The 57,671-nt window shown below is 37.1% G+C and carries 55 protein-coding genes and 2 tRNA genes (1 of these 57 running past the window's edge); 17 read left to right on the top strand and 40 right to left on the bottom strand.

What is annotated here, in order from left to right:
- Positions 1-323: the 5' portion of a TIGR04086 family membrane protein gene (locus BMY85_RS10230; RefSeq protein WP_092478179.1), read on the bottom strand. Its footprint begins 52 nt before the window's first position; the window shows 323 of its 375 coding nt (coding positions 1-323); its start codon is at positions 321-323; its stop codon lies off the left edge, out of view.
- 162 nt (positions 324-485) lie between these two features.
- Between BMY85_RS10230 and BMY85_RS10225 the strand changes: the two genes are divergently transcribed.
- Positions 486-1,337 carry a PHP domain-containing protein gene (locus BMY85_RS10225; protein ID WP_092478178.1) on the top strand — a complete coding sequence of 284 codons (852 nt, stop codon included), beginning with the start codon at positions 486-488 and terminating at the stop codon, positions 1,335-1,337.
- Between the two features lie 57 nt (positions 1,338-1,394).
- Here the strand turns inward: BMY85_RS10225 and BMY85_RS10220 are convergent, their stop codons facing one another.
- The 5 genes from BMY85_RS10220 to BMY85_RS10195 all read right to left on the bottom strand — a co-directional run bounded on the left by BMY85_RS10220 (position 1,395) and on the right by BMY85_RS10195 (position 5,057).
- Positions 1,395-1,901, bottom strand: a complete 507-nt coding sequence (locus BMY85_RS10220) for a SpoIID/LytB domain-containing protein (protein ID WP_092478177.1) — start codon at positions 1,899-1,901, stop codon at positions 1,395-1,397.
- Positions 1,852-2,367 carry a hypothetical protein gene (locus BMY85_RS10215; protein WP_143066363.1) on the bottom strand — a complete coding sequence of 172 codons (516 nt, stop codon included), beginning with the start codon at positions 2,365-2,367 and terminating at the stop codon, positions 1,852-1,854. Before BMY85_RS10215 ends, BMY85_RS10220 begins: the two co-directional genes overlap by 50 nt.
- A gap of 837 nt (positions 2,368-3,204) precedes the next feature.
- A complete protein-coding gene (gene yajC / locus BMY85_RS10205; protein WP_177180743.1) occupies positions 3,205-3,522 on the bottom strand; it encodes a preprotein translocase subunit YajC in 318 nt (105 codons plus the stop codon).
- Between the two features lie 88 nt (positions 3,523-3,610).
- Positions 3,611-4,741: a tRNA guanosine(34) transglycosylase Tgt gene (gene tgt, locus BMY85_RS10200; protein ID WP_092478174.1), complete on the bottom strand. Its 1,131-nt coding sequence runs from the start codon at positions 4,739-4,741 to the stop codon at positions 3,611-3,613.
- Between the two features lie 85 nt (positions 4,742-4,826).
- The gene (locus tag BMY85_RS10195; RefSeq protein WP_092478173.1) at positions 4,827-5,057 is read right to left on the bottom strand and encodes an HPr family phosphocarrier protein; all 231 of its coding nucleotides are present in this window, start codon (positions 5,055-5,057) and stop codon (positions 4,827-4,829) included.
- A gap of 220 nt (positions 5,058-5,277) precedes the next feature.
- Here BMY85_RS10195 and BMY85_RS10190 point away from each other — a divergent pair, with 220 nt between their 5' ends.
- The 7 genes from BMY85_RS10190 to BMY85_RS10160 all read left to right on the top strand — a co-directional run bounded on the left by BMY85_RS10190 (position 5,278) and on the right by BMY85_RS10160 (position 10,077).
- The gene (locus tag BMY85_RS10190) at positions 5,278-6,033 is read left to right on the top strand and encodes a hypothetical protein (RefSeq protein WP_092478172.1); all 756 of its coding nucleotides are present in this window, start codon (positions 5,278-5,280) and stop codon (positions 6,031-6,033) included.
- Positions 6,034-6,281: 248 nt separating this feature from the next.
- Positions 6,282-6,354: transfer RNA gene (locus BMY85_RS10185), tRNA-Trp, on the top strand.
- 165 nt (positions 6,355-6,519) lie between these two features.
- A tRNA-Trp gene (locus BMY85_RS10180) sits at positions 6,520-6,592 on the top strand.
- Between the two features lie 667 nt (positions 6,593-7,259).
- The gene (locus BMY85_RS10175; protein ID WP_092478171.1) at positions 7,260-7,592 is read left to right on the top strand and encodes a helix-turn-helix domain-containing protein; all 333 of its coding nucleotides are present in this window, start codon (positions 7,260-7,262) and stop codon (positions 7,590-7,592) included.
- A gap of 32 nt (positions 7,593-7,624) precedes the next feature.
- Positions 7,625-8,230 carry an ImmA/IrrE family metallo-endopeptidase gene (locus BMY85_RS10170; protein WP_092478170.1) on the top strand — a complete coding sequence of 202 codons (606 nt, stop codon included), beginning with the start codon at positions 7,625-7,627 and terminating at the stop codon, positions 8,228-8,230.
- Positions 8,231-8,328: 98 nt separating this feature from the next.
- Entirely contained in the window at positions 8,329-9,885 is a 1,557-nt protein-coding gene (locus BMY85_RS10165) for an ABC-F family ATP-binding cassette domain-containing protein (protein ID WP_092478169.1), read from the top strand.
- Positions 9,886-9,900: 15 nt separating this feature from the next.
- On the top strand, positions 9,901-10,077 hold the full coding sequence (locus BMY85_RS10160; protein WP_092478168.1) for a YjfB family protein: 177 nt from the start codon (positions 9,901-9,903) through the stop codon (positions 10,075-10,077).
- Between the two features lie 39 nt (positions 10,078-10,116).
- Here the strand turns inward: BMY85_RS10160 and BMY85_RS10155 are convergent, their stop codons facing one another.
- Positions 10,117-10,545, bottom strand: coding sequence for an acyl-CoA thioesterase (locus BMY85_RS10155; RefSeq protein ID WP_242939723.1), 429 nt, complete (start codon positions 10,543-10,545; stop codon positions 10,117-10,119).
- 154 nt (positions 10,546-10,699) lie between these two features.
- Here BMY85_RS10155 and BMY85_RS10150 point away from each other — a divergent pair, with 154 nt between their 5' ends.
- A complete protein-coding gene (locus BMY85_RS10150) occupies positions 10,700-11,359 on the top strand; it encodes a hypothetical protein (protein WP_092478167.1) in 660 nt (219 codons plus the stop codon).
- A 41-nt stretch (positions 11,360-11,400) separates the two neighbouring features.
- Here the strand turns inward: BMY85_RS10150 and BMY85_RS10145 are convergent, their stop codons facing one another.
- From BMY85_RS10145 to BMY85_RS10110, 7 genes are all read right to left on the bottom strand, one after another.
- Positions 11,401-12,270: a DMT family transporter gene (locus tag BMY85_RS10145; protein ID WP_092478166.1), complete on the bottom strand. Its 870-nt coding sequence runs from the start codon at positions 12,268-12,270 to the stop codon at positions 11,401-11,403.
- Between the two features lie 18 nt (positions 12,271-12,288).
- Positions 12,289-12,795: a M48 family metallopeptidase gene (locus BMY85_RS10140; RefSeq protein ID WP_092478165.1), complete on the bottom strand. Its 507-nt coding sequence runs from the start codon at positions 12,793-12,795 to the stop codon at positions 12,289-12,291.
- Positions 12,796-12,832: 37 nt separating this feature from the next.
- Positions 12,833-14,335 carry an ATP-binding protein gene (locus BMY85_RS10135; protein WP_092478164.1) on the bottom strand — a complete coding sequence of 501 codons (1,503 nt, stop codon included), beginning with the start codon at positions 14,333-14,335 and terminating at the stop codon, positions 12,833-12,835.
- On the bottom strand, positions 14,325-15,656 hold the full coding sequence (locus tag BMY85_RS10130) for a vWA domain-containing protein (RefSeq protein ID WP_092478163.1): 1,332 nt from the start codon (positions 15,654-15,656) through the stop codon (positions 14,325-14,327). The genes BMY85_RS10135 and BMY85_RS10130 overlap by 11 nt, the downstream gene beginning before the upstream one ends.
- 11 nt (positions 15,657-15,667) lie before the next feature.
- Entirely contained in the window at positions 15,668-16,543 is an 876-nt protein-coding gene (locus tag BMY85_RS10125) for a leucine-rich repeat domain-containing protein (protein ID WP_092478162.1), read from the bottom strand.
- A 188-nt stretch (positions 16,544-16,731) separates the two neighbouring features.
- Positions 16,732-17,901 (bottom strand): iron-containing alcohol dehydrogenase, encoded by a 1,170-nt coding sequence (locus BMY85_RS10115; protein WP_092478160.1) that lies wholly within the window; start codon positions 17,899-17,901, stop codon positions 16,732-16,734.
- A 258-nt stretch (positions 17,902-18,159) separates the two neighbouring features.
- The gene (locus BMY85_RS10110) at positions 18,160-20,337 is read right to left on the bottom strand and encodes an SH3 domain-containing protein (RefSeq protein ID WP_092478159.1); all 2,178 of its coding nucleotides are present in this window, start codon (positions 20,335-20,337) and stop codon (positions 18,160-18,162) included.
- A gap of 415 nt (positions 20,338-20,752) precedes the next feature.
- On the opposite strand from BMY85_RS10110, the gene BMY85_RS10105 reads away from it, so the two are divergent.
- Entirely contained in the window at positions 20,753-21,004 is a 252-nt protein-coding gene (locus tag BMY85_RS10105; protein ID WP_242939722.1) for a DUF739 family protein, read from the top strand.
- A gap of 148 nt (positions 21,005-21,152) precedes the next feature.
- Positions 21,153-21,725 (top strand): N-acetylmuramoyl-L-alanine amidase family protein, encoded by a 573-nt coding sequence (locus BMY85_RS10100; RefSeq protein ID WP_092478158.1) that lies wholly within the window; start codon positions 21,153-21,155, stop codon positions 21,723-21,725.
- 91 nt (positions 21,726-21,816) lie between these two features.
- Here BMY85_RS10100 and BMY85_RS10095 read toward each other — a convergent pair whose 3' ends face one another.
- The 9 genes from BMY85_RS10095 to BMY85_RS10055 all read right to left on the bottom strand — a co-directional run bounded on the left by BMY85_RS10095 (position 21,817) and on the right by BMY85_RS10055 (position 31,313).
- Positions 21,817-22,722 (bottom strand): cation diffusion facilitator family transporter, encoded by a 906-nt coding sequence (locus BMY85_RS10095; protein WP_092478157.1) that lies wholly within the window; start codon positions 22,720-22,722, stop codon positions 21,817-21,819.
- Between the two features lie 140 nt (positions 22,723-22,862).
- Positions 22,863-23,939, bottom strand: a complete 1,077-nt coding sequence (locus BMY85_RS10090; protein WP_092478156.1) for a PRK06851 family protein — start codon at positions 23,937-23,939, stop codon at positions 22,863-22,865.
- A 94-nt stretch (positions 23,940-24,033) separates the two neighbouring features.
- Positions 24,034-25,017, bottom strand: coding sequence for a bifunctional adenosylcobinamide kinase/adenosylcobinamide-phosphate guanylyltransferase (locus BMY85_RS10085; RefSeq protein WP_177180742.1), 984 nt, complete (start codon positions 25,015-25,017; stop codon positions 24,034-24,036).
- Between the two features lie 14 nt (positions 25,018-25,031).
- The gene (locus BMY85_RS10080) at positions 25,032-25,793 is read right to left on the bottom strand and encodes an adenosylcobinamide-GDP ribazoletransferase (RefSeq protein ID WP_092478154.1); all 762 of its coding nucleotides are present in this window, start codon (positions 25,791-25,793) and stop codon (positions 25,032-25,034) included.
- Between the two features lies 1 nt (position 25,794).
- Entirely contained in the window at positions 25,795-26,337 is a 543-nt protein-coding gene (locus tag BMY85_RS10075) for a bifunctional adenosylcobinamide kinase/adenosylcobinamide-phosphate guanylyltransferase (RefSeq protein ID WP_092478153.1), read from the bottom strand.
- A 19-nt stretch (positions 26,338-26,356) separates the two neighbouring features.
- The gene (locus BMY85_RS10070) at positions 26,357-27,286 is read right to left on the bottom strand and encodes an NYN domain-containing protein (RefSeq protein WP_242939721.1); all 930 of its coding nucleotides are present in this window, start codon (positions 27,284-27,286) and stop codon (positions 26,357-26,359) included.
- A gap of 304 nt (positions 27,287-27,590) precedes the next feature.
- Complete coding sequence (locus tag BMY85_RS10065) at positions 27,591-28,499, bottom strand: GNAT family N-acetyltransferase (protein ID WP_092478151.1); 909 nt, start codon at positions 28,497-28,499, stop codon at positions 27,591-27,593.
- A gap of 148 nt (positions 28,500-28,647) precedes the next feature.
- On the bottom strand, positions 28,648-29,415 hold the full coding sequence (gene truA / locus BMY85_RS10060) for a tRNA pseudouridine(38-40) synthase TruA (protein WP_092478150.1): 768 nt from the start codon (positions 29,413-29,415) through the stop codon (positions 28,648-28,650).
- A gap of 125 nt (positions 29,416-29,540) precedes the next feature.
- Positions 29,541-31,313 carry a Na/Pi cotransporter family protein gene (locus BMY85_RS10055; protein ID WP_092478149.1) on the bottom strand — a complete coding sequence of 591 codons (1,773 nt, stop codon included), beginning with the start codon at positions 31,311-31,313 and terminating at the stop codon, positions 29,541-29,543.
- A gap of 276 nt (positions 31,314-31,589) precedes the next feature.
- Here BMY85_RS10055 and BMY85_RS10050 point away from each other — a divergent pair, with 276 nt between their 5' ends.
- Positions 31,590-32,219 carry a flavodoxin family protein gene (locus tag BMY85_RS10050; RefSeq protein ID WP_092478148.1) on the top strand — a complete coding sequence of 210 codons (630 nt, stop codon included), beginning with the start codon at positions 31,590-31,592 and terminating at the stop codon, positions 32,217-32,219.
- A gap of 634 nt (positions 32,220-32,853) precedes the next feature.
- On the opposite strand, the gene BMY85_RS10045 is transcribed toward BMY85_RS10050, so the two are convergent.
- Together BMY85_RS10045 and BMY85_RS10040 are read right to left on the bottom strand one after the other, a co-directional pair.
- The gene (locus BMY85_RS10045) at positions 32,854-33,822 is read right to left on the bottom strand and encodes a peptidase U32 family protein (protein ID WP_242939720.1); all 969 of its coding nucleotides are present in this window, start codon (positions 33,820-33,822) and stop codon (positions 32,854-32,856) included.
- Positions 33,823-33,869: 47 nt separating this feature from the next.
- Positions 33,870-34,694 carry a hypothetical protein gene (locus BMY85_RS10040; RefSeq protein WP_092478146.1) on the bottom strand — a complete coding sequence of 275 codons (825 nt, stop codon included), beginning with the start codon at positions 34,692-34,694 and terminating at the stop codon, positions 33,870-33,872.
- A 198-nt stretch (positions 34,695-34,892) separates the two neighbouring features.
- Here BMY85_RS10040 and BMY85_RS10035 point away from each other — a divergent pair, with 198 nt between their 5' ends.
- Complete coding sequence (locus tag BMY85_RS10035) at positions 34,893-36,992, top strand: efflux RND transporter permease subunit (RefSeq protein WP_092478145.1); 2,100 nt, start codon at positions 34,893-34,895, stop codon at positions 36,990-36,992.
- A gap of 12 nt (positions 36,993-37,004) precedes the next feature.
- The gene (locus BMY85_RS10030; protein ID WP_092478144.1) at positions 37,005-39,251 is read left to right on the top strand and encodes a hypothetical protein; all 2,247 of its coding nucleotides are present in this window, start codon (positions 37,005-37,007) and stop codon (positions 39,249-39,251) included.
- 135 nt (positions 39,252-39,386) lie between these two features.
- Here BMY85_RS10030 and BMY85_RS10025 read toward each other — a convergent pair whose 3' ends face one another.
- The 7 genes from BMY85_RS10025 to papB all read right to left on the bottom strand — a co-directional run bounded on the left by BMY85_RS10025 (position 39,387) and on the right by papB (position 46,628).
- Positions 39,387-39,926, bottom strand: coding sequence for a hypothetical protein (locus tag BMY85_RS10025; RefSeq protein ID WP_143066362.1), 540 nt, complete (start codon positions 39,924-39,926; stop codon positions 39,387-39,389).
- 137 nt (positions 39,927-40,063) lie between these two features.
- Positions 40,064-40,750, bottom strand: a complete 687-nt coding sequence (locus BMY85_RS10020; RefSeq protein ID WP_092478142.1) for a class II aldolase/adducin family protein — start codon at positions 40,748-40,750, stop codon at positions 40,064-40,066.
- Positions 40,751-40,766: 16 nt separating this feature from the next.
- Positions 40,767-41,873 (bottom strand): S-methyl-5-thioribose-1-phosphate isomerase, encoded by a 1,107-nt coding sequence (mtnA, locus tag BMY85_RS10015; RefSeq protein ID WP_092478141.1) that lies wholly within the window; start codon positions 41,871-41,873, stop codon positions 40,767-40,769.
- A gap of 34 nt (positions 41,874-41,907) precedes the next feature.
- Positions 41,908-43,167, bottom strand: a complete 1,260-nt coding sequence (gene mtnK, locus BMY85_RS10010) for an S-methyl-5-thioribose kinase (protein WP_092478140.1) — start codon at positions 43,165-43,167, stop codon at positions 41,908-41,910.
- Positions 43,168-43,338: 171 nt separating this feature from the next.
- Entirely contained in the window at positions 43,339-45,009 is a 1,671-nt protein-coding gene (locus tag BMY85_RS10005; protein ID WP_092478139.1) for an ABC transporter ATP-binding protein, read from the bottom strand.
- A gap of 72 nt (positions 45,010-45,081) precedes the next feature.
- Entirely contained in the window at positions 45,082-45,237 is a 156-nt protein-coding gene (locus tag BMY85_RS15665) for a hypothetical protein (RefSeq protein WP_177180741.1), read from the bottom strand.
- A 20-nt stretch (positions 45,238-45,257) separates the two neighbouring features.
- A complete protein-coding gene (gene papB / locus BMY85_RS10000; RefSeq protein WP_092478138.1) occupies positions 45,258-46,628 on the bottom strand; it encodes a PapB family radical SAM/SPASM ranthipeptide maturase in 1,371 nt (456 codons plus the stop codon).
- Positions 46,629-46,975: 347 nt separating this feature from the next.
- Here papB and BMY85_RS09995 point away from each other — a divergent pair, with 347 nt between their 5' ends.
- A complete protein-coding gene (locus BMY85_RS09995; RefSeq protein WP_092478137.1) occupies positions 46,976-48,556 on the top strand; it encodes a cellulase family glycosylhydrolase in 1,581 nt (526 codons plus the stop codon).
- Positions 48,557-48,798: 242 nt separating this feature from the next.
- Positions 48,799-50,784: an RICIN domain-containing protein gene (locus tag BMY85_RS09990; protein WP_092478136.1), complete on the top strand. Its 1,986-nt coding sequence runs from the start codon at positions 48,799-48,801 to the stop codon at positions 50,782-50,784.
- A 92-nt stretch (positions 50,785-50,876) separates the two neighbouring features.
- On the opposite strand, the gene BMY85_RS09985 is transcribed toward BMY85_RS09990, so the two are convergent.
- The 3 genes from BMY85_RS09985 to BMY85_RS09975 form a co-directional block, all read right to left on the bottom strand.
- Positions 50,877-51,077 carry a hypothetical protein gene (locus tag BMY85_RS09985; protein ID WP_092478135.1) on the bottom strand — a complete coding sequence of 67 codons (201 nt, stop codon included), beginning with the start codon at positions 51,075-51,077 and terminating at the stop codon, positions 50,877-50,879.
- Between the two features lie 109 nt (positions 51,078-51,186).
- Positions 51,187-53,307, bottom strand: a complete 2,121-nt coding sequence (locus BMY85_RS09980; RefSeq protein ID WP_092478134.1) for a peptidase domain-containing ABC transporter — start codon at positions 53,305-53,307, stop codon at positions 51,187-51,189.
- A 53-nt stretch (positions 53,308-53,360) separates the two neighbouring features.
- Entirely contained in the window at positions 53,361-53,615 is a 255-nt protein-coding gene (locus BMY85_RS09975; protein WP_092478133.1) for a hypothetical protein, read from the bottom strand.
- A 184-nt stretch (positions 53,616-53,799) separates the two neighbouring features.
- Here BMY85_RS09975 and BMY85_RS09970 point away from each other — a divergent pair, with 184 nt between their 5' ends.
- Positions 53,800-55,278 carry a radical SAM/SPASM domain-containing protein gene (locus tag BMY85_RS09970; protein ID WP_092478132.1) on the top strand — a complete coding sequence of 493 codons (1,479 nt, stop codon included), beginning with the start codon at positions 53,800-53,802 and terminating at the stop codon, positions 55,276-55,278.
- Positions 55,279-55,409: 131 nt separating this feature from the next.
- Here the strand turns inward: BMY85_RS09970 and BMY85_RS16075 are convergent, their stop codons facing one another.
- The 5 genes from BMY85_RS16075 to BMY85_RS15655 all read right to left on the bottom strand — a co-directional run.
- Positions 55,410-55,544, bottom strand: coding sequence for a hypothetical protein (locus BMY85_RS16075; protein ID WP_278280406.1), 135 nt, complete (start codon positions 55,542-55,544; stop codon positions 55,410-55,412).
- Between the two features lie 18 nt (positions 55,545-55,562).
- A complete protein-coding gene (locus BMY85_RS15660; protein ID WP_177180740.1) occupies positions 55,563-55,733 on the bottom strand; it encodes a hypothetical protein in 171 nt (56 codons plus the stop codon).
- 77 nt (positions 55,734-55,810) lie between these two features.
- Positions 55,811-56,659, bottom strand: coding sequence for a formate/nitrite transporter family protein (locus tag BMY85_RS09965; RefSeq protein WP_092478131.1), 849 nt, complete (start codon positions 56,657-56,659; stop codon positions 55,811-55,813).
- Positions 56,660-56,770: 111 nt separating this feature from the next.
- Complete coding sequence (locus tag BMY85_RS09960; RefSeq protein ID WP_242939719.1) at positions 56,771-57,193, bottom strand: C-GCAxxG-C-C family protein; 423 nt, start codon at positions 57,191-57,193, stop codon at positions 56,771-56,773.
- Positions 57,194-57,483: 290 nt separating this feature from the next.
- Positions 57,484-57,671: hypothetical protein (locus BMY85_RS15655; protein ID WP_177180739.1), on the bottom strand; the 188-nt coding region annotated here is incomplete at its 5' end.

The raw sequence follows: 57,671 nt of genomic DNA, 5'->3' as shown, positions 1-57,671 counted from the left end.
GTAATCGTGCTTCCAATCTGGCTAAGAATATCTTTCTTCATCAAAATTGATATTGCAAAAATAATTGAAAAATACAAAACTCCTGATAGGATTCCCCACAGAAATCTCTTCTCTTGTGTTTTCTTTCCTACAATCATTCCTCCTACGAATGCTGAAAAAATATACGCAAAAACGACTCCAGCACTTACAAACATATTGGAAGGTTCCGCTTTATACATAATTAAAGCCAAACATAATAAAACCACTCCTGTTATAACATATGAGACAAACAAAGCTTTGGCTAAAACCGTTCCCTTAGACTGTTTTTGTGCAGACTGATTCATATTTCACCTCCAATACCTGTACCTTTCTATTTCCATATATATTAAATCTTATTTTGACTTAGAACCTGACAAATTCATTTTATATATCTGGCTACTTGATCTATAATAGAACCCAGATACACAATCCATACTATAAATACCATCAAGGAAAGGATGAATCAGATGATAGATTTACACGTACATTCCAATATATCTGACGGGACTTTGTCTCCTGCAAAAGTAATTGACCTTGCTGTGGATGCCAGGCTAAAAGCAATTGCTCTTACCGACCACGACACAGTTGGCGGTATTGATGAAGCCATGAAACGTGCCATACATTATAAAAACAAAGGTATTGATTTTACTTTCATTCCAGGCGTGGAATTATCCGTTGGGTATAAAAAGCGGGATATTCACATTCTAGGCCTGTATATTGATTCCGGAAACCAGAACCTGCGAAGCCTTCTTAAACAGATGGTGGATGAAAGAGAAGAACGAAATTTAAAAATGGTACAAAATTTCCAAAACGATGGCATCCAGATTACAATGGAAGAATTAAAGGAAGAATCAAAAGATGCAGTTATCACGAGAGCGCATTTCGCAAAAATTTTAGTCAGGAAACAATATGTAAAAACAGCAAAAGAAGCATTTGACAGATATTTAAATGAAGATAGCAAATACTATGTAAACCGGAAGTTCATCACACCAGAACAGGCAATCGAAGCAATTCTGGATGCTGATGGCATTCCTGTATTAGCCCATCCTATGTTGTATCATTTGCCTGAGGAAGAGCTGGATCAACTAGTAGAACGATTAGCAAAACATGGATTAAAAGGAATTGAGACTATTTATTCGACCTATTCTCCTGAGGAGGAAGAAACAGTGCGGCAGCTTGCGGACAAATATCATTTGCTTATGACTGGTGGTTCTGATTTTCATGGAGAGGTGAAACCTGATATTTCAATTGGGACTGGCAGAGGGAATCTTGTGATACCTGATGAATTATTAGATGGATTAAAACAGATTAGGGCATAATTATTAAAAAAGTCAAGAGGGACTTAGTTTTGTCGGCTCTTGACTTAATCTTTCTGGTTAGCCAAAATATTTAAGAATTCTTATATTACCGTAGGAATGAACTGAACCACCATAATAATAGTTCAGTATATCATTATATAAATAACCTTTTTTCGCTAACGCTTGCGAACCATATTGCAACAATTTACCACCACTTCGTTTACTTATTTCTCCTGATGTTCCCTGTCCATATTCTGCAAAAAATATTTTGTCCGATGAATTTACCATAATATATCTATAAGTATCATCAATTGCTCTACTTGTTGAAGTTTGTGCCGAACCTTTTATATAGCACTGCGTTCCCGATGATACATCGTATGCACCTGATGGTGAAGCAGGATTTATTGTATGATACCACCCCACCATTCGTACACAAAACGCACCTGCATTCAAGGATTGAACATGCCAACTTGGTATCCATTCGTTTGGTAAAACATCTTTACAATATGTTTCAAAGCCAACATAACCATATCCCTTAACAAATATTCTTGTTGGATAAGAGTATCTCCCATAATAGTCTAGCATCCCCCAATTCCTTGTAAGAACTTAATGCATTATTTAAAAAACGATATGTTCTAAAATTTTTATCAATAATCTCATTCTCTGCATTAACAAGTAACCCTTTCTCTGCTTTTTCAATAACATTTATAGCTGATATTTCATCTATGTAATCCTCATCCTTTGAAGAAATTGAGCCAATTATGTACTTCTGAATTAAATCATGCGATGGTCTATTAAATTGAGCAATTTTCTTCACTCCATCCTCTTCAATCAGCGCAACAAAAAAATAATTCAGCCCATTATAAAAATAATTATTTTCAACTGTCACACTACAATCTACAGAAATTATATATGTGTCTATTTCACCTGATGAACTTAAAATCGGATACTCATCAAAAAGCAAACTTGTCTGTGCATCTTCTTGAGAAACCTTATATGTATCTATCAATTTTATGGATTCAATTTGTTTAACTCCATTTTGTATTGACACATCTGCAAAATACTCAACAAAATATTTTTTTCATCATTATTTCACAATTCTGTAAAACAATTCCATCTTTTTTGGTCGATACTATTTATCAACTCTTGAATCACTTTCTCTGAATTAATACTATATGCATCAATGTAGCCTAACAAAAAAGTACAACTTGTAATACTTAAAATTGCTACAAGCAGCAAAAAACGTTTCATGACAATACAGTTCATAATCTTTTCTTTTCTTTCATAATAGATAAGTTCTAAACATCCAAAATAACAATACAACTTTTTCCTTAATGTGTCAATATATAGTTGTTTCTGATAATTTTTTAATTTCAGTAAAATTATTACACTTTATTGATTTAGAAAAATATTAGCCGTATAATATCATCATTCGACGAATAATCAAAACCTAAAAACAAGGAGAAAAAAATGAAGAAAAAAGTTATATTTCGATTTTGCATAGTTATTATTCTTTTCATAAGTGTAATAATAATCCATCTCGAAACTACACCATCCACACCAAACAAGATAAAAATTTCAGAAAACACTCCAACAATAATACCTTCCGATAACCTGACAGCACGAAAAATACAAGATTGTTTTGAAGCTCATCTCCCAGCCAAATACAACATACAATATAACAATGATTCTTTTGAAGCAGTAATTACATACAATGGAAATATTATACAGATAAAGAAAATCATATGGCTGGTGATTTGTATTTCACGCCAAATACAATTAGTGAAAAAGAAATGGACACAATCGCTAATTCTTTCATATACAAACCTTAATTCATCAAAAGACAGAAAGCTGCACCTGCTCTTGCAGTATGCAGCTTTCTGTCTTTTTATGCGTCTTTATTCGCTTTTTCAACTGCCTGAATATGTTCCCTCTTCATAGGAATACGACAGTTTTTATTATTACCAAATTCAACAATAACGATTTCAGGCATTACATCAATTACAACGCCATAAAATCCTGCACTTGTCAAAATACTATCTCCTGTTTCCACAGAATTTACTAATGCCGCATGTTCTCTTTCCTGTTTCTTCTGTGGACGGATTAGCAGAAAATAAAACAATCCAAACATTAAAACTAATGGTAAAACGGTTGTAGCCAGCATATTTGAAGTTCCGCCAGCTGCCAATACTGGTAAAAATGTCATAACGTTCCTCCTAGGTTACTTTATTAAGTGCAGTCCTTAAACTCTTGCTGAGTTTTTTCCACACTCGAATATACGCATTATAGCACACTTATTCTCCTTGTGCCATACCTTCTAACTTAGCTTTTTTATACTCTTTGAATCTGTGGTGCTCAATTGCATCACGGATTTCTTCCATCATTTTATTGTAGAAGTACAGATTATGGGTAACAAGCATTCTTAAGCCAAGCATTTCTTTTGCTTTTAACAAATGCCTAATATACGCTCTGCTGTAAGTCTGGCAGACTGGACACTGACATCCTTCTTCCATTGGCCTGTCATCTAATTCATATCTGGCATTTAACAGGTTCATCTTTCCATGGTTCGTGTAAGCATGTCCATGTCTTCCATTGCGTGATGGATATACACAGTCAAAAAAATCTACTCCACGTTCTACTGCTTCCAAAATATTTGCTGGTGTTCCTACCCCCATTAAATAAGTTGGTTTCTCTAATGGCAGATAAGGAACTGTTTTCTCAATAATGTCATACATTTCCTCATGGCTTTCACCAACAGCCAGCCCGCCAAGAGCATAACCGTCCAGATCCATTTCCGAAATACGCTTTGCATGTTCAATACGGATATCTGCAAAGGTCCCTCCCTGGTTAATGCCAAACAGCATCTGCTTTTTGTTAATTGTATCCGGCAGTTCATTCAAACGTTTCATTTCTTTTATGCAGCGCTCTAGCCATCTTGTTGTACGGTCAACTGAATTCTGCATATATTCGCGAGTCGCTGGGTGCGGTGGACACTCATCAAATGCCATCGCAATTGTAGATGCCAGATTAGACTGAATCTGCATGCTTTCCTCAGGTCCCATAAAAATACGTCTGCCATCAATATGAGATTGAAAATATACTCCTTCTTCTTTGATCTTACGAAGTCCAGCCAAAGAAAAGACTTGGAATCCGCCTGAGTCTGTTAAAATCGGCTTATCCCAAACCATAAACTTATGGAGGCCACCTAGCTGCTTCACTACTTTATCACCTGGGCGAACATGTAAATGATACGTATTGGATAACTCCACTTGTGTCCCAATCTTTTGTAAGTCCATTGTTGAAACAGCCCCCTTAATTGCAGCTGCTGTTCCAACATTCATAAAAACAGGAGTTTGAATTACACCATGTACCGTGTGAAATTCGCCTCTTTTTGCCTGCCCATCTTGAGTTATTAATCGATACATCACTTTCTCCATTCTAATTACTGCATAATATTAACTACTTGTATTATGTAGTATTTCCTCTTTTTCTGTTAAGCTTATACATGATTTATACATAAGATGCAAATTTATTCAATGTATTTTCAAAATCCCTATTATATCCTTGGCAGGAAACATTTAAAACTCTAGTCAAATCCAGGCTTGCAACGCCTAAAAAGGATTTTGCATCAATGATAACGCGGTTATAAAAAATATCCACATCAAAGTCGCACCCAGAAGCTGCATTTACAAATTCCTTAACTTCTTCCATCTGAGTCAGTCTTATTTTTCTAGTTTCCATGAATATTCACTCTTCTTTCTATCATAATACACGATATCTCGCAACATTAGTTAGTTATAACATCTTTTCATTTTTCCGTCAATAAGTTCTTGTCTTTTTCACTAAAAACTGCTGTTTCATAAAATTAGTTATATTTTATCTCTTTTTTATAGTTGGATATGACACATTTCTACTTTTTTTGAATATAGTGTACTATAAATAATTAAAGGAAGTGTTCCTTATGAAATGTAATTCAAATTGTAATTCGAACTGTTGTTGTAATCAAAACTGTGGTGGCCAGAATAGAGGCCAGAACTGTGGCGGATTCCAGCAAGGAGGAATGAATGGCTATGCTCAGAAATGTTCTGCGATGATGAATCAGTGTAATGTTTTTGCAGCATATACAACAGATCCTATTGCTGGAACAGCTGCTACTGTAGCTTTGCCTCTGACATTCTCTAATATCTTATATGATTATGGCTCTGCAATACAGGCTACAACTGGCACAAACCGAATCTTTATTACACAGCCAGGATTGTATCAGGTTTCTTACTATATTACAGCTACAGATACTGCTGGAGCAGCCACTGTCACAGCAAGTCTGATTAGAGGTACTACAACCTTTGCAACTGATGAAGATACAATAGCCGCAGCTGATGGCAGCGTTATTTTATCCAATACAGCAATTTTCTATGTAGCATGCCAGGAACTGCCTCTTGCTTTACAACTTTCGGTTACTAGTACCACAGCTACTACCTCTTACACCTTCTTCATTACAGTAAACAGAATCTGTTCCTGTAATGGTGACTATAACGCATTTAGTGGCACAACACCTAACTTAAACCCATTCTTCATTGGATGCAACTCTGAATGTTCACAGGGATTTGACGGACCTTGCCATGCAATTTCTCAAGGAAATGGCTGTAATGGTGGATTCACAGGATGCTCTAACAATGGTGGCCAGTGCGGAGGCAATAACGGATGTAACTGCTGGTAAATGATTCTTTTGAAACCTTCAAGCAAGGTAACCCTAATCAATAAACTTCTATAGTGCTTAAACTAACTGCCCCTTCCTAAATCGGAAGGGCAGTTAGATTTTTTGTCCTTTATACGTACTTTACTTATAAATGGCCAACAGGCAATTTACTAGCGATAAAGCAAATTTTTTTTCACTATTTTGTTGACAAACCCTGCTTCATGTTATATCATATAGGAGCGATATGGTTCATATGACAGCAAATCAATAGGGGTATAGTTCAGCTGGTAGAATAACGGTCTCCAAAACCGCAGGTCGTGGGTTCAAGTCCTACTGCCCCTGTTAAGGCTAAATCAATTGATTTAGCCTTTTTTTAGGGCACAGATTGGTAAAGGAAGATAATCGCTAAAAAACTGATTTCTAACAAATTTGAAAATTTTTGTTGACAAATCAGTTTTCATGTTATATCATGTAGGGGCAATGTAATTCACATGGCAGCAAATCAATAGGGGTATAGTTCAGCTGGTAGAATAACGGTCTCCAAAACCGCAGGTCGTGGGTTCAAGTCCTACTGCCCCTGTTAAGGCTAAATCAATTGATTTAGCCTTTTTTATTTGATTAAGAAAGTCCTCTGCGAGTCCTTACCCATCTGGCACAGCAAAGCCTGAGTTCCTTCGAGTACATTCCAGTCGTGAAAGTCTGAGGAACTCAGACTTTGTTCTGTCCAGTTTACAAAAATATTCTCTATTGCCAATTCCATAAATAATACTATGTTCCTGTAAATCATAATATCCCAATCTTATCTGGTTTTTCCCTCACAGCCAAAAAATATGCAAAACAGGCTAATACTCTGCCATCCCCCTTTTGTGACAGCCATATCAGCCCGTTTTGTCCCCTTCTTTTATTAAGCCCGCACACATTATCCTTCGCACAACCAAGTATCATGCGTAATTCCGCATCTGTTTAACCTTTCCATCGGGAAGAAAGCGCCTCGCAAAAGCATTCTTTACCATAATACTTTTCTCTTTTGTACATTTAGTCTGAAATTCTTTTGTACCTCTCCTGCTCTTTTGTATTGTAAGCTTACATCTGTATGTACTGTTCACGTTTTGTGAACATCTATATAATAACACTCGAACATACGTTTGTCAACTGTCTTTTGAAACTTTTTTGTTTTTTTGATTACGTTTTCGATAATTTGAATTCTCGCTGTATTTTCGGTATACTTATATCAGGGAGGAATACATATGAACGAATTTGCGATACAGTTAAAGAAGCTCCGCACTGCACAAGGATATACTCAGCAGCAGTTAGCTTCTCTTTTGCATATATCCAAAAGTGCTATTAGCATGTATGAATCTGGAGTAAGAGAGCCTGAACTTTCTGTCATTCAACAGATTGCCGACATTTTTTCAGTTGATATGGACACATTAATCGGAACACATTTAGAAGAAACTGGAACACCTGTCACTTCTCCATTTTTAAATATGAAAAAATTAATTGCACGTAACGGAAACCAGCTCACTAGTGAAGAACGAGAAAATTTAATAAAACTTCTGTCTGAACTCAATACGCAATAGCAAACAAAAATTCCTGCTAACAGGAGGTAGCCATGAATCATACCACTATAAAACAGAACATATTACAGCTTTATCAAAACTGCCACATAGCCACATTTCCAGTGTCTTGCATTTCCATACTAAATCAATATAACATCACCTGCTTTTCCTACAAAGAATTAACGGCTAAACAGCCAGCCCTGTCTGAATTATGCCAAAAATATTCTAATGACGCTTTTTCCTACGGAAACCTTGTCTGCTACAACGACACCATGCCTATAGAACGCATTCGTTTTTCTCTGATGCACGAATTAGGACATCTGTTATTACATAGCGAAAATGAAACTGACGCCAACCTATTTGCCAGCCACCTGCTTGCCCCTCGGTGCATTTTAAAAAAATCCCGTCTTACGCAGCCAAAGGACATTAGCACTTTATTTGGCATTTCCAGAGAAGCGGCTGTTTATGCCCTCAAAGACCTAAGCAAAATGGACTGTTCCAATACTATTGACGAACAGCTCCTCGAACACTTTTACAGCCCTAAACTAGGAATTTATGTGTATCACATCTCAGAATGTCCTGTGTGTGGCAGCACCATTTACAATTCCATTCACAACACCTGTCTTCAGTGTAAAAAGCTTTCTATAAAATCCAGATAAAACTATTGTCACACGGTGTCTTTTCTTATACAATAAAATAACTGTTATTTTTGTTTCGGAACTTACCGATACATTACTAGAAAGGCTTGGTATTAACAATGAGTATTTTAAACGTAGAACATCTTAGCCATGGATTTGGCGACCGCGCAATTTTTCAAGACGTTTCATTCCGCCTGTTAAAAGGAGAGCATATTGGCCTTTTCGGTGCTAACGGAGAAGGAAAATCAACTTTTATGAACATCATTACGGGTTCCCTGCAGCCAGACGAAGGGAAAATAGAGTGGTCAAAAAATGTGCGTGTCGGTTATCTGGACCAGCATACTGTTCTGGAAAAAGGCATGACAATCCGCGACGTTTTAAAATCTGCATTCGCTTTCTTATTTGAAATGGAACAGCAGATGAATGAAATCTGTGACAGAATGGGGGATGCTTCTGACGAAGAATTAAGTAACATGATGGAAGAACTTGGAGTTATCCAGGATCTTCTAATGGCTCATGATTTTTATATTATTGATTCTAAAATTGATGAAATCGGCCGTGCCTTAGGCTTAAACGGTATCGGTCTGGACAAAGACGTAACGGACCTGAGCGGCGGGCAAAGAACCAAAGTACTGTTAGGAAAGCTTCTGTTAGAAAAGCCAGATATCCTTCTGTTAGACGAGCCTACAAACTACTTGGACGCAGAGCACATTGAATGGCTGAAACGGTATTTGCAGGAATACGAAAATGCTTTTATACTAATTTCTCACGACATTCCATTTTTAAATAGTGTGATTAACCTGATTTATCATATGGAAAACCAGAAATTAGACCGCTATGTTGGAAATTACGATAAATTCCAGGAAGTCTATGCAATGAAGCGTGCCCAGCTTGAGGCAGCATATCGCCGCCAGCAGCAGGAAATCGAAGAACTTGAGGACTTTGTAGCCAGAAACAAGGCTCGTGTATCTACACGTAACATGGCTATGTCCAGACAGAAAAAACTAGATAAAATGAAAGTCATTGAACTTGCTAAGGATAAACCAAAACCAGAATTCAGCTTCCAGAATGCCAGAACTTCCGGAAAAATTTTATTTGAAACCAGAGATTTAGTAATTGGTTATAGCGAACCTTTATCCAAACCACTTAACCTTTCTATGGAACGTGGCCAGAAAGTGGTGCTAACTGGTGCGAATGGTATTGGCAAAACAACCTTGTTAAAAAGTATTTTAGGAATCAGCAAACCTCTTGAAGGCTCTGTTACCCTAGGAGATTATCTGGAAATCGGATATTTTGAACAGGAAATGGCACCTGGAAATACTACTACTTGTATTGAAGAAATCTGGAAAGAGTTTCCTTCTTATACACAATATCAGGTTCGTTCTGCTTTGGCAAAATGCGGTCTTACTACCAAGCATATCGAAAGCCAGATAAGAGTGCTAAGCGGTGGTGAGCAGGCCAAAGTCCGTCTGTGCAAACTGATTAACAGAGAAACAAATATATTATTGCTAGACGAGCCTACAAACCATTTAGATAAAGACGCAAAAGAGGAATTAAAACATGCATTAAAAGAATACAAAGGAAGTATCCTTCTCATCTGTCATGAACCTGATTTTTATGATGGCCTAGCAACAGATGTGTGGGACTGTTCACAATGGAGCCTGAAAATAATATAAAAAGGAGGTCTCATTATGGATATCACTGCAATAGCCGCAGCAATTCCTTACATGAATCTTGGAAACCAGATTGCTGCCAGTGTTATGAAAATGTCCTTAAACCAGCTAGAAACAGCCGGCGACGGGATAAAAAAGATGATGGAAATGTCTGTAACACCTAATCTTGGCGGCAACATCGACATCAGCCTTTAAAAGAAACAGGATGTGGTCCACAGACCACATCCTGTTTCTTTACTCCTGCCCATTCACAAACTGACATATCTTCTCGTATACCTCTTTATGCGTTTTCTTTAAAGCCATAACTTTATAATTCTTATCAATGAAACAATGAGAGGATGTACCAGTAACTTTTAGTTCTCCTGATTCTTTCCCAAATACTTCGTAAGAAAGGTTTATAACAATTCCATTGAATTTTGTGACAGCTGGAACTACAATCACTTCTTCTCCAAAATGAGTCATGGCAATATATTTACAGCTTACATCTACAACAGGTATGATAATGCCTTTCTCCTCAAGTATTTCACAAGGCATGCCCATCTCTTTCATCCATGCAATCCTGGCTTCTTCAAACCACCGGATATAGTTAGAATGATGTACAATTTTCATTTGATCCGTTTCATAATACTGAACAATATGTTCATACTGAATTTTCTTACTCACTCAAATTACCTCCAATAAACAATTATAACTATTATGGCACTTTATATAGCAAAATGCAAATAAACTGGTACTATTTTCACAGATAACTTGTAGTTGTTTTACAAAATTATTCATGTTAAAATAGTTGTGGCATTAATCAAAAGGGAGTGATACTATGGCAAGTTATGTACAATTTTTAAACGTCGGATTTGGTATTATCAACAACACAAAAGAAGTCGAAACATGGAATATCAAAGAAATGATGGAAGAGGCCCTATTAATGGACAATCCTGACTTAGATGTTCGTATCATCGGCTTCCGTTTTTACGACTTGGATACAGCTACCAACCATGTCTTAAAAAGAAGCGGAATTTACTACCTAGATGGTGAAATCATAGATTCTCCATCCAAAGATCCTGCTGTTGCTTCTTTCTTAGCTGCTGCTAATAAAGAATATCCAAAAGGACAAAGATTAATCAAGATCCAAAAGCCTTACACACTAGTTTACGCACTTGAAAACGAAGACACTATTGTAGATGTAAAACCTTTCTTAGCAAAGATTCGTGCAAAGAAGGCAGAAGAACAATTAGAACGCATGAAGAAAGATATCGAAAATTACAAGAACAATCTGGTTGAAGCTCTTCGTAGAATTGAAGAAGCCATTGAAACCAATGCTTTTAACACCATACCACTTGTAGACTCTACATATTCCGAGGCAACTAAAACTTTAAACATCTTGAATGACGGTGGTAATTTCAATAAGCACATTGAATATTTAAGAACGAAACGAGTAGAAATCATGAATCTTGAAAACAAGATGAAAGAAACTATGTAAGAACGTTTCAGCCAAAACAATATATAGAACTCCTCATAAGGCTAAATCTTATGAGGAGTTTTTCTGTTGTTATGCCAGAACATTAAAACCGCCATGGAACAGATCATTACATACCCAAGAAAACTATATCTGTCTGGAACCTGACCAAATAAAAAGTATCCGAATATTGCTGCAAAAATCACCTGAGAATAATCATATATACTGATTTCTTTAGCTGGAGCATAAATATATGCAAAAGTAATCCCAAACTGCCCTCCTGCCGCCGAAAGACCTGCCAGCAAAAGAAACACCAGCTGTTTTCCACTCATCGGTACATAATGATATATCATAAACGGAACCGATGCCAAACAGGAAAATGTCGAAAAGAAAAAGACAATAAAGGGTCCCTTTACTCCACGGTTTCCTAAAACACGCACCATAGTATAAGCAATTCCCGCAAACAAGCCTCCACACAGGCCTATTACAGCAGGAACAATATCCACAAACACAAATGTTGGCTTAATAATAAAAAGACAACCTGTAAATGCAGTTAGAACACTTATTAACTGAATCATGCTGATTCTTTCTTTCAAAATAAAGTAAGAAAATACAATGGCAAAGAACGGAGACATCTTATTAAGCATCGATGCATCAGACAGCACCAGATGGTCTACCGCATAAAAATTACAAAACACCCCAATCGTTCCAAAAAACGCACGGAAAAACAGGCACCAGCCTGCTCCTTTCTTCCATTCCATCTTGATATGTTCTTTCTTCATAATGCCATAAGCAAAGAACAGTGCCACAAGATTACGAAAGAACGCTTTCTGTATAGACGGAATATCTCCCGCTAAACGTACAAATGTATTCATCAGTGCAAAGCAGAATGCCGCACATAAAATATAAATGATTCCTTTATATTTTGCTTTCATCGTTTCCTCCCATCCAAATCACACCTCCAGAGAATGTCCATTTTCCCGAAGCCACTCTTTCTTTTCTTTCCAGTCAGGCATATACGTCTCTACAAGTGACCAGAACTCCTTAGAATGATTCATCTGCAATATATGGCAAAGTTCATGGCATACAACATAATCCAGTACGCTCTCTGGTGCCATAATAAGCTTCCAGTTAATCATGACATGTCTTTCACTGCTGCAGCTTCCCCACCTTGTTTTTGTATTTCTAAGACTTATTTTTTTGCAATTAACACCTATCTTCTTCTCAAAATAGGTAATTCTTTTCGGAATATAGACCGAAGCCTTCTCCTGATACCATTTTTCTAACACCATCCGTATCTTTTCATCCGTTTTGTAATTTCCATAAATCAATATTTCTTTGCCTACTGCTGCTACATAACCTTTTCTCGCCGACAAAGAAGGCTTGCGGACAATTTTATATGGTTCTCCTAGATAATAAAGCACAGCTTTTGTTTCATAACTTTTTTCTTTCATGTCCATAATAATATTTCCATTCTCTCCCTGTATTTATGCTTCACTAGAAAAATGTTTTCGCTTCTTCTATTTCCCGCAGCAGTTCCTGTTCCTTCTCTCGAAACAGCAGGCTTTTATTGTATTGATAATATTCGTCAGATCCATTTTCACTTATGAACTGCATACTGTAAAAGCCACTTGTCAATTCCGTAAGAAAAATTACCAGCTCTTGCCCTTCTCCAAATGCACTTAAAATAAATCCAAATGCATTCTTTAATTGTTTCCCAGAATTTTCCACGCATTTCTCTCTTCTTTGAACATGCTGTGCAAAACCTTTTTTTACTGCCTCAAAAGAATCTTCTGTCTCCAAAAGGAATTTTTGGATTCCTTCTAGCGCCTTTATGACCTTATTCTGTATCAGCAGCCCATCCTTATCAAGCTGTTTTCCTTCCTTCTGCTTTAATAAAACAAGTGTCTGGTCTTCCGCCATTTTGCCTAATTCCACACTCATGGAAACTGTTTCACAGTCACTTTTTATTTTCAGCTTTTTCATGTATTCATAAAGCCTGGTCACATAGCTGTCCTGAATATAAACTTCATAAAACCCTTCACGGAGCTTTGCAAGCAGAAGTCCAAGGACACTTAGCCGTTCATCGAATTTTCCTTCCTTGGCCAATGTTATAACATCTTCTGTAAACTGTCCATTTAGAATTTCTTCTACCTGATATTCTTTCTGATACTTATGGAACAGCATTACATAATTGGAAAAATCCTTTGCAATAGCTGGATGCTGCAAATATTGAACCACAATGGATTCTTCTATTGGAATTCCCATAGATTCATACTCATACATAATGGCGGACAAGTCCTCCCAGCCTCTCGCTGTTACAAACTGTTTGCCGTCAACAGTCGTTTCGATTACGTAAAAATATTCTTTCTTTATATCCAGATAAGATAAAATCGCAGGATGGAGATTTTTACTTGCTGCATATTCTCTCCACACTTCATAGTTTTGTTCTACCTCAATTTTTTTCACACGATCAAGTGTAGCAATATCAAAATCCCTGACAGATTTATTATATTCTGGTGGATTTCCTGCAGTTACTATCACCCAGCCTTCCGGAAGTTTCTGATTGCCAAATGTCTTACACTGAAGAAACTGTAACATCATGGGAGCAAGAGTCTCTGACACACAGTTCATTTCATCTAAAAACAAAATTCCTTCCTTTTGGCCATATTCTTCAATTCTTTCATAAACAGCCGCTAAAATCTCACTCATGGTATATGCCGTCACGGAAAACTCCTGTCCTCCAAACCATTTTTTTTCAATTATAGGAAGCCCCATGGCACTTTGCCTTGTATGATGGGTAATGGTATAAGAAACTAATCCAATGGACATTTCTCTTGCTATCTGTTCCATAATAGCTGTTTTTCCAATCCCTGGCGGGCCTATTAAAAAAACCGGCCTCTGCCTGACAGCTGGTATTTTATAATCTCCAAATTCATCTTTTGCAAGGTAGGCCATAAGCGAATGCTTAAGTTCTTCTTTTACTCGTTTAATATCCATGATATCCTCCATCTATTACAAGCTTCATAGCCCAAGGCGGCACAAGCTTCTCTGTATAATCCGTATCTGCAAAGACAAAGGCTACATCGTAGTGTGGCCTTTTCTTAGGAAACACTCCAACACCATCTGTAAAATACAGCATTCCCTTTAAATTCGTCAGTTTCTGTTCCTGTATCAGTTTATCCACATGTGCAAATACCGGCCGAAAGTCTGTCCCTCCAAATCCTTTTACGGTAAAGCTTTCCTGATACTGCTCAAGCTCATCCAGAGATGTAATAAGAATATCCTCCTGTATCTGGTTATCACATTGCAGGATATGGACATGAATCCGCTTCTGAAAACACTGCTTCTCCAGAAGAACAGAAACCGTTTCCTCTAGAAACCGTTTTATTAATCCACCTGAACAGGATCCCGAAGTGTCCAGTGCAATTACGAATTCTTCTATCTGCTTTACCTCTTTGTATTCTAAAGATTCTATTAAAGGCAGATTTCCATATACCGAAAGACCATATGTGTAATACCCATAATCAAAGGCATCCTCATCCACTTCTAAAACTTCCCTGGGTGTTGCAAATTTTCTTAAAAACTCTTTATAATCATAACGTTTCCGATTGGCAATCTTCATAGCCCGAAGCAGGCCTCTGGTTTCATTGCCAATGTTTTTTGAAAATGTCTCCAGCCCTGTTGCTGTTTTTTGGGAAAGCCCTTCCCACAGCTCCATAACAGCGGACATTTGTTTTTGCATCTGTCTTTGATTAGGATTCTCTTTTTCCTCTTCTTTCTTACCTTGCCAGAAAGCATGGTCATCTGCCAGAAATTCTAACTGAAGCTTTATAAATTCCTGTGGTTGCAGAGAAGACGAATCTAATATATGATAAATTCCTTCTGCCGTCACTGCCTTTAGCTGGCTTTCTAACCGCTGGTACCACTCCTTCCGAAACTCTGACTGTATTTTATTTAAGCAAGGATAATCCAGGCCATCTATACAATATTCCACCGCTACATCGCAGGCAGCATTCCATATCTCTTCTTCCCGCTCCCCCACAGGAAACATATGCCGAAACATACAATGCAATATTGCATGAAGATACCCGCGGTTTACCAGAACTTTATGATACTCAAATCTTTCCGCTAAAAACCTAGGGTTGAAAAACAGTTTTCTCCCATCCGTTCCCACAAAAAACGTTTTAAGACTCATTTCATATTCCAGCTGGCTTAGTGCCATATCAAGAAAACGCATAGACAAGTACAACTCATTTCTAGCATTTTCAAGTATGCGGATTCCCAGATTCCGAATCTGCACCTTCCTTTCCTCTTTCATACCATTCCTCTCTATAAATCAAATGTTTTTTTACGAACTGAAAAATGTGATTTCTTATAGTCTAACAAAACACCTGTACATGCTATTTTCTCTCTCCTATGTGCCACTTGTATGGCAGAGTCAATGCTATCTTCCGTATAAAAACCATGCTTTGCTAATATCATAAGAGCATCCACATCTTCTTTTTCCACACACAACTCTATAATCTGCAAAAAATGTTCTTTTATATATGCCTTATATTCGTTTCTGGCATCCATGCTTAATTCATACGGATACTCCAGGCGGTATAGAACGATTGCCAATAAAGTATCCTCAGAATCATTTATTTTGGCAATATAAAATGTCTTATCATATTTATTAAAATCTACCGATTTTTCCTGCATGCATTCCCGGTAGTGAACACCCGAACCATAAGTCACTTGATTGATGATTCTGGCCTCTACATTATCTACATAGTCATGCAGGTAGCTAGGAAATACCAGTTTGCTTGTTTGTCCTTCTTTTTCATAATCCATCGTTACGTGTATTTCTTGATTTAATTCAGATAGCAGGTTTTTTAGAAATGTCATTTTATATAGAATGACTTTCACAAAAACATACCGAAGACTGCGGCAGTTTTTAAAGGCACCATCTTCTGTACTTATAATGCAATCTGACAGGTGAATCTTTGTTAGCTTTCTGCAATTATAAAAAGCATGGGCACCGATTGTTACCATTCCATCTGGCAGAACTACCTCTATTAGTTCCCGTTTTCCTTCAAAGGCATATTTTCCAATAGAAATAACTGCTTTTCCGTCAATCTCTGCTGGAACCTCTGCCACAGCTTCATCTTTTAAATATTTTGTTATTTCAATTCCCTTTTCACAAACTGTATAGGAAAAATCCATCTTTATTACTCCATTCTTCTGCTTTTGGGTACACAAAACCTATCCCGATCATACCACAATCCTTTGTATTGTCAACTAACTCAAATAGATCGTTTCTAATTCCAGAAAGAAAACAGTATCTTCCTTTTCCTGAAGATACTGTTTTCTTTCTATGGTGATTCATCACCGCATGTTAATAACCAGATCCATTAAAATTCTACTTTCCTGCCATAATAAGTGCATTCAAACAGCTTCTGCATTTCTTCCTTTGTAATAGTTCTTGGGTTAGAGCCTGTACAAGCATCACTAACTGCTAATTCAGAAATTTTTGCAACTTTTTCTTTAAATTCATCTTCATTTATTCCAAACTCCTGTAAAGTAAGAGGAATATTCATAGCACGATTCATTTCTGTAATTCTGTCACATAATTTATCTACTAATTCATCGTCGCTTCCTGTAAGGCCCATTACTTTTGCGATATCCACATATCTTTCTTTGCAGGCTTTTGCATTAAACTGGATTACATATGGCAGATAAATCGCATTGGCACATCCATGAGGAATATGTCCCGTGCTAAAAGCTGCACCGGTTTTATGTGCCATAGAATGTACAATACCTAGCAGTGCATTGGAAAATGCCATTCCTGCAAGACATTGTGCATAGTGCATCTGTTCTCTTGAGGCCATATCCTTCTCATAGGAAGACTGCAAATAGTCTTTTACCATAGCAATTGCCTTTAATGCAAGAGGATCCGTAAATACACTGTGAACAGTAGATACATAGGCTTCAATAGCATGAGTCAAAGCATCCATGCCTGTATGGGCTGTTAATGTCTGTGGCATAGACTCTGCTAAAGCCGGATCTACAATTGCAATATCTGGAGTAATATTAAAGTCCGCTAATGGATATTTTACTCCTGTACTATAATCTGTAATTACAGAAAATGCAGTTACTTCTGTTGCTGTCCCAGAAGTGGATGGTATTGCAGCAAATTTTGCTTTTTGTCTTAATGCTGGCAATGAAAATGGTTCAATGAAATCTTCAAATTTTGATTCTGGATATTCATAGAAAATCCACATTCCTTTTGCTGCATCAATTGGAGATCCTCCCCCCATAGCTACAATCCAGTCAGGCTCAAATTCCTGCATCACTTTTGCTCCACGCATAACCGTTTCCACAGATGGATCAGGCTCAACATTTTCAATCAATTTCACTTCCATGCCTGCTTCTTGCAGATAATTAACTACTTTATCTAAAAATCCTAATCTTTTCATAGTACCGCCGCCAACAACAACGACTGCTCGTTTTCCTTGTAAATTCTTTAAATTTTCTAATGCATTTTCTCCATAGTAAACGTCTCTTGGCAAAGTAAACCTCATAAACTCCTGCTCCTTTATATGTATTTAAAAACTCTTTGTCACGGAACTTTCATTACAATTATATCATACACGAAACAAACTTTCTAGCAAATGAAACAACAAACTATGCGTTTTTACAAGGTTCTTAAAACTAAGCATATTTTATTGTTCTTTTCAAAAAAAGATCAGCAGACGCTGATCTTCTTACCTTATTGCTTATTCACAAAGTTTTTGCATTCTCTTTCAATACGTAACATACTTTTTCTATCTTTCACCTGTTTATGCCTTTCTTGAAATCTTAACCGTATAAGTTGTTTTAGAACCATTTCCTGCTTTGCAGACAACGGAAACCGTAGTGGTCTTTCCTGCTGGCAAATTAACCGTTCCTGTTCCATCAATCACCTGTGCGTATGTGCTAATCGGTGCAGCACTTATCTTAACTTGAGACACGCTGTGATCTACAGCCATTGTATAGGTCTTCGTGCGATAATCAAAAGTTGGTGTTAGCGGTAAAGTAACCGTTCCGTGTTTTATCGTTATATTTTTCAAGTAACTATTTGGATTTCCTTTACTTGCAGGTAACTTACACGGAGATGAAGGCATATTTTTGTATACTGGAATATAAAAAACAAATGTATCCTCTGCAATTCCCATATTAAAATAGGAATTATGCGTACTTTTCGATTCACTTGCCGGAGCCTGCACGTTTGACATATACTGATGAGAATAAAAAGGACTGCTTACAACATTAAATTTCTGTGTATACAGCGTATTCTGCCCTCTTTTAATATAACCAGCAGCAATATATCCAGCACCACCTACAATTGCTTTATAGGGATTCGTCCATGGACGCTGGTACGTTGTCCCTGATCTGGCATATTTTAACCCATTGGCAATCGCCTGTCCCGAAGAACTGTCGAATGCTCCAATGTTAAAATAATTATAATATCCTGTGTATCCAGGATATGTTCCAGAAACAGAACCACTTCCATTTAGGCCTAATTCCTGTTTTGCACGAATTGCCAGAAAATATGGACTGACACCATTAATATGTCCCGCCTCCATAAAAGTGTCTTTGTACTCATCAGATACTATTTTTCCTGTAGTCTTATCTTTTACACTATAAGAAGACTTCATAAATGTATTACTTAAAATACTTTGCACAACTTCTTTCTTTTGGCGGCTGTCGTACGCAAGAGACTCAAACTGCCAGATTCCTTCTTTCGTAAGGGCATTTCTTGGATCCATGTAATGGGCAATCACAGAAGAATTTGCACAGTACCAGTTGCTTCCATCATATACCTTGAATTTGTCAGTTGCCCAGTCATATGCTCCTGCTTCTGTAGAAAGATAGGAGAACGGTGCACTATAAGTTCCCGCACTTCCACCTTTTGGCTGATTGCTTTGTATCACGTTTCTGCCAATTTTACTCTCATTTTCAATAACCGTATTCCAATCCAGTTCTGTATGGATCCGAGCAAAATGCCATTTAGGATATTTCTCATGCAGTTCTTTAATCGGGTTTTGGTAGCTTGCTGGAAATTTAGATAACTCTTCTAAAAAAGCCGCATCATCTGGTATTTCCACACAGGAGGTCAGGATATAACCTGTATGTATTGCTCCACTTATGTAGAAATCGCACTTATACCACTTTTTACCTAATACTGTAAGTGCACCTCTTATTTTCACAGTGGTACCTTTTTTAAGTTTTTCCACATTGGAAGCCATTGTCGCTGCTATTTTCTTAGCACTGGCTGTTTTTGTAGTTACGGCTGTTTTGGATTCCTTATTTCCAATTGTAGCTGTGACTTTTGTTAAATAACTGGCTTTTACATATCCTGAAATTCCTTTTCCATTTACAACGGCATAGATATATGACCATGGAATTCCTTTTACCGTAAGATTTCCCAGCACAATCACCTGTTGTGATAATTTCAAAGCAGCTCGTTTTGTATCATATGTATTTGCGGTTTTGTATGCAGTCAATGTGCTGTTATTTACTGTTGCTAAGTTATACGCAGTTTTGTCCGTAGTTGTTGCATAAAGCACAATATACTCCTTTGAAACATAACCTTTTACAGTCTTTCCATTTACCTGTGCACTAATCTTATACCAAACCGTTCCTGATTTTGCTGTCTGCCCAAGAACTAATACATACTTTTTATTGGGTAATTTTGTTACAATGGGTGCACTAACAGAAGGGGAACTTCTAACGTTTAGAGATGTAGCCTTTACATATCCATAACGTTTTAAAAATGTACTCGACGAACTTGATGTGTCTGTAGAAGCAGAAGTAGCTGAGGCTTTGCTGCGGACATTTAAACTTATAGCAGTAACTTTACCTGTCGATAAAGCATAAACAGTGTTTCCTTTTGTGAATAAGCAAATGGACATCACACATAATATAAGCAGGATACTTAGGAGGTTACTCCATTTTACATGTTTACTATTCGACATTATTACCACCTTTTTTTACTTAAGAATATAATTAATATAACATTTCTTTATAATGTTTTCAACATAAAAATTACATAATGAAATAATTACTTATCTTTCGTTTTTGTATTTCAAATATAATATTAAGATATTCGATATTTCTTTTCACAAAAAAATGCGGTCTAGCAACAAGATTTTCAACAAACCTCTTCCACCACAGCAGATTGCAATGTTTCATTCTATAATTTTACTTTTATTTACTTACATGCAATAACTTTGTGTATATTTTGTCTCATTTCGTAAACTTCCTGTGTTGCATAATTTCCAATAATATGCTACTATTACAATTAGATGATGATTCACTCATGTCAACTCGAATTTTGCTAAACAACCATTTATTAAATTTTCTTTTATTAAGAAAACAGGGAGGAAAATAATGAAAAAGGATAGTAAAAATGAAAATCTCATTAAATACAACTATAGTAAACTTCTCGGTAAAATCAAAGAAATGTATGATACACAAGAAAAATTTGCATTAGCTCTTGGCATCGGCCGCGTATCCTTAAGCCAGCGTCTAAATGGAAAACTGGAATTTTCTCAAAACGAAATACTAAAGTCATGTGATTTACTTAAGATCAAGAAAAAAGACATTCCTATTTACTTTTTTGTTGAAGATTCTTTACAATAATACATAAGGTTAGCAAACAAACTAATTTGCATGCTTTATTCAATTCCAAAAACCTGCCTCTGAAACGGCAGGTTTTTTTCACATTTTCCTTTTCCTGTAATATAATATCATGATAATGATTTTCATATATAAGAAAAGGCGTGATTTTTTGGCTATAAGAATTTTTGTTGATCAAGGACATAATCCAAGTGGATTTAATGCGGGAGCAGAAGGCTTCGGTTTACGCGAACAGGACATCACATATAACGTAGGCTCCTATCTAGCTGACATTCTCTCCTCTGATTACCGTTTTGAAGTTCGTACTTCCAGAACAGAGCCTGAACAGATTCTAGGAACCACCACCAATGAAAGCCTTCGTGCCAGAGTTCAGGCAGCTGATTCATGGCCTGCTGACTATTTTATCAGCATTCATGTTAATTCTAACACTAACCCTGCTATTAACGGTACAGAAGCTTATGTATACGAAGCCTATACAGAGGCTTACTACTTAGGGGATTCTATCGTGAACGAAATCGTAAGACGCGTAGCAACAAAGAATAATCAGGTTCGTATTAATCCAGCTCTTTATGTACTCCGCAAGACCAATATGCCAGCTGTGTTAATGGAACTGGGCTACATTTCCAATGAAAGTGATGCCATAAAACTTCGAGATGACCAGTACCAGTTTGCTTATGGGATCTATGTTGGCCTGCTTAATTATTTAGGATTACCACAGTTATAATCGTTTCAATACCTCCTGGATGCGCTTCCCTTTTCCTCTAGAACATGTTCTGATGAAAAGGGAGACGCTTCTTTGCTTAATAGCTTAATTTCTATTTTTTCTCTTTCGTATGGAACAGATACGGACTCACATGAACCATGCAGTGTTTCACATCAGGAAACTGTTCTTCTACTGTATCATGAACCTTTTCTGCTATCTTATGGGCCTGATCCAGCGATATCTCTCCATCTGCAGCAATATCAATGTCTACATATATTTTTGCGCCAAACATCCTGGTTTTCATCTCATCAATTCCCAAAACACCTTCCTGCTCTAGGATCATGTTTTTCATACTGCTTACCAAAGTATCGTCGCAGGATTCATCTACCATCTTACGAAAACTATTTATAATAATGCCTGCTGCAGCTTTCACAATAACTCCAGCAATAATAACACATGTAATCGGATCACAGACTGGATAACCTAATTTCGCTCCTGCTATCCCAATTAAACTTCCCACAGACGAAAGTGCATCGGATCTGTGATGCCATGCATCTGCTAATAGTGCATCTGAATGTATCTTATCTGCTGCCAGCTTTGTATACCAGTACATAACCTCTTTTACTGCAATGGAAATTCCAGCCGCCCATAATGTAGTACCCTTTGGTACTGCAATTTCTGTTCCCTTGAACCATATTTTCTGTATTCCAGATACCGCAATCCCTGCTCCTGTAGCAAATAATATTATTCCTAGAATAATTGCTGCAATACACTCTAATCGTTCGTGCCCATAAGGATGCTTTTTATCAGATTCTTTATTAGACAGCTTCACCCCTATCATAACGACTATGGTACTTAACACATCCGATGCGGAATGCACTGCATCCGATAGCATTGCTGATGACTTTCCAAAAAAACCACATCCAAACTTCAGCACAGACAGCATAAAATTCCCGATAATTGTATTTCGAGAAACTTTCATAGCTATCCGCTCTGCTTCTCTTTTCTGCGAGGTCATAGACACACTTCCTAACAGTCTATTTCTAATTAATATATGTAAAAATATCAATGCCGTGCCCTGTACTTCAAGGAAAGAACTTGCTTGATACACCATAAACGCAAAAAGCCAGGCAAACCGCCTAGCTTTTTGTATAACCACTATCTCTTTTCAATATCAATAATTAACTGATTCAGCATAACATCCACTACTCGGAACTCTGTTGCCTCAATATAATATGCTTCTAACTGATCGTGAAGTTCTTTCGCCTTCTTAAGATAAGAAACACCTTCTTTTATACATCCACGGTATCTGGCTTGAATATCAGCTAATTCCTCTGCATATTTCTCATCAGTTCCTTCTGCAACCAGTTCTTTATACATATCTACAACTACATCTGTTTCCCTGGATGGATAATACTCATGAGGTGCGGTACTATCAAAAATAACTGTATTTATTTCAGGAAACAGAATCATATCCAGACTGTTTGGATCAAAACCACAATGATAGACTTCTACATCCAGCCCTTTCATCTGGGCATGCACCATTAATTTCTTAAGCATGGTAGATTTACCTGAACCCGGACGGCCTTTAATAAAATATCTGTTCTCTAGGGGCTCAATAATATTTTCCACAAAATCTACGGAACCATCACAAGTTGCAGCACCAAAGAAACGATGGTACACTTTGCTTTCTTTTTCAAAAGAATTATCTTTTAAGACATCCTTAATTACCAGTTCTGTTAATTCATTAGCTTTATCAAAATCCATATTATTAATATAAATTTTCTCCCATTCATCATGAATTTTAATGCCCCTTGAAAATGCCTCATAAGCCCTTGGATAACAGACAGCGATTTGCTCCTGCAGTTTCATGATTTCTTTTTGTTCTGTTTTTAGTTTTCTTGTAACCCAAGCACATCCCAGATTTACATACTCCTCTACACATCCTGGAACTGCTGGTTCTATGACATGCGGGGCTGTTCCATCCACAATTCCAAATCCTAATTCCCTGACAATAACACCATCTAAAGATTTCGAATCTGATGAACAGTGGATATACTCTACTAAATACCGTTCCTCATAATTCTGGCCAATGCGTTTCATAAATGAAGATTTGCCGTTGCCTGGTCCCCCCTTTAGAATGAAAATCCGGTCTAAGTTCTGTAAATTGCTTGCAAACAGATTCTGGAATCCCTTTGCCGTATTGCCACAAGCAAAATAATGTTTTGCTGCCATAAACAACCACCTTATAATTCTCTTTCTATCATATTATGTCAGAACAAAAAGTTGGTGAAAGCAGCACACTTTATTTTCTTATGTCCTTCCAGTCCTAACCTATATTTTCCAAACTACAGATACACATTTCCTCTAAAAAGAGTTTTCCTTCATATCCTTGGCCATTTGGTACCTGCCATGAAAAGTAATCTTTGTGTGGCTGACTATACTGGTCTAACAAAGACATAATAGTGCCACCATGGACAACCAGAGCAATGCTCCCTATATCCGTACGGGAACTCCACTTTTTCATTTCTTTTACAAATGCCATCTGGCACCGTTCCCGAAAATGTCCTGGAAGTTCTCCCTCTGGAAATCCTGCCATGCCATTGGAATCAATAAATCTCTGGTAATCTTCCTCTTTAGAAAGCTCTTTATAGTTTTTGTATTCAAATTTGCCGAAATCACACTCCCGAAAATCTTCTACTACATGGTACTCCTGTCCTGGAAACAGGATTTTGGCCGTCTCTATGCATCGTTTCATAGGACTCGTCAAAACAATGTCTGGTTTTATCCTGGAATACTTTTTAGCAAGTTCCTGAAGTTCCGTTCGCCCTTTTTTAGAAAGAGACTCGTCTGTGGTTCCCACATATCGTTTTTCTTCATTTCCCTTTGTCATTCCATGACGGACTAGATAAATAGGAATTCCTTCCTGTTTTATGACAGTTGGCACTCCACAGACCATTCGTATCACTTTGCTGGCACGTGTGGCAATCTGACAGCACTGCCTTCCTGCAGTCTCACGGTATAATCTTTCAAACGCATCAACTGGCACAAGTCCATATCCAATCTCATCTGCTACAATCACACGAGGATTCATCTTTGACACGTACTCTCCGATCTGGCCTGCATCCAGTCCTAACCGAAGCATCCTCTTTATCAATAGATGAAACTCATAGATTACCAGTGCCGTATCCAGCTTTTCCAGTTCGCTTGTCTTACCCCAAAAAACTCTTTTCCTATCTGCAGTGGCGAAAGGATAATTCCTCTCCACATACTCCCGCTTTCCTTGATGACTGCCACCAATTATAAAATCCAAATCCATACCTCTTTCTATAAAGTTTTTATAAATACCTGGCTAACAATAGCCATCATTAAAATACCAAGTTCACACCTTTGAAGAAAATACCCTGCTAAATCTCCCGTAATTCCTCCAAATTCTTTTTGTGCCATTCTCCTGTAAGACAGGAAAATAAAAATGCCTGCTGCCCCGCAGATACTTCCCATTACAAGATCCGTAAAAAGCATTGCACCAATGCAGAGTACTATATAGAAAAGCATCACTGCCCTTACTTTTCTGGTCTTTGCTGTACTGGAAAACTGGACAAGCAGCCCATCTTTTTTTGCAGCAGGCAATGTTACCACTCCAAACCCGCTTAACGCTCTTGAATACACAAACCCAATTGCAACAATCCATGCACTCTCAATTGTAAGTTCACCTGTAAATCCAAGCACACATACAAAATAAATAATTGTCCATATAATTGCAAAGGCCCCTACATGAGGGTCCTTTAGTATTTCTAATTTCTTTTCTTTTGTCCCATAAGAATGCAGTGCATCTATGGTATCTATAAAACCATCTACATGTATTCCACCTGTAATAGCCACTGGCAATACACATAATATTACATTTCTCAATAAACCTTGGCAAGGAAGAAACCCCCAAAAAGAAAAAACTAGCATATATAAAATTCCAGCCACTGCACCAATCCAAGGAAAATAACACATGGCGTATTTCATATTTTCTTCCGTCCACTCCACCTTCGGCATAGGTATTTTGGAATACATAGCAAATGCAATAATTAATGAGTCCATTCTATCGTTCTCCCTTAATATATATTGGAATAGAGTATACAACTTCCACTACCTTGCTTGCACGTTTTGCAAGTTCCCGATTAATCTTTCCCAGATACGAAAGATAACGTTCCATCTCTATTCCATAATCCAATCCATCTGAAAAAACCTCATTGGTGACAATCACCAGTGCTTTGACCTGGCTAGAAAGCTTGTCCACTGCTGATAAAATGGCAGCAACCGTATTTTCTTTTGCCCCATCTGGCTCAAACAGCTCGTTGGCAACTAAATTAGACATGCATTCCAAAAGCACAATGCAGTCTTCTGGCACATTTACTTTTTCCAAGGACGTATAACATTCCACTGTTGAAAACTGTTTTTCTTTCCGCATCTTCCTATGTCTTTCTATTTTCTTCTCAGCTTCAGAACCATACGGCTTCATTGTTGCAATATAATATCTGCTTATATTCTGAACCATTTCTTCCTTTGTACTTAAATTTTCTGCAAGTTCCTCTGCATATGCAGACTTACCGCTTCCACTCCCACCAGTTACTAAATATAACATACATTTCCTCTCTATCTGCTTATGAATTACTTAGACAGCTGACATTGCTTCGTCCATTTTCCAAATCACAAATCTGTATACTATTAAAAGTATGTAAAAACTTAGAAAACTTAGAAAAACCAAACTGCTTAATAGAAAATTCTTCATTCTGCTGCTTAAGTTTCTGATTCAGCTCTCCTAAGTCTATGTATCCTTTCTCCTGCAGGCTGATAATATCCAGAATCTGCTTTTCGATATCTTTGATTTCCAGCTTATTATTTCTCGCTATATAGGTAGAATGCCCATCTTTCTTTATGCTTAACGTATCAAACTGCTCAATAAACTGGGACAATGTTCTGCAGTCATAATCTTTTAATGAAAATTCCGGGTAACGTTTTTTCAGCTCGCTTCCGATCTGCCCCATTCCAGTTGTTTTCTGTCTCTCATCATTTTGTCTGATAATCCCTTCCATGAACTCTCGAAGCTCCTCTTTTGGGATTCTTGCACCTTCGGATTCCAAGTCATTTTCGCCATCAAAGCCTGGCTCCATATCCAGATAAACATAACAGTCGCAAGCAAGGGAAAATGGTTTCGGCACTTTCTTTTCTCCCATGCCAATTACCTGTTTTCCAGCTTCTTTCAGCCTCACCGCCAGTCTAGTAAAATCACTGTCACTAGTAGCAAGACAGAATATATCCACATTACCTGTATATAAAATATCCATGGCTTCAATAATCACTGCAAAATCCGTTGCATTTTTTCCAGATGTATAACTGTACTGCTGAACAGGATTCAGCCCATACTCTAGTATTACATCTTTCCAGCCAATTGCAGAGTCACTTGTCCAGTCACGGTAAATGCGCTTATATGCCAGATTCCCATGTTTGACAATCTCCTTCATAATTTTATCAACGTACCGAGGGGATATATTCTCGGCATCAATTAATAGTGCAATTCTTTCTTTGTTCATTTTAATCACCCGTTTTTTATAAAATCAGATAAATGATTTCCTTATTTTTTCAAATCTTTTTATTAAAGTTATTTTAGCATGGAATCATAAAAAAAGGAACTTTATTCGAAAGAAAACATACAATATTTTGAAATGCTAGCTTTTTCTGCTGAAAATTTCGACTTAAACTGTAAAAAAACTGTACATTTGAAACATGCAAAACGCATAGAAAGAAATTAAATTCAAGTATTGCTAGTCCAAAAACAAATGGGAGTTCAGAATGTGCTCCTTAGGAATATGGCATCACTCTACGACTCCCCTTATCTTACGTACTCCACTTTTTTATCCAATAATCTTGATTCACATTATGCCGAAACCCTGCTTTTGTATAAAAATCAACGGCACTTTCATCAGGAACAGCAAACAGCGATTCCACATTAAGTTCTTTGCATCTTTTTAATGTTTCATACATTAACGCATATCCAATGCCCTGATTCTTATATAAACTGTCTCTCACAAGAGGCTCTATATACGCAGCCTGTGTATCCTTGTCATACCACAAGCCACAGAATCCGGCATAACTTCCATCTGGTGCCAGAATAACGGTACTGATTTCTTTCTGGTAATCAAACCATGCCTGCTTTATGGGCAGATACACATCATCATCATAAGCCGGCGGCTCTCCTGCATAATTTAATGCCTTCCATAAAAGCCTGTTCAGTTTCGTAAAATCATATACTTCGCTTAAAGTTTTCACTTGAAACTGCTTTGCCAAGTCCGGTGTTTCCATCATAGCAGAGACATCCCTCTTATAAAGCCTGCCGCCTTCGCATCTAGTATAGTCCTGACGGGCAAGCACTTCACTCATCTGGCTTAATGTTTTTCCAGATCTGGTACGAATATAACGCTTTCCTTCTCTGTTTGTTCCAGCAAAACGTTTTTCCGCATATGATAACATCTCTTCATAAAGCTCAACGTAATTTGGATGTATGTCGATATTCACTTCGCCAAGCCAAGGCCCAGACAAATGTACTATACCTACAATTCTGTCTCCAACTTCCCATATTCCATTTTCCTCATGATGAAACAAAGGATAACTTGGATACTGCAGCATACATTCCCACATAACTTTGAGATTGCCATATGCTGAATGATCATAGTCATACAATGTTTCAAAAAATTCACATATTTTCATCTGATCCCTATCATTATACTTCCGAAATAATGTAGTCAAACAGATACCCCCTCTTAACACAAGCGTGCTCTCTTAATCCCCTTTTTTTTGAATCATCTTATTCTATCACATTTCCTGCTTAGTGAAAATGGATTTTATGATTTATCGTAAAATTTTTTTATAATTTAGTCTATTTCTTTCTTGTTATTTACAAATTATTCCGTAATAGATCTACATTATATTCGATTTCCTGCAAAAATAGTCCTTGAGGCTGTGCAGGTTCACTTGCTTTAACTAAAGATTTCGTATCCAGTACCTCTTTGATACAGCTTACTTCCCTTTCCCCTAAACCAATATCCATTAACGTTCCTACAATTAAGCGGACCATATTATGCAAGAAATCATTTGCCTGCAAGGTTATCTGTATTTCACTTAAATCCTTATAGATATCTATTCCATAAATCTCTTTTTCTGTAGATTTTGTCTTTTTAACAGTTGAAAATTTTCTAAAATCATGTTTTCCTATTAAAAGTGCTGCTGCCTCTTTCATTTTCTCAACATCTAAGTCGTGGAAACAGTAATAGGTGTATTTTCTTTCAAACACGCTCTGTACTTCGCCTATTGCAATGCGGTACAAATATGTTCTGGACTTTGCATTTAACTGGGCATGAAAACGTTCTGGCATTTCTTCCACTTCTATCACAGCGATGTCTCTTGGCAGATAACGGTTAAAGTACTGTTTTATTTCATAAAGTTTCATTTTCGTACTGGTCTTAAAATTCACAACCTGTCCATATGCATGTACTCCAACTTCTGTTCTGCTTCCACAGTTTAGCTCTATGCGTTCGTTGGTCATCTTCTCAATCACACTTATAATCTTGCTTTCGATTGTATTGATTCCCTCTCCTTTTTCAAGACGCTTCCAGCCTGTGTAACGGCTTCCATCATATTCAATGGTCAATTTAATATTTCTCATGTATTCCTTTCACCTTTGTCTTTTTCTAAATTAGTTTACTTTTCTCTATTATACCTAGAAATAAATAAAAATACAATGAAAAAAGCCTCTTTCTACATGGCAGCTGAGACTTTTTTTCGATTTTCTTATAAACTTTGTGGCAGAGTATACTGTCTTTTATAGAAATCAAACTGTTTTCTGAATTCTGAATCTATCTCATGTTTCAATCTGAAAATATACTCATGAGCATCAAATTTACTCCTTTGCACCTGAATAACAGAAAGTCCAATATTAGAGCAATGGTCAGCAATACGCTCAAAGTTTACGCATAAATCATTAAACACAAAGCCTAATTCTATGGTACATTTTCCTTCCCCCAGACGTGCAACATGACGTTCCTTTATTTCTACATTTAAATAATCTACTGTTTCTTCTAAAGGTTCAATCTGCTTCGCTAGTTCTGGATCTTCTGTTACAAATGCTTTTTTTGCCATTTTCACAATATCCTTTACTGCATTCTGGTATACTGAAAGTTCATTCTTGGCTTGCACTGAAAACTGAATGTTTTTTTCCTGCATTTCTCTGGCTGCTTCCATTATATTAGAAGCATGATCGGATATTCGTTCAAAATCTCCTATACAATGAAGCATCTGGGCTATGGCCTGGCTATCCTTTACTGTCAAGCTTTTACTGCTTAATTTAATAAGATAAGTCCCTACCACATCCTCATAGTGATCTACCTGATTTTCCATCTTAGTAACCAGTTCTGCCCTCTCCTGATCGTAATGTTCCAAAAGCCCCATTGCCTCTTCTAAATTTTTCTCTACTAAATCTGCCATGCTTCTTGTAACCATCTGGCATTGTTTTACGGCGTAACCAGGAGTATCCAGAAAACGTGAATCTAGTTCTTTTGCAATTGAATCAAATTCACCAGCCTCTTCTTCTGTTTCACGTATGGTAGCACACGCAAGTTTCTCTAATGCTTTGGAAAATGGCAACAGCAAAAGGGTTGCTCCTATATTAAACGCACTATGGATTACAGCAATCGCTGCTCCATTTACTACATGAGCCAGAATCTGAAAATGAATCACTGCATTCAATGCATAAAATCCCATCATAAATACTGTAGTTCCAATTACATTAAAATAAAAATGTATGAATGCGGCACGTTTGGCATTTTTCTTAGCACCAGCTGAAGAAATAAGTGCTGTAACACAAGTTCCAATATTCTGTCCCATAATAATAGGAAATGCGGCCCCATATGTGACTGTTCCTGTCTTACACAAAGCCTGTAAGATACCTACAGACGCAGATGAGCTTTGTATAATTGCAGTTAAAACAGCTCCAGCTGCTAATCCAAAAACTGGGTTTTCAAACTTGATAAACAGATTTGTAAATGCTGGTTCATTGGCAAGTGGTTTTACTGCACCACTCATAATTTCCATCCCCGTCATAAGAATGGCAAAGCCAATCAAAATAGATCCGATATCCTTTTTCTTTTCTTTCTTGCTAAACAGGATAAAGAAAACTCCAATGATTGCAAGCACTGGTGAAAACGAAGTTGGTTTTAATAGCTGTATTACCAGATTTTCACTTTCTATTCCTGACAAGCTCAAAATCCAGGAGGTTACTGTAGTGCCAATGTTAGCCCCCATAATAATGCCAATGGATTGTGACAGTTTCATGATTTCTGAGTTTACAAAACCAACTACCATAACGGTTGTAGCAGAGGACGACTGTATTACCGCTGTAACACCTGCACCTAACAGAACTGCTTTTACAGGACTGGAAGTCAGCTTTTCTAATATCTTTTCCAGTTTTCCACCTGAAACTTTTTCTAAACCATTTCCCATAGTATTCATGCCAAAGAGGAATAAAGCCAGCCCTCCTATTAAAGTTAATACGCCAAAAATGTCCATACTTATACACTCCTTACATTTTCTTTTCTATTTAAATTTGTATTACTAGTTCCATCATAGAAAAACTGTGTAAAAAATGCATTGCTACATCCGTAAAAACTAGGTAAAACATTTTTTGTTATTGTATGGTATATGTAAACTTTCCGTCTATATGTAAAATAATCTTAATACTAAGCATGCTATTAAAGCAAATGCTTACGTATTTCTTGCGTATTTTTTGGATTCCTGTATAATAACTTATAGTAAGTTCATATTATTTTGAAAGGAGTACTTATCATGAAAGTATTATTATTTAACGGCAGCCCTAAGGCAAATGGATGTACATATACAGCTTTAACAGAAATAGCAAATGTTTTAGAAAAGGAAGGTATTGAAACGGAGATTTTCCAGATTGGCAGCAAAGCAGTCAGAGGCTGCGTAGGCTGTGGACTTTGTTCCCAAAACGAAGACCATCACTGTGCTTATAATGAAGACTGTGTAAATGAAGCCATCGACAAACTAAAGACTGCGGATGGATTTGTATTCGGTTCTCCTGTACATTTTGCTGGAGCATCTGGATTTATCACTGCTTTTCTGGATAGGCTTTTCTTGGCTGGAAGCTCTTATTTAGCCTATAAACCTGCTGCCTGTGTGGCTAGTGCAAGACGTGCTGGAACAACTGCTACTCTTGATCAGCTGAATAAATATCTTGGCATCCGTAACATGCCTATTATTTCAGGAAGTTACTGGAATATGGTTCACGGAAGCTGTCCAGAGGATGTGCAAAAAGACCTTGAAGGACTTCAGACAATGAGAAATGTAGGCCAGAATATGGCTTGGATTTTAAAGTGTATTGAGGCTGGAAAAGAGAATGGAATTGGGAAACCAGTGGCTGTAAGCGGGGCAAAGACTAATTTTATTCAATAATGAAATGTTAATCAAAAAGACTGTCCATACCTGCTTTACTAAGCCTGTATGGACAGTCTCTCTTTTTTAGGAAGTTTTATTAAAGAATATAGAACCCAAAGAATTCTACTCTTAATAACATATTTCACTGTTTCTATATATATCATATAGAAATCCCCGCTATGCTAACTTGCACAAGGTCAGCCAAAGCAGTCAGTCCTGACAAGATATTTTGCCCGAAATACCTGTCCGATTATAATTCGTTTTCCAGTTTCTTCTGCTATGCTCTTATCGGCCAATCTTTGCACACATTGCCGATATCAGCTTGATTGAAAGAAAAACCTTCACCTGCTGCAAATTCCACACCAAAAACTGCTCCACCATTCTTCATAACCTTTTCGCTTTTGCAGCTATACAGCGCACACAATAATTCTTTTTTGTATAGCTACCAGTGGACCCAGCCTTCGCTTTGAATTCAACACAGCCAGAATCACTTTTCCTTTCTCTCTGATACTCCGTTCTTCATAACCTTTTCATTATCTGGAATATCCCTCTCTTTAAATCTTCAATTGTTTTATGCATTGATTATAACCCACTCCCACAGGAAAAGAAACTCTATTGCACTATCATGTATCTTTTTCTGATACGAAATGAACTAAAATCTTGTTTCTGGATAATAACAGTTTAGCCCCATCTTACACATAATCATATTCTTTGATGGAAATTTCATTTTATTTAAATATTCTTCCTCAGAACTACACTCTTTTGCAATATTTACATTGTCACAGATTAAGCGGATATCCTCGCATACCTCCTCAAAGCAATCAGTTCTTCCTACAATTTTTCCAGCAGCAATTCCCAGCTTTACAAAGCGGTAGAGAGAACACAAACCACAAGCATAGGAATGAAAAATATTATGGTACAAAAGATTATTCAGTTCTGCATCATGGCGGTTCTGAAATCCTTCTGCCAATATAGCAAGCTCACTTTCTCCATTACATAATGCCGCACAAATTGCTGGCTTCTCCGAGCGATGCAATCCAAGACAATTAGAATCCGAAAAAGAGCATCCATTCCGCATCATAAATACTTCGTATTCCACGTCTGGAACAGCGTGGACAATCTTCTCAATATCCAAAATACTAAGATCTCTTGGAAGAATAATCCGTTCCACTCCAAGCTTCCAGTAATACTTTGCAATATCCGAATTGTAGATACCTGCAATGGTACTAATTACAACATTTAAACGGTACTTCTTCCCGATAGGAACCAGTTCAGGACAGGATACAATGATTCCATCTGCTCCCGCAGCATGAAGAGGTTCCATATAACGCTCCATGAAGTTTAGCTGTTCCTGCGTATAAATGCTAGAGTTAAACGTTACATAAATGGCCAGCTTATGTGATTTTACCTTCTGGATAATGGGCAAGATTTCCTCAAAAGAGTACTTATTAGCGGATTTTTTATACCCTGTAAGACGGTTTAAATCCGCATACTCCCCGAATTCCTCCTCCCATGCTTCCTCATAAAATCCTATATAAAATTCTCCTGCCCCTGCAATCTGATAGGCCTCAAAGTGTTCTTCATTATTAAATGGCACTAATGCTTTCAACGGGTACCTCATCTCTCTTTCCTCTGGTTATAGCCAGTTTTTCTCTCATTTCCATCTCTCTATAAGTCAATAGGGAAATAAATAATCCGATACTTTTGTAATCCATTTACTTCAAATCCTTTCTGTTTAAAATAAATGGTTCTTCCAAAACGTACATATTCCATATCCCCATCGGACACCACATACTTTAGCAAATGGCTGGCACAGTTTTCCTGGCAGGCATCATTCGCACGGAACTTTTTCGCTACCTCTTTCTGAATGGAGGCATACTCGCAGATTCTTCCCACAGTCTGATAGGTATAAGGTATATGAATCCCAGCGGTCAGTTCCTTAGGCATCTGTGAAAAATCCATAAGTTTATGAGTCATGTCCATTTCACAGCCCTGTACGTTGTACTTCACTAGGATTTCCTTCATGTAGTCTGTAAACATTTTAGGTTTCCAGGGAATCTGAAAATATTCTGTATATCTTGGATCCCGGTAGTCTTTCATAAACAGCCTTCCTAAATTCATCTTCTTCTGAAACTGTTCCTCATACCTTAGGGCCCCTACATCATTTACCGTTATTTCATCTATAAGGTTTGCACCAAGCTCTAGGATATGTGCTATCTTCTTCTTTCCTTCTTCTAAATCTCCTTCAGAAAATGTAGGGATCACTAACGTAACACAAAGCTCTTTATCCTGGCACATTGCAAATATTTCCTTTAGAAGCCCATCTTGCTGGTGCAGAAAATATTTTCCACAAAAACTGGTTCCAATATAGATTCTCTCACAGTCCTGAAAATCCGCTGCTTTCATTGCATCCGCATAGATTTCCCAAAGACTCCTCTTCTTTTTCAAGTAAGGCAGAATCTCACAAAAATTCAGACAATTAGCTGGATTCACATTTTCACTCCCTAACTTTATCTTCCATTTTTAGTATTGTAGTATCTGACTTTTTATTGTTTTTATACATAAAAACAAAAATAATAAATAAATTTATTAAGAGAAATATTGACTAATAGTCATTTTTGTAGTATAACCATTTTAGAATAAAAATGAACGATAGTCATTTTTAAATTATTTCTTATAGGAGGAAATACAATGATTCATTTTGGAAAATTTATTTCAAAGCACGCCAAGCTAATATTGCTTATCTGTCTGGTGCTTCTTATTCCAGCTACTTATGGAATGATAAAAACCAGAATTAATTATGACGTGTTAAGTTACCTTCCTGACAACTTAGAAACTGTAAATGGACAGAATATATTACTTGATGAGTTCGGCATGGGTGCTTTTTCTATGGTCGTCGTGGAAGACATGGAACCAAAAGAGGTACAAAAACTTGAACAAAACTTAGAAAAAATCCAGCACGTAAAAGATGTAATCTGGTATGATGATGCACTAGACATCAATGTTCCAGTCCAGATGCTTCCTTCCGAAATAAAGGATGGCCTATTTCAAGGAAATGCAACGATGCTTATTGCATTGTTTGATGATTCTACTTCCAGTGACACCACCATGGATACCATTCAGGAAATGCGGAAGGTAGTAAGCAGACAATGCTATGTAAGTGGCATGTCCGCCGTTGTAACAGATATCAAAGGCTTATTCAATCAGGAAATGCCGATATACGTTGCCATTGCCGCTATCCTTTCCTTAATCGTTCTGATGCTTACTATGAACTCATTATTAGTTCCTGTTTTATTCCTGTTAAGTATCGGAATCGCTATTTTATATAATTTAGGAAGCAATATTTTCTTAGGTGAGATATCCTACATAACACAGGCATTAACTGCAATCCTGCAGCTTGGTGTTACAATGGATTACTCTATCTTCTTATTAAATAGTTACGAAGAAAATAAATTAAGATTCCCAGATGACAACCAACGTGCTATGTCACACGCAATCAGCAACACCTTCCAGTCTGTAGCCGGAAGCTCTGTTACTACCATCGCTGGTTTCATTGCTTTATGCTTCATGTCCTTCACATTAGGAAAAGATATCGGAATCGTAATGGCGAAAGGTGTTATCTTAGGTGTTATCTGCTGCGTTACTTTACTTCCATCCTTAATCTTAGTGTTTGACAAAGCAATTGATAAAACCACTCACCGCAGCTTTGTTCCAAGCATGGATAAAGTAAGTGCTTTTATTACCAGACACTATTTCGTGTTCTTCCTTATTTTCGTAGTTCTGCTTTTCCCAGCAATCTACGGCAATAACCATGTAAACGTATATTATAGAATTGACGAGGCATTGCCAGCAGATCTGCAAGGTGCTATTGCCAATAAAAAATTAGATGAAGATTTCCAGATGAACTCGGTTCATATGGTACTTCTGAAAAATGGATTATCTGCCAAAGACAAATCGCAGATGCTAGATAAAATGGAAAATATTAAAGGGGTTAAATGGTCACTTGGCTTAAACAGTCTGGTTGGTGCTAATTTCCCTGAGTCTATGCTTCCCAAAGAAGCTACTTCGAAATTAAAGGGAGAGCATTATGAGCTGGTATTTGTCTGCTCTGATTATAAGACAGCCACTGCAGAATCTAACCAGCAAGTAAGCAAAATCAACGACCTGATTAAAACTTATAGTCCTGAATCCATGATTATTGGTGAAGCGCCATTAACCAAGGACTTAGTAGATGTAACAGATACGGATTTTAAAAATGTAAGCATTGCATCCATTGCCGCAATTTTCGCAATTATTTTAATTGTATTCCGTTCCATCTCGATTCCATTTTTACTAGTTGCGGTAATTGAGTTTGCTATTTTCATTAATATGGCATTTCCATATTACACAGGCGTTACGATTCCATTTGTATCTAGCGTTGTTATTGGAACCATCCAGCTTGGTGCTACTGTAGATTATGCTATTTTAATGACTACAAAATACCAGAAAGAACGTGTCAACGGAAAATCCAAGAAAGAGGCAGTTGCCATCGCCCACCGTTCTTCTATTAAATCCATATTAATCAGTGGATGCAGCTTCTTCGCCGCTACCTTTGGTGTAGGCATGTACTCTAAGATTGATATGATCAGTTCTATCTGTAACTTGTTATCCAGAGGTGCTGTTGTCAGTACAATTGTTGTAATCTGCATCTTGCCTGCTATGTTTATGCTATTCGATGGTTTAATCATCCATACATCTTTGGGCTTTCGTCCAAAGAAAACAGAAGGCATTGCACAGGTAGTTTCAAAATAAGGAGGAATTTTTATGAATCGAAATAGACAAATTAAGAAAATATGTACTGCAGGTCTTACTGCTGCTTTAGCTTTAGGAGTTGGCATAACTGGATTTTCCTATGCCAGCAATTTAAACGGAACAGTAAGAGAAAACCAGACGATTATTACAGAAACAGCTAAAGTGAAAGCTGCTGGAAACAAAATAGCAGACAACCATGCCTCAAGCCAAAATAGTTTATGGAAGGACGAGGCCGTATATGCCCTTGCAGATCCAAGTGGTGCAATCTCTGACATTACTGTTGCAGACTGGTTAAAAAATGCTGGTGGAAACGGCTCCTTATCTGACATTTCCAATTTAACGGATATTGTAAATACAAAAGGAAACGAAACCTTTACCCAGAACGGCTCTAACATAACATGGGAAACAGGCAATGAAGATATTTACTACCAAGGAAAATCTTCTGACTCCCTTCCAGTAGGGGTAACCTTCACTTATAAATTAGATGGCAAGAAAATCAAACCTGCTGAACTTGCTGGTAAAAGCGGTTCCTTAGAGATTCAGATTAAATATGCTAATTACACCAAAGAAAAAACTACTATAAATGGAAAAGGTGCTGAACTTTCCACTCCATTTGTTATGGCAACTGCCCTATTACTTCCTACAGAGACATTTGCCAATGTACAGATTGATAATGGCAGAATTTTATCTGATGGAGATAAAGTGGTTGCAGTTGGCTATGGTATGCCAGGTATGCAAGAAAGCCTGGATTTAAGCAAAGAAATTAACCTTACCATACCAGACACTGTAACTTTAACAGCTGATGTAACCAATTTCACAATGGGTTCCACTTTAACTTATGCGTCCTCTGACCTGTTAAATGATTTCAGTGGAGATGACATTTACGATGTGGATTCTTTAAAGAAAGATTTAGAAGATCTAAAGGATGCTTCTAAGAAACTTGTAGATGGTTCTGGCGATTTAACTGACGGCTTAAAGACTTTAAAAGATAAATCTGGTGAATTTGCAGACGGCGTTGATGCCTTAGCAGATGGAATTCATAAATTCTCAAAGGGTATTGATACCTTAAAAACTGGTATCACAGAATATACCAACGGTGTAAGTACTTTAGTGAACGGAACCAAAGCATATGTAAATGGTGCTGGCGACTTATGCAATGGCATCACCGATTATACAAACGGTGCAGATACTTTAATTGCGGGCATCAGCACATTAAGCGGCTCTTTAACTGCAATGCCTGACCAATTGAAAGCGCTGTCCAATGGCTATTCCCAGGTAATGGACGGCATTAACCAGCTTGCTTCCAAAGATAATATGACTGCTCTATCTAATGGTGCTTCCAGCTTATCTGATGGTATTACTGCTGCTCACAATGGTTTAACTGCTATTGAAGGTGGTGTTAGCCAGATCAACAGCTCTTTAGCACAATTAGAAGAAAGTTTTAGTAAAAACCAAGCAATTATCACTGGCTTAAAAGCTGCTTTAGCTGCAGTAAATGATGCTGCTGCCAAACAGCAGTTACAAGGAATCATTACTTCCTTAGAAACCCTTTCCACACAACAGAAAACAGCTATTAGCCAGTTAAAAGCTTCTACTTCTAGTGATTCCCAATTAGGAAAAGGAATCCATGCATTAGTGAATACTACTGATTCTAAAGGCCAGTTAAAAGGTGGTGCAGAACAGTTAAAAGGTGGCATCACCAAGTTTGGTGCTGGTGCTGCAAAACTGCAGGGTGCACTTCCTCAATTGCAGCAAGGTACCAATAAATTTGCCGAAGCTACAAAACAGCTTCCTTCTGCTTTAAATGCTTTAACTAGTGGTGCCAATAAACTCGGTTCTAACAGCAAGGCATTACGCCAAGGTGCTTCCAAGTTAAAATCCAGTGGACAGACTTTAATTGCAGGTGGCAACAAATTAACAGCTAACAATGCTACACTGAAAAATGGTGTCAATCAGTTATCTGCTGCATCTGGCCAGCTTCTTGCAGGCAGCAGCAAATTATCTGATGGAACTGTGCAATTAACCGATGGTATTGGAAAGTTATATGACGGTTCTGTAACATTACATGACGGCATGAAAACTTTCGATAAAGACGGCATTCAAAAGCTTTACAACACAGTAAACAGTGATTTAAAAGGTGTTCTTGACCGTCTTGACGCATTAAAAGAACTAGGTAACCAGTACACTTCATTCTCTGGTAAATCTGATTCCATGGGCGGTGCTGTTAAATTCATAATTAAGACAGATGAAATTAAATAGTTCTGTATTTTATAATATACGATAAAAAAACCTGAGGCCCCTAACAGTTTCTGTTTGGGACCTCAGGCTTTTTTCATGTTCCATTTTGTAAATAGAACATAGGCATATCTGAGTTGTCGCTTACGTCTTTAGAACTTATTCCACTTCTTTGGAATTCTTGAGCAAAAAAAGTATATTGCGTTTAGCATATTTACAAACAATGTTCTTGCTAATACAAAATCGTAGAAAAATTAAAATAATCCATATTGAAAGCATAAATATTATCACACTACTGTAATGAATTACAACTCCTGTGAGAATAGAAAGTGCTACAATGTACGCAGTTAAGAACAACAAACCAGCAAGAAAAAAAACGTTTAATCCTCTAAGATAAATTTCTTGTACTCTCTTTGTTGAAAAACCATAATATTTAAGAATTCCCATGTCCTTTTGCTGTATTTTATAATACGAATTAAATGAGAGAATTAACTGAATAAGTGATACTAAAAATATTGTTGTGGTATCAGATGTTTTTTTATAATAGTAGGTATTACTTGAATCAGCATTTATAGCTGCTTTAGCTGTCATTTCAGTTCCACATAACATAATACCTGCTAATGTCAAACAGGCTAACCTTTTTTGTATACGATTGAAATTTATTACTTTACCTTCCTTTCTTTTACTTAATGCTATCATATATAATAGCATTATTTTATATTAATATGATATTTTTGTCAAATTTTATTTATTTTTACAATAATTAACCCCCTAAGAATGTAACTTCCTTCTTATTGCTCCTTAAAGAGATTCTTTATAACTTATATTTTCTCCCCTTAACTTGGTCTTCCTCCTCTTTTAATCCCAAGGCTCTGCCGTATTGCTATAAGCCCATCAACCTGTTCATCTGTAAATTCATTTGCTTTCCCAATAATATATCTGGTATTGAGCAGGATATTAGCGAAATATTCGAGGGATTCCATTCTGTAATAAGCCTGCATCAAATCATCCCCCCAGGTAACTGCCCCATGGTTTCCAAGTAATACTGCATTGTACTCTTTGCAATAAGGTGCAACAAAATCCGGAACATCATTGGAGCCTGGCATAGCAAATGGAGTACACGGAACAACACCTAGCTGTACAACACCTTCCGCTAAAGTTCTGCTATCTAACGGAATTCCAGCAATGGAAAATGAGGTAGCCACTAATGGGTGTGCATGTACTACTGCACGGATATCTTCATTTTCTTTATAAATTCTTAAATGCATCTTCACTTCACTTGAAATCTTATAGGTACCTTCTATTACATTTCCATCCAGATCCATCTTACTAAGCATCTCTTCTTTCATAAATCCTTTACTTACGCCAGTTGGTGTTGCCCACACTTCATAATCAGACACTTTACAAGTAATATTGCCATCGTTGGAAACAACATAATTTTTCTCATACATACGGCGTCCAACTTCCAGGATTAAATTTTTTGCTTCCTGATCCGAAGGATATTTTTTTTGTTCATTGCTCATATTTTTTCTCCTATCCCTATCTTCCAATACCTAGTTCTTTAAATGCCTTATCATAAGGAGCATGGCATATTCCTTTTTCCGTAATAATACCAGTAATCAACGAATGATCCGTCACATCAAACGCTGGATTAAAAACATCCACGCCTTCAGGAGCCATCCGTTCCTTATACCACATCTTTGTAATCTCATCTCCATCTCTTTGTTCAATAGGAATCTTATCACCCGCTGGTGTTTCCATATCAATTGTAGAGCTTGGTGCACACACATAGAAAGAAATGCCATAATGCTTTGCTAAAATAGCTACTCCAGAAGTTCCAATCTTATTTGCCGCATCTCCATTGGCAGCGACACGATCACAGCCCACAAAAATAATGTCGATTTTCCCAGATTTCATTAAAATGGACGCCATATTATCACATTGCAGGGTTACTTTAATTCCAGCATGATGCAGTTCAAATGCTGTCAGACGTGCTCCTTGTAATAAAGGTCTTGTTTCATCACAATAAACATGCAGCTCCTCTCCAGCCCATCCATGTTCCAGCGCCATATACATAGGTGCTGTTGCTGTCCCGTATTTTGCAGTGGCTAACGTTCCTGCATTACAATGGGTTAGAATCCCTATTTCTTTTCCTTCTTTTTTTCGTTCTTTAAGAAGTCCAAAACCATATTCACCGATCTTTCTGCTAATCTGTACATCTTCTTCCCGAATGTCAGCCGCTTCCTTAAACAGAATTTCTTTTATTTCATTAACGGATTTCTCTTCATTTTTCTTCACTGCGCTGTCCATACGATTAAGTACCCAGAACAAATTAACTGCAGTTGGCCTGGAAGATGCCAGATAGTTTTTCAGCTCTCCAAATTCTTGATAAAATGAGGAAAAATCCTCTTTCTGAATTCTGGATGCAAGCAATGCAATCCCATATGCTGCACAGACACCAATAGCAGGTGCCCCGCGGACTCTCAGCTTCTTAATCGCTTCCCATATTTCTTCCTTTGTACTCAAATTAATTCTGCGAATGGTTCCTGGCAATAATGTCTGGTCAATAATATTTATACTCTGTCTGTCTTTTTCCATTGAAACCGTTAGCACCTGTTCAAAAAATTTATCTGACTTGTAATCCATTGTCTGTTGCCTCCTATCTTATAGCAAAAGTCTGCTATATTGTTTTTCTTGCTTCTTCCGCTGCTCTGTTTACTGCATTTACAAAATCAATTCCCTTTCGGAAAGAAGCCTGATGTAAGATAAAATCTTTTCCTGCAAGAATGTTTATTCTTTCTGCAAGCAATCTCTTTTTTTCGTCCTTAATGCTCGTTACATCAACGACATTTGCCATCCCGACAGTCCTTCTATGAAGTTCTGTTCCTGCATAGCCTGCTGTATCATTTAGGATATTTTCAATATACCATTGTTTAAATCCCTTTACCTGTGCCATTGGCTCTGTGACTTTTTCATCATACATTTTTTCAAATTTTGCCACAAACAGATCTATGGTTTCTTCTATTGTCTTCAATGTCCAGTCACAGAACCCATTATCCTCGGTGGATAGTCCGTTCACATAAGCAAAAATCAGATTTGCTACAACATTTCCAATATCATATCCCATAGGTGCGTAAGTACCAAATTCGCAATCAAATATTTTGGTTTCGGTATCTTTTACAAATACCGATCCTGTATGTAAGTCTCCATGAAGCAGTGCCTGTGCATCTGTCATAAATTTGAACTTCAGCTTGGCAACAGCTAGATGAAGTGCTTCATCTTCATAGAGTTCCTTTTGAATAAATTCCCTATTCGGTGCAAAGATATTATTTCGTTCTGCTCCAAGATATGGTTCCATGAGCACAAGCTTTTCTGTAATGTCATCCAGATCAGGTGTGATGAATTTGCGGACAAGTTCTTTCTTCTCTCTATGATCCATCACAATATCACTAGAAAGCAAGAGGGTTTTTACCAGAAAACTGGAAATGTCCTCAGCAAACTTCGGATACATTTTATGCGCTAGCATCCCATTTCTCATAACTTCATAATCGCTGCAGTCTTCCATACCACATGCACACATTACCGTATCATAAAAATAGATATGAGGAACCATTCCAGGTGCCATAGCCTCCTCTAGCTTAAGGATCTCTGATTCCTGTCTGTTCCGGTCAAGTGTCGCTGTCATGTCTTCTGAAATACGAAGAGTATCTCCTGCCTGTTTTATGTATAACCGATTCCCTTTTCCATCTGTAACCTGACATACATGATTTAAGTTTCCATGTTCCAAAGGAATTTTTGCTTTCATAGAATCCACATCCCAGTCAATCTTTCCTGGTTCAGTCCCTTTGGTTTTTAAAATTGTGTATTCAATAATTATTTTTTCTGTTGTCTCTGGATCATCTTCTTGAATCATTAAAAAGTACTTTGTAAAATCTCTCATCTCACATTTCTCCTTTTTATTCAATGCAATAACTCTTGCTAAATCTATTTTAATCCATTGGGGAATTTTGGTCAATTAATATAAATTATTCCAGAGTGCTGAATCTATTGACAGAGAGAATGATAACTACTTTAACCTTCCTGTCTCCATTTCTATCTCATATGAGAAACACTATCTTTCCTGCTTTATCAAGCTTCCATCATTTAATTCATATATGTAGTCACTAATTTCCAACAGTTTTGGACGATGCGAAACATTTATAATTAATTTATGTTCTTTCAACTGTCTGATTACATTACAGATTTGCAGTTCACTTTCTGCATCTAAGTTCGCAGTAATCTCATCTAGAAGATATATTTTTGCATCAGCCAGCATGCCTCTTGCAATTACCATCTTCTGCTTCTGCCCTTCCGACAGGAGAATTCCCTTGTCCCCAATGACTGTATCAAGTCCATCTGGGAGGGTTTTTATGAACTCCCATAATGATACCTTTTTACAGGCTTCCTTAATATCTTCATCTGTTGCATTCTCATTTCCTATCAGCAGATTCTCTCTCAATGTTAATGTAAACAAGGATGTCTGCTGGAAAATATAGCATACGTTTTTATATAATGCCATCGGTGGAATATTCCGCAATTCCACATCTCCAAGATAAATATTTCCCTGGTAACTTCTATATAAACTACTTAATAAATTTAAAATAGTTGATTTTCCACTTCCATTTTGTCCCACTATAGAAACCATTTGATTCTGCCCAAATGATGCATTTACATGATTTAAAACCAGCACATCAGGCTCATATCCAAAGGAGATATCTTCTAACTGAACCTCTTTTGAAAAACAGGTTTCATAGTTTTGATTCTCCGGCATTTCAGGCTCGTTTTCCGTTTTTTCTATGATTGCCTGTACTCTATCAAGGGATACTTTTATTTCCTGAACATCCGCATTCACCATCGAAAGCCTTAATAAATACTTACTTAAGGAACTAGAATAGGTCCGAAATGACACAAGTCCCCCTACCGTTAACTTTCCATAAAATATCTGCAAAATACCTAATACGATAATAAGAATACCGATGAATGAATTAATCATCTGAATAAGCAGGGAACCTTTTCGATTGTACTCATTTCTCTGGTCCAGACAACGATAGGTTTTGGTAACCTTATCCTCAAAATACTCCTCTGCAAACTGATTGGCTCCAAACAACTTGATTGTCTTCATATTTACCAGTACTTCATTGACAAATGTCAGGTATTTATCCGTGACTGATTTACTCTCTTTTGTTTTCTCCTTAATTTTCAAACCAAATTTTTTAAATAAAAATATGTTAATAGGGAAGGTACCAAGAAACAGCAATGTAAGTTTCCAGTTTATTCCGATCATAATTACTGCCGTAGCTAACGCAGATGCGATATCCACTCCAAGAGAAACGATTAATGTTAATATCCTAAAAAAAACTTCTGCGTCCTTTTGCAGCGTGTTAACTAATTTTCCTTTTTCAACATGAACGAATTTTTCATAGGGCATATTCAGTATTTTCCTAAAAATTCTCTTTTTTGCATTTGCTTCAATATGTATGGAAAGCACAAATTGAACCCTTTGGGTAATATAATTTAAAAAATTTCCCATAATATCAATCCCTGCAATTATGAGAATCAGTATAATGAGCTTATTACGATGGTGCAGGCTGTCAATTAAACGACCAAATAACAGTGGCTGACAGGATTCTACTATGGTACTGGCAATCAAAAGAAAAATTAATGAGAATAGGCGGATTCGATTCACCTCTAGCATCTCAATCCAGTTTTTCAATAGATTTATTCCGTTTTTTATAGCCTTCAATGTTTTTCTCCTTTAAAAAATGGGGGAATCTCAAATGAAAATCCCCCATTGATAATTATGTACTTGGCAATATTAATCGAAGTGGAATCTGCATCCGTGACGGCTGTCAACAAAATTATCACAAGAACTGCAGACATCATGGTCTGTTGAATCACAAACTACACACCATAAATTTCCGCCAGTACCGATGATTTTTTCATCACATTTTTCATTTAGTCTTTTAAACACTTGTATCACCTCCCTTCAAATTACTCTCTTATTAGTCCAAGCTTCTGTTTTTCTTTCTCCGTCAGCCTTATATAAACTTTAATTAAATGTTCGAATCTTTTTAAATAAAGATTGCATATTCTCTTAGGTGATTCCATTACCTTACCAGTCACCATATAATTTTCATGAGGACATCCGCCTACACATAGATTTCTTGCCCAACAGTTTTTACACTGTTCATGGCTTGATAATACAATTTCCGATTTGAATTTCATATTGTCCACTTTACCATCTAAAACACTGCCTAATTTATACTCCTTGCTATTGACGAAACGCTGGCATGGATAGACATCACCATGTATATCAATTGCAAATGACTTTCTTCCAACTCCGCAAGCCATTGAACGCGAAAGACCTTTGTGAATTCTTACCAGATTACTTAACAGTATTTTCATTTTGAGCGCTTTATCATATTGTTTTTCCTTAATCAGCCTTTCGAATTCGCCTATGAATTTCACTTCCTCATCCGCTAATTTCTCGTAATCCTCTTCTGACAAAAGGTTATATGCAGGTGCAAATGCTATGGAACCAAATCCCAGTGAATCCAGATGATAAAAAATTTCACTCATATTAATATTCTTGCTAGTCATGGTTGCTCTGGCTGACAAAAGTCCCTTTTTCCTCATACTTGATGTATTTTTTATTACATCCTGATAAGAGCCTCGCTTATTGGCATAAAATCTGTTTTCATTCTGGGTTTCCTCGTCACCATCAATACTTATCTGTACTCCAATCTGATTCTCGATTAGATACTTTTCAATCTCATCATTTATTAAGGTACCGTTAGATGTCATGCTAATATAAATATTCTTGTCCGCTTCCTTTTCCCTTTTCCTTATATACGGCACTAATTCCTTAATTAACGGAAAAGCAATTAACGGTTCACCGCCAAATAATGCAACTGATAAATCCTTCTCAGTACCTGACTGCTCAATTAGAAAGTCTACTGCTTTTCTGGCAGTCTCTAAGGATATCTTTCCTCTGTCAAAATATTCTCCGCCTTCGCCATAACAATAAGTACATCGCAGATTACACTCCTGCACTAAAAGAATCGTAATGGATAGTATATTCTCATTTTGAAGTAATTCCTGATTCTCTTCTCGTTCTCCTGCCTGGCTGCTACATATAAATTTAGCCTCTCTCATATCACTTATAACTTCTTCAAACTCTTCGCTGGAAAAAAGGGATTTTACATTCTCTTTTGCTTGTGCAATGGTCTTTCCCTCTTGTTTTATCAGCTGATAAGTTCTGTCATCAATCTGAAATATCTCATTACTATCGATTAGATAAATATACTTATCCTCTTGTTCTTCAAATATTTTATATGTATTGAAATATAACTTTTCACTCACTAGTTTTTACCTCTTATAACGTATTTTTATTTATAAGTTACTATAATTGTATCTTTATGTCAATTGTCTTATTGTAAAAGATATTGACAGCTAAAAAGTAAACTAATTTAGACTTATATGTCACTTCTGTTTTTATTTCACAAATTATTGGTAAATTTTCTCATATATTTAGTAGCATATTTAACAAAACTGTCCCATTTAAAAAAAGCAAGTATTTGCTTATTGCACAAAAATGACCTAATGCAATGCTATATATAACAAAAATAATAGTAAATATCTATATACAATTGACTATATTATATTATGATTTTATAATTTTTATATAACAAACAAAAGGAGGAGTACAAATGCGAAAATCAAGTTTTAAAGCGTTCCGTACCGTAGCTGCATTAGCATTATCCGCTATGTTAGTAGTTGGATCATTTCCTAACAAAGCCGTAAAGGTAGACGCTGAAAGCACAACCAACAAAACCGCTACAGAAGTTGTAGCCGATATGACAGCCGGATGGAACATCGGTAACACATTAGATGCTACTGGAACATCAGCTCCAGCAAGAAGTTCTAATGAAACAGCCTGGGGAAATCCTGCTGTAACAAGACAATTAATTGAAGCAGTAGGTGCTGCTGGCTTCAACACAATCAGAGTTCCTGTTTCATGGGGACAGTACACAACTGGTTCCAACTACCAGATTCCAGATTTCTGGATGTCACGTGTTAAGGAAGTAGTTGACTACTGTATCGACAATGGTATGTATGTAATTTTAAATACACATCATGATACAAACTATTATTCCCCAACAAATGCAAGGAAATATGAGTCCGAAAAATACTTCAAATCCATCTGGACTCAGGTGGGCAATAAGTTTAAAAATTATGATTCCCACTTAATTTTTGAAACAATGAACGAGCCAAGACTTGTAGGCACAAGTGATGAATGGTGGTTCCCTCGTAATAATCCAAGTAATGCTGTAAGAGAAGCTATTTCTTGTATCAATGATTATAATCAGGTAGCTTTAGATGCCATTCGTGCAACAGGCGGTAACAACGCAACAAGATGTGTCATGGTTCCAGGTTACGATGCTTCTTATGATGGATGTATGGTAGATTCCTTTAAACTTCCTAGAGATTCCGCATCTGGAAGATTAATTGTGTCTGTACATGCTTACACACCATATGATTTTGCTCTTAATGCAAATGGAACTAACACCTTTACTGACAGATCTGCTCTTGATTCCCTATTCTCTGATTTAGGAAGTAAATTCCTATCTAAGGGAACACCAGTTGTAATCGGCGAAATGGGTGCATCTAACAAAAACAATACATCTGAAAGAGTAAAATGGGCTGACTACTATTGGAGCCTTGCTGAAAGATATAACAACATTGCCCTTTGCTTATGGGATAACAATATTTACTACAACCCATCTGACGCAGGCGAAGCACATCAGTACATAGATCGTAGTAATCTTCAGTGGAAAGACCCAGCAATCATCCAGACAATTATGAAACACGTTAATGGTACTCCAGCAAAATCTGACAAAACTTCAAGACCAGCACCTTCCGTTGCACCTAGTCAGAGACCTTCTGCAGCACCTAGCCAGAAACCTTCTTATGCACCTTCTGCAGCACCTTCTTATGCACCTTCTGCTGGTGGATTAAAAGTAGTGCCTGTATTAAATGACTGGGGTTCAGGCTTCGAATATCAGATTACTCTTAAAAATGAAGGTGCAACCGTAAACAACTGGCAGATCAAAGTAAAGAAATCCGATATGAAGATTAATAATTCCTGGTGTGTAAACATTGCAGAAAGTGGCGATTATTATGTAATCACACCAATGTCATGGAATGCTGCAATCGGCAGTGGACAAAGCATCACTTTCGGGTTACAGGGTTCCAATAGAAATGGTCAGGTATCATTTTTATTAAGCTAATGGAATATGATATGAATAAAAAAGACATTGCATCAGGAGACTGGTGTGGTGTCTTTTCGTCTTTTTATCAAGCATCTTACACTCCCACAATTGAACCTTCCCCCAAAAACAGTTACAATATAATAAGCCTATACAGAATTTTCACAGGATTCTTATGGATACATCAAAAACCTGATCCAATCCATTCCTATTTCAATTGTGAATGGACAATTGAATGAATTAAACCGAAAGGAGTATTTCCCATGAAAAAATTTAAATCTGTTTTTTCATTTTTCATTGCATGTATCCTTATCATTGCATCTACTGTTACAACGGTATCGGCATATGGTCCTTCTACTCTTTACAAAGCTCCACAGGGAGTGCCAGCACCAGGAGTTCTTTATGCCCGTGCCATACAGGCCAGCAGTGGAAAAATGTATGCAACCTTTGAACAATACACCACTGGAGTCTCTGTATTTCCTATTTTCCAGAGTATTGATAATGGTGCAAGCTGGAAAAAAGCTGGAGAGGTAAAAGATACCCATAAAAATGTAGGTATGAGATGGGAACCTCATCTTTATGAGCTTCCTGAAGCAGTGGGTTCTATGCCTGCTGGTACTTTGCTATGTGCAGGACTTGTACTTCCTTATGACCGTTCTTTCTGCGAAATTGACCTTTATAAGAGCAACGACGAAGGAAAAAACTGGACTTATGTAAGCACCATTGCCGAAGGAAAAGCGGCATGGCCTGGTGGTGATCCCATCTGGGAACCTTGCCTTCTGGTTGCCAACCATAAACTTATCTGCTATTATTCCGATGAACGTGACCCAAATCATGGCCAGAAACTGGTTCACCAGACAACAGCTGACGGTATCCATTGGAGTTTTGTTGTAAATGATGTCGCACTAACCGATAAAACACAGCGTCCCGGAATGGCAGTGGTATCCCGTATGCCAAATGGAAACTATATTATGACCTATGAAATTGTAGGAATCGGCGGTGCCTATTACCAGATTTCTTCCGACGCTGAAAAATGGAATGTCACAAGTACTGGTACTAAGTTTGGCAACTCTGGCTGTCCTTACAACTGTGTTCTTAACAACATGACCATTTTAAGCTGTGCTGGTTCAAATAATATTTACATAAATGGAAATAGTGGTATTGGCAGCTGGCAGCAGGTAAACTGTGTCATTGGCACAAGCTATTCCCGCTGTCTTGTCCCATTACAGAATAACAGGCTATTCGCCATTGGTGCTGGATGGAATGGAAACAGCCTTAACAGTGTCATTTACGGAGATATGCAAGTACCTGGAGTAGCAGCTGGTACTACACCAAGTATTGCTCCAAGTCCCTCCTTTGCTCCTGCTGCCACTTTAAAAGAAGGCTGGTATCGATTGAAAAATGTACATTCCTCTAAATACCTTCAGGTAAAAGATAACGTGGGAGCTGATACCCAGAATGTTGAAATCGGCTCATTTTCCAGCTTAGATGGGCAGAAATGGTACCTAAGCAATACTTCAGATGGAGCTATTACTTTAAAAAGTGCATTAGGAGATTTTATGCTAGATATTTTCCGTGGTGAAAATGAAGATGGAACTAATGTTGAAATATATAAATCCCAGGGACATACACCTCAGAAGTTCTTGCTTTCTTCCACTGATACGAAAGATGTTTATACGATTCGTACGTTGGCAAGTAATGGTACCAAATCCATTGATGTTACTGGCTTCTATACAGCAGATGGCACCAATGTCTGCCAGTGGACTTCAACAACAGGTGCCAATCAGAAATGGATTTTTGAACCTGTAATAACAGAAGCGGTTACACCAGTGCCATCGCCTGTTCCTTCTGCTGCTCCATCTAAGGAGCCTGTTAAGGAACCATCAAAAGCTCCTGAAGTCCCATCTGATAGCAGTCTTAAGATTACAGCTGATGGAAAAGGCTGGGATGGTGGCTATAATATGAACTTTACATTAAAAAACACAAGTTCCCAGAGCATTTCTGACTGGAAACTTGTGTTAGACGTAAAAGAAATTTCTATTTCTTCTATCTGGTGTGCAAGCAAAAGCCTAGAAAATTCCGAGATTATCCTTATCCCAGAAACTTATAATGCTTGTATTAATGAAAATAGTGCCACAACATTTGGTTTTAGTGGCAATGGCAGGCTGCCTGCTTCCTTACACTATAAACTGTTTTATAAGCAAAATAATGTCTGGAAGTCTATTACTGATAGTATTACGTTAACATAAACTGCGTGTTTTTGATGTAACAAAGACTCCTGTTTCTAGGCTGTATAGGCTTTTATTCCACATAAATAATGTTAATAACGACATCACTATTATTATGCAAGATTTTCAGGAATTGTTGGCACTCCATAACAAATATGGATTCCTGGTTTTACCTTTTTGCTTACTGTTACGTCATTTACTTTAATTGCAGTTGCACTTCCACCATATGTATTTTGTAATTCCTTAGAAGATAATGTTTCAATAGCCGCATATTTCTCGTCCATTTTTTTCAAAGAGTCTTTTAAATGTTTCATCTTTTTCACCTCCTAATATAATTTCATATATACCTGACGGTATAATACTACCATAGTATAAATCGAATTATTTGTCAATCATCACCCTTATTATCCATACCGTGATTTTTTACTCTGTTTTGTGCATTTCCACTTTTTCCAATTTTCCCTTCTCCATACGGTATATGGCATCGCAATCAGAGAAAGTCTGTATCTTATGCGTAATGAAAATAACTGTTTTCTCTCTAAATTCATGATAAAGAATATGCTTGATATCCTTTTCTGTCTCAGAATCAATATTGCTCGTAAATTCATCTAATACAAGAATCTCAGGATTCTTTAATAAAGCCCTAGCTAAAGCAAGTCTTTGCCTTTGTCCTGAAGAAAGATTGGAACCGCTTTCCTGTAATACCGTATCATATCCAAAAGGCTGTGATTCAATAAAATCATGTGCCTTTATAAGCTTGCATATCTGAATCATCCTTTCCTCAGAGACATCCTTTGTCCCGTAAAGCAGATTATCCCTTATCTTTTCACTAAAAAAGAATGTTTCCTGATTTACATATCCTATATTGGCACGGACACTTTTATATCCAAGAATTACAATATCCGTTCCACCAATCGTAATTCTGCCTTGATCCACTGGATAAAATCCGAGAAGCAGTTTGAATAACGTTGACTTTCCAGAACCATTTTCACCAATAACAGCAATTTTTTCTCCCTGCCTGATTTTCAAGTTCACGTGATCTACATGTGTAACATCCAGTCGATAACCAAATGTTACATCCTGAAAGCAAATGTCCCCAGATACTACAGCATCCTTCTCTTCCTGCTCTTCCTCATCGCTCATTTCCAAAACCTCATTAATACGGTTTCCAGCTACAATTGCAGTCTGGATTTTAGGCTGCATATTCACAATGCTAATGATTGGTCCTGAAAAATACTGGAACAGGGAATAATACAGCATTAACTGGCCAACAGTCATTTTTCCATCCATTACATTGATCCCGCCAATCCATAAAATAACCACACCGCCAATCAAGTCAAATACTTGCTGCATTGTAGCCTGCAAGGTAATATCCTGTCCATAATGCAGTACACAGTCTAACAGTTTCTTAAGGCTCTTTTCGTTATTCTTCTTCATCTGTGCTTCTAGGTTGTACGCTTTAACCGTTTCAATTCCTTTAAATGTTTCAATGAGATTAGATGACAGTTCACTGCCATATTCCATCCACATAGTATTATAACGCTCGAATTTATCATTAAACAGTGATACCAGAAGCAAATAAAATGCAATCGTAACAATCGCCCAAATAAACATTGCCAAATGGACACGCCATAAGACAGCCATTCCCACCAGAACTAATATTCCGTCTACTACAAGGGTTATGACTACTGTTGAGATTGCTTCCTTCACATTGTCTGCATCTCGAAACCTGCTTACTAAATCACCAGCTTTTCTTCTTTCAAAGAAATGCATGCCGAGCTTTAATACCTTATTCATATAAGATGTCTGAAGATGCAGTTCTATTTTTCTGCTTAGATGCAGTATCAAAAAAGATCGAAGCATATTCAGACCGAATTGAAGCAGATATGTCAACAGGATTCCTACCGAAAACATGGTAAGCAATGTTTTTTTCTGATGAGGCAGAACAGAATCCAGTAATAATTTATAATAAAGAGAGCCACTTAATCCCAGTACGGAATATACTGCTGATAATATCAGTGCTCCTGTTAATAATCGTTTTTCTCTCATAATCAGGTTCCAGAAGAACGCTTTGGTTGTACTTTTATTGGTTACAAACCCTTCACCTTTTTGAAATCTTACCAGAACTCCTGTCCACTTATAGCGAACACCATTTACTTCATTTTCTGACTCTCCCAAAAAATCTTCTAACTTTATTTTCAAAACACCCCTGGCTGGATCCCCAATCCAGATGTATTTTTCTGTTGCCTTATATACGACTACATAATGGTACAGGTGATTATTCACTATTACATGTGCGATACAAGGATATGTAATCTGGGATGATAATAACGCATATTTATTACAGCGGATCGCATCTCCATCTAAACCAATTGCTTTAGCTGCCCTTAGAATGCCATCAATATTTGTTCCATTTAAATCCGTTCCTGAAAGATCTCTTGCCTTCGCCACACGGAAATGATACCCGTAATAATGCGCTATGGAAACAAGACATGCTGCTGCGCAATCTGATACATCATGCTGTTTTTCACAATAATATCCCATATAAACCTCTATTCTATAAAGTCCTGTCTGTAAAACAGACAGGACTTTTCTGATTATTCAAAATCTAAGTTTTGTGGTACTCCATACATCAATTTAATACTAGGTACTCCATATTCTGCCACTACTGGTACTCCATATTTAGATGTAATAGGGAAATCTGGCACACCATATTTTAATATTGGAGGTACTCCATATTTTAAAACATATTTTGTACCACCATATGTACCACTTTTATCCTCAGCGGATAAAGCTTCAACTTTCACATACTTTTCGTCAAATTTTTTCATGGAATCTTGTAATTTTTTCATAATTTTCACCTCCTATTTGATTAATTTGTACACCAACTGTACAATTATAACATATCGTAAATCCAAAAGATTGTCAATTACTTGTTCATAAATTCCATTGCTGTTTTTTCATTGCCAATTCTGTTACAATATGTTAATGTTATTTATAGGGAACTAATTAATACATAAAAAAAGGAGTAAAAGTATGGAATATAATTTATTAGGTGGGGTTTGGGAAATGACCATGGCATGCAATATGCGATGCCAGCACTGTGGTTCTTCCTGTAAAGAAAAACAAGACGATGAATTAAATACAGAAGAGGCACTAGATCTATGTCAGCAGCTTGCCGATCTAGGCATGCAGTTTATCACTCTTTCTGGTGGTGAATTAACATTACGTGATGACTGGGATACCATAGCCAAAAAATTAACAGACCTTGGAATTGCCACATCTATGATTACCAATGGATGGCTTATGGATGATGCCTTAATCCAAAAAGCCAAGGATGCTGGTATTCAGACAATCGGTATCAGTGTTGACGGTATACAAAAAACCCACGATACAATCCGCAGGCCTGGTTCTTACGAACGTAACATTACAAATATGGGTAAAATCCGTAATGCTGGCATGAATGCCTGTGTTGTTACAACAATCCATGAAGGGAACTTCAACGAATTAGAAGATATGTATCAGGATTTCTTAAAAGCAGGTGTTAATATCTGGCAGGTACAGCTTGCATTGCCTATGGGAAACTTCACGCACCATAAAGACCTTTACTTAGAAAAAGAACGTCCAGCCCAGATTATTGACTTCTGTCATTCCAAAAAAGACGGTCCAATTAAAATGTGTCCTGCTGACTGTGTTGGTTATTTCACAGTAAAAGAAATTGAATTACGTGAAGCTGTTTATGGTTCTAAATCATGCTGGCAAGGATGTCATGCTGGAAAACATTCCATCGGTATTCTTTGCAATGGTGACATTATCGGATGCACTTCCATTCGTGGAAAAGAATACATTGAGGGAAATATCCGTAAAACACCTTTAAAAGAAATCTGGGAATCCCCTGACAGCTTTAAATGGAACCGCCAGTTAAAAAAGAAAGATTTAAAAGGCTTCTGTCATGACTGTGTGTACGGAGATACCTGTCTTGGAGGATGTACTAACACAAGATTTACATATGGCGGAGACATATACAGTGAAAACGAATACTGTGCATATCATTATGATATGAGGGAATGTGTTGAAACAATTAATGCTTGTGATGATAAAAAGGAATTAACGGAATTTGCACAGTCTTGTGCTGGCAACGGACATTATCAGCAATCTATTCTGGCTACTAAAAAATTAATTGAATTAGATCCTGAAAATCTGCACTATCAGGATTTATTCGCATTCCTTCATTACCAGATAAAAGATTTTGATTCCTGTATTGAAATTAATCAAGGCATTCTTGACAAGGATGCTTCCTATAACAATGCCAAAAAAGGACTTGGACTGGCTACCTTTATGAAAGGTGAAACAGATAAAGGGATTGCGTTAATTCGTGAATCCTTAGAAACTGGCACAGCAGATAATTACAGTGACCTTTATAATGTTCTCCTATCTGTTGGAAAAGAAGACGAAGCTGCCGCTGTAAAAGAACAGGCAATGGAAAGATTCTCAGTGGATATCACCCAGCAGTAATTATGTTTATGTAACAGAATATTATAAAAAATGCCTTCCGGCTAAAACTAATCGGAAGGCATTTTTTATATTTTAAACTGTTCCTAGTATCTAGTACATACTCTGCTTTTACAAACCAATTCAATCCTATTCTACACATCATTATGTGCAATGGATTTTCGTTTGGCATTAGGATTTTTATTCATATTTTCCTGTGTAATAGGAATCTGCCCATTACACTTTTCCATTCTTGCTTTTTTGTTATCTGGCTGACTATCCTTTGGCATAACGAAACCTCCTGTCTGCTACTGAAACTTATCACCTGTTTTATAGTCATCTCTAGCCCAGTCTGGTGCATGAATAGGACCTGCCTTGGCATTTCCTGTCTTTGCTTTCCCTTGAATTTCACCCACATCTGCTGCTTCATTATGGGTATGTTCTGGACCATCAGGTCGTCTCATTCCTTTTTTCGCCATAGAAACCTCCTATTAAAATTTTTATTAGTATGTGTTTCTACAGTGAAAATTATTACCTTCAGGTTTCGACATATTTTCTATGCATTCTTTTTGCTTTTCATGCCAAAGATAATATAGAAAATACCACCAACAAAAAGTGCTCCACCGATTATATTGCCAATTGTAACGGGAAGCAGATTCTTCACAAATATGTTTTGAATATTAATATCTGCAATCTGTGCATCTGTTAAATGAAATACTTCTTTTGCCTGTGCAGCATAAGCATCGTTAGATTTTGCCATAAAGCCCGCTGTTAAATAATACATATTAGCAACGCAATGCTCAAAACCAGATACTACAAAAGCGAAAATAGGAAAGAAGATAGCGAAACATCTGCCACCGATATCTTTTGCTGCTGCCGCCATAAGCACAGCACCACAAACAATGATATTACACATGATACCTGATGTTACGCCCTGCATGGCACTTAAATGTACTTTACCAGCAGCTACTTTGATTGTATAGGCACCAAGCTGTCCACCACTCATATCAAACTGGCCTGACTGAAACACAAGAAAGCTAACGATAATTGCACCCAAAAAGTTACTAAAAAAGATTGTTAACCAGTTTAAAAGCATTTTATGCCAGGTAATACGTCCATCCACTGCTCCCATAAACAGAAGACAGTTACCTGTAAATAATTGTCCTCCAATAATCAGGATTAACATAAGTCCCACTGGGAAAATGGTTCCTGCTACCGTTTTCGCAAGTCCCGCATTTGTCATTCCATGTACTGCTACATTACTAGCTTCTCCACCAATTGCAATAAATGCACCTGCTAACAAACCAAGTAATACAACTTTATAAAATGGCTGTCCTACTTTTCCTGAAGCCTCATTTAAGTTGTTTTCAATAATTTCATTTGGTTTAAAAAGTCCGTTATTCATTTTTTTGCATTCTCCTTTACTCATCCTCACCATACCATTATACGGCATTGTTTCGACAATTCAAGCATAAAAAACTTTTTTTACACGAAACTGAGGATTTTGTAAAGAAATCTATTCTTCACTTGCAAATACTGCTTTCTGCGCGATACGAACGGCATCTTCAATACATCCGCTGCAGGAACGAAGTACTTGCCTAGTTTCAATTCCTTTTAACTCTTTGCAGATGGAAGATCCATTCATTTTTTCAAATTCTGCAATAATTTCTTTGGACATTTTATATGTAGCCCCTTTTGTTGTTACATTGTCTGTTCCCTGGCTGTTTTTCAGGCCTGCAAGCATAATGGCTCCTGTAACAGCTCCACAGGTAGACTGAACACCCATTCCACTTCCAAATCCTTCTGCCATACGGAATGCCATATCTTCATCTAACCCTAATTCTTTGCAGAATGCACATACAACAGCTTGACAGCAGTTGTACCCGCTCTGATGGTTCTTACTTGCTATTTCTACAAATTTATCTGTTTTTACACTCATTTTTGTTCTCCTTGTAAATTGTTTTTTTGCCATTTTATCATGTTTAGAAGGGATTCTCAATAGGAAAAAAGTGTCCTCGCACTCTCAATCTTGAGGGAGAAGAGACTTTTCTAATGCAATCTTGGTTGCAATGCCGAACAGGTGTTGCTGTTTTTTAGCGACTGACTTCCTTACCCATTCGTGCACATCTCTTTTCAGTAATAATTAACTTAATGTGATAACATTTCTTATCTAGTAAATCAGAAAAAGAAGTGCTACACGTTTCTGGTATAGCACTTTTAAGTTTTTTCTTATTCTTTTACATGTCTTTCATTTATCTCATAAGTCTCATATAATTCCATCTTATTCTTTTTTTCAAGTGACCTATAAGCACAAACCATAACCGCATTTCTTTGTTCTAATGATAATTCACCATGTTCAAATCCTAACAGCATAGGCTGGTTTGCTCCAATCAGCTTTTTAGGTTTTGTTTTATACC

This window comes from [Clostridium] polysaccharolyticum (assembly GCF_900111595.1).
Classification (GTDB): Bacteria; Bacillota; Clostridia; order Lachnospirales; family Lachnospiraceae; genus Clostridium_AI; species Clostridium_AI polysaccharolyticum.
This window is presented reverse-complemented; position numbering and strand designations above follow the sequence as displayed.

Bases quoted from the DNA above. Each gene is read 5' to 3' on its own strand.
- BMY85_RS09975 (WP_092478133.1), bottom strand. From the start codon at position 53,615: ATGAAAAAATTACAAGATTCCATGAAAAAATTTGACGAAAAGTATGTG.
- BMY85_RS09960 (WP_242939719.1), bottom strand. From the start codon at position 57,193: ATGAGTGTAAAAACAGATAAATTTGTAGAAATAGCAAGTAAGAACCAT.
- mtnK (WP_092478140.1), bottom strand. From the start codon at position 43,167: ATGAGAGATTTTACAAAGTACTTTTTAATGATTCAAGAAGATGATCCA.
- BMY85_RS10160 (WP_092478168.1), top strand. From the start codon at position 9,901: ATGGATATCACTGCAATAGCCGCAGCAATTCCTTACATGAATCTTGGA.
- BMY85_RS10045 (WP_242939720.1), bottom strand. From the start codon at position 33,822: ATGAGGTACCCGTTGAAAGCATTAGTGCCATTTAATAATGAAGAACAC.
- BMY85_RS10090 (WP_092478156.1), bottom strand. From the start codon at position 23,939: ATGGCAGCAAAACATTATTTTGCTTGTGGCAATACGGCAAAGGGATTC.
- BMY85_RS10225 (WP_092478178.1), top strand. From the start codon at position 486: ATGATAGATTTACACGTACATTCCAATATATCTGACGGGACTTTGTCT.
- BMY85_RS10075 (WP_092478153.1), bottom strand. From the start codon at position 26,337: ATGTTATATTTAGTAACTGGTGGGAGTGGAAGCGGTAAGTCTGCATAT.
- BMY85_RS10055 (WP_092478149.1), bottom strand. From the start codon at position 31,313: ATGGACATTTTTGGCGTATTAACTTTAATAGGAGGGCTGGCTTTATTC.
- BMY85_RS09970 (WP_092478132.1), top strand. From the start codon at position 53,800: ATGGAATATAATTTATTAGGTGGGGTTTGGGAAATGACCATGGCATGC.
- BMY85_RS10050 (WP_092478148.1), top strand. From the start codon at position 31,590: ATGAAAGTATTATTATTTAACGGCAGCCCTAAGGCAAATGGATGTACA.
- BMY85_RS10115 (WP_092478160.1), bottom strand. From the start codon at position 17,901: ATGAGGTTTACTTTGCCAAGAGACGTTTACTATGGAGAAAATGCATTA.
- yajC (WP_177180743.1), bottom strand. From the start codon at position 3,522: ATGACATTTTTACCAGTATTGGCAGCTGGCGGAACTTCAAATATGCTG.
- BMY85_RS10190 (WP_092478172.1), top strand. From the start codon at position 5,278: ATGAAATGTAATTCAAATTGTAATTCGAACTGTTGTTGTAATCAAAAC.
- BMY85_RS10165 (WP_092478169.1), top strand. From the start codon at position 8,329: ATGAGTATTTTAAACGTAGAACATCTTAGCCATGGATTTGGCGACCGC.
- mtnA (WP_092478141.1), bottom strand. From the start codon at position 41,873: ATGGATTACAAGTCAGATAAATTTTTTGAACAGGTGCTAACGGTTTCA.
- BMY85_RS10195 (WP_092478173.1), bottom strand. From the start codon at position 5,057: ATGGAAACTAGAAAAATAAGACTGACTCAGATGGAAGAAGTTAAGGAA.
- BMY85_RS10035 (WP_092478145.1), top strand. From the start codon at position 34,893: ATGATTCATTTTGGAAAATTTATTTCAAAGCACGCCAAGCTAATATTG.
- BMY85_RS10125 (WP_092478162.1), bottom strand. From the start codon at position 16,543: ATGGATTTTTCCTATACAGTTTGTGAAAAGGGAATTGAAATAACAAAA.
- BMY85_RS09980 (WP_092478134.1), bottom strand. From the start codon at position 53,307: ATGGGATATTATTGTGAAAAACAGCATGATGTATCAGATTGCGCAGCA.
- BMY85_RS10110 (WP_092478159.1), bottom strand. From the start codon at position 20,337: ATGTCGAATAGTAAACATGTAAAATGGAGTAACCTCCTAAGTATCCTG.
- tgt (WP_092478174.1), bottom strand. From the start codon at position 4,741: ATGTATCGATTAATAACTCAAGATGGGCAGGCAAAAAGAGGCGAATTT.
- BMY85_RS10175 (WP_092478171.1), top strand. From the start codon at position 7,260: ATGAACGAATTTGCGATACAGTTAAAGAAGCTCCGCACTGCACAAGGA.
- BMY85_RS09995 (WP_092478137.1), top strand. From the start codon at position 46,976: ATGCGAAAATCAAGTTTTAAAGCGTTCCGTACCGTAGCTGCATTAGCA.
- BMY85_RS10150 (WP_092478167.1), top strand. From the start codon at position 10,700: ATGGCAAGTTATGTACAATTTTTAAACGTCGGATTTGGTATTATCAAC.
- BMY85_RS10080 (WP_092478154.1), bottom strand. From the start codon at position 25,793: ATGGACTCATTAATTATTGCATTTGCTATGTATTCCAAAATACCTATG.
- BMY85_RS10020 (WP_092478142.1), bottom strand. From the start codon at position 40,750: ATGAGCAATGAACAAAAAAAATATCCTTCGGATCAGGAAGCAAAAAAT.
- BMY85_RS10220 (WP_092478177.1), bottom strand. From the start codon at position 1,901: ATGCTAGACTATTATGGGAGATACTCTTATCCAACAAGAATATTTGTT.
- BMY85_RS10105 (WP_242939722.1), top strand. From the start codon at position 20,753: ATGAAAAAGGATAGTAAAAATGAAAATCTCATTAAATACAACTATAGT.
- BMY85_RS10070 (WP_242939721.1), bottom strand. From the start codon at position 27,286: ATGAACAAAGAAAGAATTGCACTATTAATTGATGCCGAGAATATATCC.
- BMY85_RS10170 (WP_092478170.1), top strand. From the start codon at position 7,625: ATGAATCATACCACTATAAAACAGAACATATTACAGCTTTATCAAAAC.
- BMY85_RS10140 (WP_092478165.1), bottom strand. From the start codon at position 12,795: ATGGACATGAAAGAAAAAAGTTATGAAACAAAAGCTGTGCTTTATTAT.
- BMY85_RS10095 (WP_092478157.1), bottom strand. From the start codon at position 22,722: ATGACCTCGCAGAAAAGAGAAGCAGAGCGGATAGCTATGAAAGTTTCT.
- BMY85_RS10030 (WP_092478144.1), top strand. From the start codon at position 37,005: ATGAATCGAAATAGACAAATTAAGAAAATATGTACTGCAGGTCTTACT.
- BMY85_RS09985 (WP_092478135.1), bottom strand. From the start codon at position 51,077: ATGAAACATTTAAAAGACTCTTTGAAAAAAATGGACGAGAAATATGCG.
- BMY85_RS10145 (WP_092478166.1), bottom strand. From the start codon at position 12,270: ATGAAAGCAAAATATAAAGGAATCATTTATATTTTATGTGCGGCATTC.
- BMY85_RS15660 (WP_177180740.1), bottom strand. From the start codon at position 55,733: ATGGCGAAAAAAGGAATGAGACGACCTGATGGTCCAGAACATACCCAT.
- truA (WP_092478150.1), bottom strand. From the start codon at position 29,415: ATGAGAAATATTAAATTGACCATTGAATATGATGGAAGCCGTTACACA.
- BMY85_RS09990 (WP_092478136.1), top strand. From the start codon at position 48,799: ATGAAAAAATTTAAATCTGTTTTTTCATTTTTCATTGCATGTATCCTT.
- BMY85_RS09965 (WP_092478131.1), bottom strand. From the start codon at position 56,659: ATGAATAACGGACTTTTTAAACCAAATGAAATTATTGAAAACAACTTA.
- BMY85_RS16075 (WP_278280406.1), bottom strand. From the start codon at position 55,544: ATGCCAAAGGATAGTCAGCCAGATAACAAAAAAGCAAGAATGGAAAAG.
- BMY85_RS10130 (WP_092478163.1), bottom strand. From the start codon at position 15,656: ATGAAAGAGGAAAGGAAGGTGCAGATTCGGAATCTGGGAATCCGCATA.
- BMY85_RS10135 (WP_092478164.1), bottom strand. From the start codon at position 14,335: ATGGATATTAAACGAGTAAAAGAAGAACTTAAGCATTCGCTTATGGCC.
- BMY85_RS10025 (WP_143066362.1), bottom strand. From the start codon at position 39,926: ATGATAGCATTAAGTAAAAGAAAGGAAGGTAAAGTAATAAATTTCAAT.